The organism is Limnovirga soli, assembly GCF_013106755.1.
Taxonomy (GTDB): domain Bacteria; phylum Bacteroidota; class Bacteroidia; order Chitinophagales; family Chitinophagaceae; genus Limnovirga; species Limnovirga soli.
The window spans coordinates 1-57,671 of sequence record NZ_WHPF01000019.1 but is presented as its reverse complement, the minus strand read 5'-3'; the positions used below and the strand labels follow the sequence as shown (position 1 = coordinate 57,671).

General features: G+C 38.8%; 38 protein-coding genes and 2 tRNA genes (1 of these 40 running past the window's edge). 20 read left to right on the top strand and 20 right to left on the bottom strand.

All coding sequences use genetic code 11. The annotated features are described in order from the left end of the window. From GD597_RS20310 to GD597_RS20275, 8 genes are all read left to right on the top strand, one after another. Nucleotides 1-292 carry the end of a Piwi domain-containing protein gene (locus GD597_RS20310; protein ID WP_171609749.1) on the top strand. Its footprint begins 1,760 nt before the window's first position, so only the last 292 of its 2,052 coding nucleotides appear in the window; the start codon falls outside the window, past its left edge; the stop codon is at nucleotides 290-292. Nucleotides 293-391: 99 nt separating this feature from the next. Further along, nucleotides 392-709 carry a DUF6660 family protein gene (locus GD597_RS20305; protein WP_171609748.1) on the top strand — a complete coding sequence of 106 codons (318 nt, stop codon included), beginning with the start codon at nucleotides 392-394 and terminating at the stop codon, nucleotides 707-709. A 78-nt stretch (nucleotides 710-787) separates the two neighbouring features. Beyond that, nucleotides 788-5,101 (top strand): CusA/CzcA family heavy metal efflux RND transporter, encoded by a 4,314-nt coding sequence (locus tag GD597_RS20300; protein WP_171609747.1) that lies wholly within the window; start codon nucleotides 788-790, stop codon nucleotides 5,099-5,101. Nucleotides 5,102-5,148: 47 nt separating this feature from the next. Beyond that, nucleotides 5,149-6,351: an efflux RND transporter periplasmic adaptor subunit gene (locus tag GD597_RS20295; protein WP_171609746.1), complete on the top strand. Its 1,203-nt coding sequence runs from the start codon at nucleotides 5,149-5,151 to the stop codon at nucleotides 6,349-6,351. Nucleotides 6,352-6,407: 56 nt separating this feature from the next. Further along, nucleotides 6,408-6,842 carry a Fur family transcriptional regulator gene (locus tag GD597_RS20290; protein ID WP_171609745.1) on the top strand — a complete coding sequence of 145 codons (435 nt, stop codon included), beginning with the start codon at nucleotides 6,408-6,410 and terminating at the stop codon, nucleotides 6,840-6,842. Between the two features lie 711 nt (nucleotides 6,843-7,553). Beyond that, nucleotides 7,554-8,027, top strand: a complete 474-nt coding sequence (locus tag GD597_RS20285; RefSeq protein WP_235954376.1) for a hypothetical protein — start codon at nucleotides 7,554-7,556, stop codon at nucleotides 8,025-8,027. Between the two features lie 9 nt (nucleotides 8,028-8,036). Next, a complete protein-coding gene (locus GD597_RS20280; RefSeq protein ID WP_171609743.1) occupies nucleotides 8,037-10,049 on the top strand; it encodes a heavy metal translocating P-type ATPase in 2,013 nt (670 codons plus the stop codon). A 54-nt stretch (nucleotides 10,050-10,103) separates the two neighbouring features. Further along, nucleotides 10,104-10,469 (top strand): DUF3703 domain-containing protein, encoded by a 366-nt coding sequence (locus GD597_RS20275; RefSeq protein WP_171609742.1) that lies wholly within the window; start codon nucleotides 10,104-10,106, stop codon nucleotides 10,467-10,469. Nucleotides 10,470-12,184: 1,715 nt separating this feature from the next. Here GD597_RS20275 and GD597_RS20270 read toward each other — a convergent pair. Next, nucleotides 12,185-12,526, bottom strand: a complete 342-nt coding sequence (locus GD597_RS20270; protein ID WP_171609741.1) for a hypothetical protein — start codon at nucleotides 12,524-12,526, stop codon at nucleotides 12,185-12,187. Between the two features lie 11 nt (nucleotides 12,527-12,537). Here GD597_RS20270 and GD597_RS20265 point away from each other — a divergent pair, with 11 nt between their 5' ends. Next, nucleotides 12,538-13,035: a DUF6876 family protein gene (locus GD597_RS20265; RefSeq protein ID WP_171609740.1), complete on the top strand. Its 498-nt coding sequence runs from the start codon at nucleotides 12,538-12,540 to the stop codon at nucleotides 13,033-13,035. A gap of 619 nt (nucleotides 13,036-13,654) precedes the next feature. Here GD597_RS20265 and GD597_RS20260 read toward each other — a convergent pair. From GD597_RS20260 to GD597_RS20245, 4 genes are all read right to left on the bottom strand, one after another. Continuing rightward, entirely contained in the window at nucleotides 13,655-14,410 is a 756-nt protein-coding gene (locus GD597_RS20260) for a hypothetical protein (protein WP_171609739.1), read from the bottom strand. 604 nt (nucleotides 14,411-15,014) lie between these two features. Then, nucleotides 15,015-15,089: transfer RNA gene (locus tag GD597_RS20255), tRNA-Val, on the bottom strand. A 79-nt stretch (nucleotides 15,090-15,168) separates the two neighbouring features. Beyond that, nucleotides 15,169-15,456: a hypothetical protein gene (locus GD597_RS20250; RefSeq protein ID WP_171609738.1), complete on the bottom strand. Its 288-nt coding sequence runs from the start codon at nucleotides 15,454-15,456 to the stop codon at nucleotides 15,169-15,171. 339 nt (nucleotides 15,457-15,795) lie between these two features. Next, complete coding sequence (locus tag GD597_RS20245; protein WP_171609737.1) at nucleotides 15,796-18,546, bottom strand: 2-oxoglutarate dehydrogenase E1 component; 2,751 nt, start codon at nucleotides 18,544-18,546, stop codon at nucleotides 15,796-15,798. A 189-nt stretch (nucleotides 18,547-18,735) separates the two neighbouring features. Here GD597_RS20245 and rpsT point away from each other — a divergent pair, with 189 nt between their 5' ends. Both rpsT and GD597_RS20235 read left to right on the top strand, forming a co-directional pair. Beyond that, entirely contained in the window at nucleotides 18,736-18,993 is a 258-nt protein-coding gene (rpsT, locus tag GD597_RS20240) for a 30S ribosomal protein S20 (RefSeq protein WP_171609736.1), read from the top strand. Nucleotides 18,994-19,111: 118 nt separating this feature from the next. After that, complete coding sequence (locus GD597_RS20235) at nucleotides 19,112-19,747, top strand: LysE family translocator (protein ID WP_262888874.1); 636 nt, start codon at nucleotides 19,112-19,114, stop codon at nucleotides 19,745-19,747. Nucleotides 19,748-19,836: 89 nt separating this feature from the next. Here the strand turns inward: GD597_RS20235 and tilS are convergent, their stop codons facing one another. From tilS to GD597_RS20215, 4 genes are all read right to left on the bottom strand, one after another. After that, nucleotides 19,837-21,171, bottom strand: coding sequence for a tRNA lysidine(34) synthetase TilS (tilS, locus tag GD597_RS20230; RefSeq protein WP_235954374.1), 1,335 nt, complete (start codon nucleotides 21,169-21,171; stop codon nucleotides 19,837-19,839). A gap of 154 nt (nucleotides 21,172-21,325) precedes the next feature. Next, nucleotides 21,326-22,987 (bottom strand): glutamine--tRNA ligase/YqeY domain fusion protein, encoded by a 1,662-nt coding sequence (locus GD597_RS20225; protein WP_171609734.1) that lies wholly within the window; start codon nucleotides 22,985-22,987, stop codon nucleotides 21,326-21,328. 190 nt (nucleotides 22,988-23,177) lie between these two features. Further along, nucleotides 23,178-23,250 (bottom strand) — tRNA-Gly (locus GD597_RS20220). A gap of 11 nt (nucleotides 23,251-23,261) precedes the next feature. Beyond that, nucleotides 23,262-23,573 (bottom strand): tetratricopeptide repeat protein, encoded by a 312-nt coding sequence (locus tag GD597_RS20215; protein WP_171609733.1) that lies wholly within the window; start codon nucleotides 23,571-23,573, stop codon nucleotides 23,262-23,264. A gap of 301 nt (nucleotides 23,574-23,874) precedes the next feature. On the opposite strand from GD597_RS20215, the gene GD597_RS20210 reads away from it, so the two are divergent. Further along, the gene (locus GD597_RS20210) at nucleotides 23,875-24,399 is read left to right on the top strand and encodes a septal ring lytic transglycosylase RlpA family protein (RefSeq protein ID WP_171609732.1); all 525 of its coding nucleotides are present in this window, start codon (nucleotides 23,875-23,877) and stop codon (nucleotides 24,397-24,399) included. 139 nt (nucleotides 24,400-24,538) lie between these two features. Here GD597_RS20210 and GD597_RS20205 read toward each other — a convergent pair whose 3' ends face one another. Then, nucleotides 24,539-24,853, bottom strand: a complete 315-nt coding sequence (locus tag GD597_RS20205) for a hypothetical protein (protein WP_171609731.1) — start codon at nucleotides 24,851-24,853, stop codon at nucleotides 24,539-24,541. Nucleotides 24,854-25,138: 285 nt separating this feature from the next. On the opposite strand from GD597_RS20205, the gene GD597_RS20200 reads away from it, so the two are divergent. Beyond that, nucleotides 25,139-25,987, top strand: coding sequence for a hypothetical protein (locus GD597_RS20200; protein ID WP_171609730.1), 849 nt, complete (start codon nucleotides 25,139-25,141; stop codon nucleotides 25,985-25,987). A 157-nt stretch (nucleotides 25,988-26,144) separates the two neighbouring features. Here the strand turns inward: GD597_RS20200 and GD597_RS20195 are convergent, their stop codons facing one another. The 3 genes from GD597_RS20195 to GD597_RS20185 form a co-directional block, all read right to left on the bottom strand. Then, nucleotides 26,145-27,329, bottom strand: a complete 1,185-nt coding sequence (locus GD597_RS20195; RefSeq protein WP_171609729.1) for a trans-sulfuration enzyme family protein — start codon at nucleotides 27,327-27,329, stop codon at nucleotides 26,145-26,147. A gap of 24 nt (nucleotides 27,330-27,353) precedes the next feature. Continuing rightward, a complete protein-coding gene (locus GD597_RS20190) occupies nucleotides 27,354-27,776 on the bottom strand; it encodes an OsmC family protein (RefSeq protein WP_171609728.1) in 423 nt (140 codons plus the stop codon). A 314-nt stretch (nucleotides 27,777-28,090) separates the two neighbouring features. Then, nucleotides 28,091-32,269: a hybrid sensor histidine kinase/response regulator gene (locus GD597_RS20185; protein ID WP_171609727.1), complete on the bottom strand. Its 4,179-nt coding sequence runs from the start codon at nucleotides 32,267-32,269 to the stop codon at nucleotides 28,091-28,093. 255 nt (nucleotides 32,270-32,524) lie between these two features. Between GD597_RS20185 and fbaA the strand changes: the two genes are divergently transcribed. Continuing rightward, a complete protein-coding gene (gene fbaA, locus GD597_RS20180; protein ID WP_171609726.1) occupies nucleotides 32,525-33,598 on the top strand; it encodes a class II fructose-bisphosphate aldolase in 1,074 nt (357 codons plus the stop codon). Between the two features lie 156 nt (nucleotides 33,599-33,754). On the opposite strand, the gene GD597_RS20175 is transcribed toward fbaA, so the two are convergent. From GD597_RS20175 to GD597_RS20165, 3 genes are all read right to left on the bottom strand, one after another. After that, on the bottom strand, nucleotides 33,755-34,588 hold the full coding sequence (locus GD597_RS20175; protein WP_171609725.1) for an ABC transporter substrate-binding protein: 834 nt from the start codon (nucleotides 34,586-34,588) through the stop codon (nucleotides 33,755-33,757). A gap of 385 nt (nucleotides 34,589-34,973) precedes the next feature. Continuing rightward, nucleotides 34,974-35,951 carry an ROK family protein gene (locus tag GD597_RS20170; RefSeq protein WP_171609724.1) on the bottom strand — a complete coding sequence of 326 codons (978 nt, stop codon included), beginning with the start codon at nucleotides 35,949-35,951 and terminating at the stop codon, nucleotides 34,974-34,976. Between the two features lie 72 nt (nucleotides 35,952-36,023). Beyond that, a complete protein-coding gene (locus GD597_RS20165; RefSeq protein WP_171609723.1) occupies nucleotides 36,024-37,664 on the bottom strand; it encodes an MFS transporter in 1,641 nt (546 codons plus the stop codon). Between the two features lie 137 nt (nucleotides 37,665-37,801). Between GD597_RS20165 and GD597_RS20160 the strand changes: the two genes are divergently transcribed. The 4 genes from GD597_RS20160 (at nucleotide 37,802) to GD597_RS20145 (ending at nucleotide 44,350) form a co-directional block, all read left to right on the top strand. Further along, nucleotides 37,802-39,220, top strand: a complete 1,419-nt coding sequence (locus tag GD597_RS20160) for a glycogen synthase (RefSeq protein WP_171609722.1) — start codon at nucleotides 37,802-37,804, stop codon at nucleotides 39,218-39,220. 322 nt (nucleotides 39,221-39,542) lie between these two features. Then, on the top strand, nucleotides 39,543-40,826 hold the full coding sequence (locus GD597_RS20155; protein ID WP_171609721.1) for a glucose-1-phosphate adenylyltransferase: 1,284 nt from the start codon (nucleotides 39,543-39,545) through the stop codon (nucleotides 40,824-40,826). Between the two features lie 91 nt (nucleotides 40,827-40,917). Next, complete coding sequence (locus tag GD597_RS20150; protein WP_171609720.1) at nucleotides 40,918-42,261, top strand: SLC45 family MFS transporter; 1,344 nt, start codon at nucleotides 40,918-40,920, stop codon at nucleotides 42,259-42,261. 232 nt (nucleotides 42,262-42,493) lie between these two features. After that, nucleotides 42,494-44,350: an alpha-amylase family glycosyl hydrolase gene (locus GD597_RS20145; RefSeq protein ID WP_171609719.1), complete on the top strand. Its 1,857-nt coding sequence runs from the start codon at nucleotides 42,494-42,496 to the stop codon at nucleotides 44,348-44,350. A gap of 126 nt (nucleotides 44,351-44,476) precedes the next feature. On the opposite strand, the gene GD597_RS20140 is transcribed toward GD597_RS20145, so the two are convergent. Genes GD597_RS20140 through pdhA form a run of 4 tightly spaced genes read right to left on the bottom strand, consistent with a single transcriptional unit; the run spans nucleotide 44,477 to nucleotide 47,453 of the window. Next, entirely contained in the window at nucleotides 44,477-45,235 is a 759-nt protein-coding gene (locus GD597_RS20140) for a (Fe-S)-binding protein (RefSeq protein WP_171609718.1), read from the bottom strand. Further along, on the bottom strand, nucleotides 45,232-45,714 hold the full coding sequence (gene ribH / locus GD597_RS20135; RefSeq protein ID WP_171609717.1) for a 6,7-dimethyl-8-ribityllumazine synthase: 483 nt from the start codon (nucleotides 45,712-45,714) through the stop codon (nucleotides 45,232-45,234). Before ribH ends, GD597_RS20140 begins: the two co-directional genes overlap by 4 nt. A 2-nt stretch (nucleotides 45,715-45,716) precedes the next feature. Next, on the bottom strand, nucleotides 45,717-46,412 hold the full coding sequence (locus GD597_RS20130) for a tetratricopeptide repeat protein (RefSeq protein ID WP_171609716.1): 696 nt from the start codon (nucleotides 46,410-46,412) through the stop codon (nucleotides 45,717-45,719). Nucleotides 46,413-46,457: 45 nt separating this feature from the next. Continuing rightward, a complete protein-coding gene (gene pdhA, locus GD597_RS20125) occupies nucleotides 46,458-47,453 on the bottom strand; it encodes a pyruvate dehydrogenase (acetyl-transferring) E1 component subunit alpha (protein ID WP_171609715.1) in 996 nt (331 codons plus the stop codon). 209 nt (nucleotides 47,454-47,662) lie between these two features. Here pdhA and GD597_RS20120 point away from each other — a divergent pair, with 209 nt between their 5' ends. Together GD597_RS20120 and GD597_RS20115 are read left to right on the top strand one after the other, a co-directional pair. Next, nucleotides 47,663-48,364 (top strand): VIT1/CCC1 transporter family protein, encoded by a 702-nt coding sequence (locus GD597_RS20120; protein ID WP_171609714.1) that lies wholly within the window; start codon nucleotides 47,663-47,665, stop codon nucleotides 48,362-48,364. A gap of 366 nt (nucleotides 48,365-48,730) precedes the next feature. Then, nucleotides 48,731-57,307 (top strand): gliding motility-associated C-terminal domain-containing protein, encoded by an 8,577-nt coding sequence (locus GD597_RS20115; protein ID WP_171609713.1) that lies wholly within the window; start codon nucleotides 48,731-48,733, stop codon nucleotides 57,305-57,307. The last annotated feature ends 364 nt before the right edge of the window (nucleotides 57,308-57,671 follow it).

Here is a 57,671-nt window from a genome sequence, read left to right as displayed (position 1 = left end):
CTTGTTCAATAATACCCGGTACGATGAAAACTCAAAACCAACACCCAAAGAGTATCACTTTCCTGTTAAAATAAAATTGACTTCCACCCATTTAGAACTGCTGGAAGAAAAAGAGTTGGTTGATTTATTGATTGATCAGGTATATCAATTCAGTCGTATGTACTGGAAAAGTGTAAGCCAACAAAATTTGCCGGTAACCTTGGCTTACCCCGAAATGGTGGCGGAGGTTTTTCCATACTTTAAGTACGATAGGCTGCCGGATTTTGGTAAGGAAACTCTTTGGTTTTTATAGTTACACTACAAAACCTCTTTCAATACCGCTTAATATTGCAATCTTTGCAACCATGTAGCAAGCTTCAGCTTTTAAGTAATTGTTTATATCTTTGTGCCAATGAAGTTATTCACTTTTTTATTGGCAGTTATGGTATTTGCACTTAGTTGCGTTCCATGCATGGACGGTGCATTCACTGCAAATGACAATAAAGCAAAGGCTGAAATTTCAAAATCTTCCGAACAAAAGAATCATACAGATGCAGACAACTGCTCACCCTTTTGTGCCTGCAATTGCTGCACCGGATTCACCTTGGCCTTTAATACTTACAAATTAGTTCATCCTGTTTTAAATGAAGTTGACAAGGCTTCAATACATCTCCCTGCAAAAATCACAAGTATTGCCCTTCCCATTTGGCAACCTCCCCAGTTAGGTTAATCTTTTTAATGATTTTTTTATTGCCTGACATAGCTATGTCCTGTCAGGCAGCATTTATTAACCTGACTAATATTTAGTATGATCAATAAAATAATAAATTTTTCGGTACACAATAAATTAATTACGGGTTTTCTTTTGGGAATTTTCATGCTTTGGGGTATTTATTCTTTTACTCAGCTAAGTGTGGATGCCTTGCCCGATGTTACCAATAACCAGGTGCAGGTAATCACCAACAGCCCCAACCTTGCTACTCAGGAAGTGGAGCAGTTTATTACCACACCATTAGAATTAGAATTTAAATCGTTGCAGGGTTTGGTGGAATTACGAAGTACCAGCCGCAGCGGCTTATCTGTGATCACCATTGTATTTAAAGACAATATGCCATTGAATATTACAAGGCAATTGGTAGCTGAAAAGATCAAAGTTGCACAGGAAAATATTCCAAAAGAATATGGCCAGCCCGATCTAATACCCCCCACCACAGGTTTAGGTGAAATCTATCAGTATGTCATCGCTCCAAAAAGGGGGTATGAAGACAAGTTTACTTCAATGGATCTGCGGACAGTGCAGGACTGGATTGTAAAGCGGCAGCTTTTAGGCACTTCAGGTGTAGTAGATGTCAGCAGTTTTGGCGGCAAATTAAAACAATACGAAGTAAGCGTAAAGCCAGAACGTTTGGCTGCGATGAACCTCACTCTGCTGGATGTATATACTGCCCTGCAAAAAAATAATTCCAATACAGGCGGCAGTTATATTGACAAAGGCCCCAACGTTTATTTTATCCGGGGCGAAGGCTTGATTGAAAAACTAAGCGATATCAGCAATATTGTTGTGTCCAATACAAAAGGTATTCCAGTATTGGTAAAAGATATTGGCACTGTTGATTTTGGATTTGCTCCTCGTTACGGGGCACTCACAAGAAACGGCAAGGGCGAAACCGTTGGCGGTGTAGTCCTGATGCAGAAAGGCGAAAATGCGGTAAGGGTTATTAAGCGGGTAAAAGAACGGATGGCAACCATTGAAAAATATTTGCCCGAAGGGTTAAGCATTGATGTCTTTGTGGACAGAACAAAATTAATAGAAAGGGCAACACATACAGTAAGCACCAATTTATTAGAAGGTGCATTGATTGTGATATTCGTCTTGGTACTTTTCCTGGGTAATTTCAGGGCAGGTTTAATAGTCGCAAGTGTTATCCCATTATCAATGCTTTTTGCGGTGGCTGTCATGAACATGTTTGGTGTAAGTGCAAACCTGATGAGTATGGGTGCTTTGGATTTTGGATTGATTGTAGATGGTGCCGTTATCATCGTAGAAAGTTTAACGCATAAATTTTTTCAGGATTTTAGAGGTCAGAAATTGTCACAAATAAAAATGGATGAAGAAGTAACAAAAGGCAGCAGTAAGATCATGACAAGTGCGGTTTTTGGACAGATCATTATCCTGATAGTATACATTCCCATTTTTGCATTAAGCGGTATTGAAGGAAAAATGTTTATGCCAATGGCACAAACGGTAAGCTTTGCAATCATAGGGGCAATGATTTTATCTATTACTTATGTACCGCTTGTTAGCAGTCTTTTCCTTAATAAAAAAATAGCTGGCAAAGAAAACATTACGGATAAAGCAATGAAATGGTTAACAGGAAGATACCAGCCATTTTTACAAAGAATAATCACACACAGGATACCGGTATTAATGGCGGCAGTGGCATTGTTTATTGGTTCCCTGTTTGTATTTAACTCCCTCGGTGGCGAGTTTATTCCCGAATTAGACGAAGGTGATTTTGCTGTTAACTACGCTATCAGGCAAGGCAGCAGTTTGCCCCAGTCAATTGAAACCAGCACACATTTAGAAAGCATTGCCATGCAATTTCCCGAAGTAAAAGAAGTGGTAAGCAAGATAGGCAGCAGCGAAATACCTACCGATCCGATGCCTATTGAAAGCGGTGATGTGATGATCGTTTTAAAAGATAAAAAAGATTGGACAAGTGCAAAAAACAAAGAGGAATTAGCGGAAAAGATGAATGAAAAAATGAGTGTCATTCCCGGTGTAAACTTAACCTTTGAGCAACCCATTCAAATGCGTTTTAATGAACTGATTGCTGGAGTTAAATCAGATATTGCAATAAAAGTTTTCGGCAGCGATTTGGAAGTATTGTTTGCAAAAGGAAATGAAATAAGCAAGTTAATAAAAAATATACCAGGTCTTACCGATGTTAAAGTGGAGCAAATTGTTGGTATGCCTCAATTAGTGGTAAAATACAACCGCAGTAAAATTGCACAATATGGTTTAAACATTAGTGATGTAAATGCTACGCTTAACACAGCTTATGCTGGCGGCTATGCGGGTGTGATTTACGAAGGAGAAAAGAAATTTGATCTGGTGGTTCGTATAACCAAAGACCCAAACACTGATGCAGATATTTTAAAAGCATTATTGATACCCTTACCCACCGGCAGGCAAATACCATTAAGCGAAATTGCCGATGTAACTTTTAAAGCAAGTCCTGCACAAATAAGTCGTGAAGATGCAGAACGCAGAATAGTGGTGGAAGCCAACACAAGAGGCAGGGATGTAGAATCTGTAGTTAAAGACATTCAGCAAACCCTCGATGCAAAAATAAAATTACCTGAAGGCTATTACATTACGTATGGTGGTCAGTTTCAAAACTTGCAAGAAGCAAAAGGACGGCTGCAATTAGCTGTGCCGGTTTCACTGTTACTTATTTTCTTTTTGCTATTCTTAACCTTCCGTTCAGCAAAAGAAGCCATTATTATATTCTCTGCAATTCCTTTAGCGGCAATTGGTGGCATTCTGGCTTTATGGCTTAGAGGAATGAATTTTAGCATTTCAGCAGGTGTTGGTTTTATTGCTTTGTTTGGCGTGGCGGTTTTAAACGGCATAGTCTTGATCAGTTATTACAACCGCTTAAAAGAAGAAGGCGAAGATGATATAACGAAAAGAATTTTGAAAGGAAGTTCAGCCCGTTTAAGACCAGTATTAGCAACAGCTGCCGTGGCATCCCTGGGCTTTTTGCCAATGGCTTTTAGCATGAGTGCCGGTGCAGAAGTTCAAAAACCTTTGGCAACTGTTGTTATCGGCGGCTTGTTTTCCTCCACAATCTTAACACTGTTTGTATTGCCTGTTTTATACAGTTTATTTTATTTAAAAAGAAAAAAGAAGATGAAAGTAAATACAACGGCAATCACTTTGTTTTTGATAATGTTTTCAGTGCTGGGTTTTAATGCGAACGCTCAATCACCAAAATTAACTTTACAAAACGCATTGGAAATTGCAACTAAAAATTACCCCACCATTCAACAGGCATCTTTACAAACCCAGCAGCAAAAGGCACTCACGGGCACAGCCACAATATTAGACCCTTTCAATATTAATACTGCTTTTGGACAAATAAATAGTAATGTAATTGATTATAATGTAGGCGTGGCGCAGGGGTTTAAATTACCCAACGCTTATAAAGCAGAGAAAAATTTATTGAGCCAAAATGTAGCCGTTGCACAATCTTACGAAGCGGTTACAAAAAGCGAATTGTTACGAAATGTTTCCAACGCTTATTACAATTGGCTCTACAGTTGGCAACAATATAATTTGTTGTTGCAAACTGATAGCATTTTTGCCGACTATGAAAAATATGCAAACAAAAAGTACCAGGTCGGCGAAAGTAATAAGTTGGAAAAGATCAATGCTACACTTCAGCGCAAAGATTTGATGCTGCAATTGGCACATGCCCAAACACAGGTAAGTTTTTATTTGGCCGATCTGCAAAAATGGTTGCGTACAAACCAGCAATACCAGGCACCTGAAGAATTTACTTCTTTTCCTGAAATAAATTTAAGCGACAGCAATTTGGTAAATAAACATCCGGTGTTGCAATTTTTACAGCAGCAGCTTGTAGCAAAAGAATTAGCTATTAAAGCTGAAAAAGCAAAAGGGCAGCCATCTTTTAACCTGGGGGTAAATGCACAAAGTTTAGACAGGCAAAGGCAATTTTATTATGGCAGCGTAGGTGTCAACATTCCAATTTTTAAAAATGGCGTAAAGGCCCGTACGCAGGCAGCAAGATTTGAGACTGAAATTGCAAAAAAGGAATTGGATAAATCACAGCAGGAAATAACCACGCTTTTTTTACAGCAAAATCAATTGCAGCAGCAAAGTTTACAACAATTAAGATACTATCAAACTGAAGGTTTGCCAATGGCTGAAAGTATTATCAACGCAGCACAACGCAGTTACAAAGCAGGCGATATCGGTTATATTGAATACATCCAAAACATAAAAGATGCCATCAGAATAAAAACTGAATATTTAGTTGCAGTCAATAATTACAATCAAACCATTATCCAGTTAAATTATTTGCTTAATCGCTAAAAACTTCAATGCAAATTTTGCGAAAAACACTATTAAAAAACAGAAACATGAAAGTCTCAAAAATAAAATCTTATTCCATAGCAACATATCTTTTGCCTTTTGTCTTTGGCCTTATGCTCTTTATTACATCTTGCAAAAACAAAGCAACCGAAGCCAACGCAGAACCCTCTGCAAAAGATAGCACTGCAAAAAAGGAAGCAACTACCGTTACAGAAGTAGAGCTTACAGACGATCAGATAAAAGCCATTGGTTTACAAATCGGCAGCATAGAGCAGCGCAATTTAAAATCTACTTTAAAGGTTAACGGCAAACTAACCTTGCCACCGCAGAACCAGGCACAGGTAAGCATATTAACTGGTGGTATTGTAAAGAGCATAAATGTAACCGAAGGCACCTTTGTTAAGCAGGGGCAAACACTGGCAACCATTGTAAACAACGAGGTAATACAATTGCAACAGGATTATTTAGAAAACAAATCCCAGCTGGTTTATCTGCAAGCAGAATTTAAACGCCAAACTGATCTCCAGGAAGATCGTATAAATGCAACAAAAACTTTGCAGCAGGTACAAAACGAATTAAGCATGGCACAAGCAAAACAAAAAGGCCTGCAAACCAAATTGCAGTTGCAGGGTATCAATTATACAAAAATTAGCACAACTAATTTTACCAACCGTATTGCAGTTACAGCACCCATCAGCGGCTTTGTACATCATATCAATTTAACAATGGGAAAATTTGCTGACGCAAATACTATCTTATTTGATATAGTTGACAATCGCTTTTTGCATTTGGATCTAACGCTGTTTGAAAAAGATATAGCCAGAGTTAAAGTTGGCAACAAAGTAATGTTTACAGATGCTAACGATGTATCACACGTTCATCCGGCAACCATATTTGCATTAAACAAATCATTTGAAGACAACCAGCAGGCCATTATTGCTCATGCAAAAATCGAAGAACAAACTGAAACATTATTGCCGGGCATGTATGTGGAGGCAAGGATACAGATTGATAATTATAAGGCCAATGCCCTGCCGGATGATGCAGTTGTAAGCAATGGTGATGAACATTATATTTATTTGGAAACAAAAAAGAACCATTACAAACAAATTCCGGTCACTAAAGGTGTAAGCGATATAGGCTTTACCGAAATATTACCTTTGGTAGAAATTCCTGCAAATGCAAAAGTGGTAATTAAAGGAGCTTATTATTTATTATCACAGCTTACAAAAGGAAGCGGGGAAGAGTAGTAGCAAACTATCAACATACAAAAAACTTCAGCAGTCTATCTACAAAATAAAATACTATGAGCAACGAACTTGAAAACATGCTTATTGCAAAACAAATTACTCCAACTCCAATGAGGGTAATGGTTTTGGAATACATTCTAAATCAAACGACTGCAATAAGTTTGAATGATTTGGAAAACGAATTTCAACATTCAGATAGGATCACAATTTATCGAACTGTTAAGACCTTTGAAGAAAAAGGGTTGATCCATGACATTAGAGATGGCAATGAGGGAACCAAATATGCTTTATGTGATAAGGATTGCACATCAGGCGTGCATTACGATATGCACCTTCATTTCTATTGCACTAGCTGCAAAGAGTTAATGTGTTTGCCAAAAGAAGACATGCCTGTAATAAAGCTACCAGATAGTTTTCAATTACAGGAAGTGAGTTTTGTAGCAAGGGGTATTTGTGACACCTGCAGCAACAATGCAATTCAGTTGCACTGAGTTTAGAATAGTTTTGTAAAATTATTCAAACATTAAAACAAAAATTATGGATCACGAACAACCATCACACCATCATACAGGGCATAAGCACGAAGCGCTTATTCAACAGCTGTTGGCTTGCTCAACAACTTGCGAAAGCTGCGGTGCATCATGTCTTGCTGAACAAGATGTAACACCTATGGCACATTGCATTGAACTAAACAGGGATTGTGCAGAAGTTTGCTCATTGGCGGCTAAACTGTTAATTAGGGAAAGCGAATTTTCACATGAGTTTTTAGCTTTTTGCGAAAAGATTTGCCGCCATTGTGCCGAGGAATGCAGTAAGCATGAACATGAACATTGTAAAAAATGTGCAGTCGAATGCATCAAATGTGCAGAAGCATGCCATGCCCATCATCATGGCAATATTGTGCTGAATTAATTGTAATGTAGTATGTATTAACTGAAAAAGCTGGTACATACTTAATTTTAAATTTTTCTTAAAAAATTAAAATATGAAACTTAATTGTTGGAAATGTATAGTAATGCTTTCAGGCATTTTGGCATTAATAAGTACAATGTAAAATCAGTATGTATAGCATCATTACAGGCAGTTTGATTATCAGCTTACTTCATGCGATAATACCCAATCATTGGCTGCCTGTATTAGCTATTGGCAAAAAAGATAACTGGTCTTTACAGGAAGTAACCAGGGTAACATTTATTTCTGGGTTGGCACATGCTTTAAGTACTGTTGCAATAGGTATTATTTTAGGTTTGTTAGGGTTACAGCTTGCTAGTAAAATTGAGTACTTTACTCATTTTATTGCACCTGCAATTTTAATTTTAATTGGTACATTTTTTATTTATCAGCATCACCGGCACAAGCACTTTCATTTACACAATACTCCTGAACCATCACTTCCTAAAAATAAAATTATAGGGGCCTTGGTAATAGCTATGTTCTTGTCGCCATGTATGGAGATAGAAGCCTATTTTTTATTAGCAGGTGCAAAAGGGGTTTGGGCATTGATAAGTATAGCAGTGTTATACCTGGTTATATCAGTTTCGGGAATGGTATTGTGGGTAAGGCTTGCCTACAAAGAAATACTAAAATTAAATTGGCATACAATTGAACATAAGTCGGGTATAATTACCGGATGGACTTTAGTAATAACAGGCATTATATCATTTTTTCTTTCTTAATTAATTTATATGGCACAGGAATGTTGCAACACAGACGAAAAAGACAATACAAAAAAAGTCGCTGCTGTAGGCGATAATACTAAGCATGAACACAATGAGGGTGAGGAACATAATCACGATGATGCTCATGCCGATGATGACGGGCACAATCACGGCGGACAGGAATCCGATGGCTGGCAGAGCCATTGGCCTTTACTGTCTTCTCTTGCTATATTATTGGTAATGATGGTAATGGAATTTGGATTTAAATTTAAGCCGGCATTTCCGGTTGACTTAATTATTTACATACTTGCTTATTTACTTGCAGGCTATAATGTGCTGAAGCTTGCTTTTATAAAAGCTAAACGCTTAGACTTTTTTAATGAATTCTTTTTAATGAGTGTTGCAACTATCGGTGCTTTTAGTATTGGCTCTTATAGTGAAGGTGTAGCAGTAATGGTTTTCTATTCTATTGGCGAGTGGTTCCAGGATTCAGCAGTGAGTAAAGCAAAGAGAAGTATAAAAGCCCTGTTAGATATACGGCCTGATGAAGTAACCGTTTTAAGAAATGGAACAACGCAGGTTATTCATCCCAACGAAATTCTGGTAGATGAAATTATACAGGTAAAGGCAGGTGAAAAAGTGGCATTGGACGGCGAGTTAAATTCAGATGCCGGTACATTCAATACAGCAGCTCTTACAGGCGAAAGCAAGCCCGATACAAAACGCAAGGGTGAGCAGGTATTGGCAGGAATGATAAATCTTGATAAAGTTTCAGAGATAAAAGTAAAATCCCTTTTTAAAGATAGTAAGCTGAGCAAGATTTTAGAAATGGTGCAGGATGCTACTGCAAGAAAATCTCAAACTCAATTATTTATTAGCCGCTTTGCAAAAATATATACACCTATAGTTTTTGCGCTTGCAGTAGCTGTTTGTTTAGTTCCATACTTTTTTATCGACCCCTACATCTTCAACGTGTGGTTTTATAGAGCATTGGTATTTTTAGTAATTAGTTGCCCATGTGCTTTGGTGGTGTCAATACCGTTAGGATATTTTGGTGGAATAGGATTGGCTTCAAAAAATGGGATCTTGTTTAAAGGCTCTAATTTTTTAGATGTGGTTACAAAAGTGAACGTGGTAGTGATGGATAAAACAGGTACACTTACCAAAGGGGTTTTTAAAGTTCAGGAAGTAGTAACAAAAGATATTGATAAAGATGAATTGATTAAAATCACAGCAGCATTGGAAAGTAACTCAACACATCCCATTGCAAAAGCGGTGGTTGAATATGCTGGGGATGCTGCAAAAAGCCTGAAAGCAGAAAATGTTGAAGAAGTATCAGGGCATGGTTTGAAAGGTACGGTTGATGGAAAGAATGTTTTGGCAGGCAATGTAAAATTGTTGAAGAAATTTAATATTGAATACCCTGCTGAAATTGATAACCTTGTTGACACGGTGGTAGTAATTGCTGTGAACGATAAATATGCAGGTTATATCACTATTGCCGATGAAATAAAAGAAGATGCAAAGCAGGCCATTGAGGAAATGCACAAACTGAATATTAAGACCGTAATGTTATCCGGCGATAAGCAGGTGGTAGTTTCAAAAGTGGCACAGTTACTAAGTATTGATAATGCTTATGGTGATTTATTGCCGGAAGGAAAAGTAGAAAAAGTACAGGCATTAAAAAATGAAGGAATGCACATTGCCTTTATAGGTGATGGCGTAAATGATGCGCCTGTTGTAGCATTGGCAGATGCAGGTATTGCAATGGGTGGCTTGGGCAGCGATGCAACAATTGAAACAGCAGATATTGTTATTCAAAATGACCAACCTTCAAAAATTGTCACAGCAATTAAAATTGGTAAAATCACAAGACAAATTGTTTGGCAGAACATCACCATTGCTATGGTGGTAAAAGTGATTGTATTAATTCTGGGAGCCGGAGGTATTGCTACTTTATGGGAAGCTGTTATTGCTGACGTGGGGGTAGCATTATTGGCAATTTTAAATGCAGTTAGAATACAAAAGGTAAAGGTTTAGTGCATTTTTTCACAGATTGCACCTAATTCTATAATTTTATTAAAATAAGATAATATGAAAGTCTATTGGAAGATGCCCCACTCTTTAAAACCTTTTTTTTATCAGGAATTGAACGATTTCCGTAACGAATTAAATCAAGGAAATTTAAGCGAAGCATGGAGGAAACTTGAAAGGGCTCATGTTATCGGTCAACAGTGGTTTGTAGAACATACCTATGTGCATTGGGTAATGCTACAGTTTGGTATTAAAATTAAAAGTCGTAAAGAAATTTTAGGACAAATACCCCGTCTATTAATAGGTGGGGTAAAGTCATTTGTAGGAAAAATTCCTGTGGGCAATACTGGCGGTGCGAATGTTCCTCCATTAAAAAGGATGGAGATACCAGAAGATTTACGAACAATACTTGCTAAAGCAGAGTAATCAAAACCCGAAATTGAACAACCTTCCAGAGCCATACAAAGCATATAGCTACCCATACACACAAGGCTAAGGTTTCGCAGCCAAATGCTTCAAGCCAACCGTTAACCCTACTGCTCAAGCTCACGCCGCCTCACTCATTCATTTCGTTGCACTACATTCATTCGTTCATCGTTGTCAGCTATCTGCCGGGCTTTCCACTCATGGAGTCCTCTAACCCAAACAGTATTCAGATTCAATTACAAACAAAGCAGGCAGAAAGATTTGCTTGGCAATCCAGCTTCAAGAATCGGAGCAATTCAAATTGGTTTCTCAACCTATTTTTTAACTAGCTTGCTAATCCTATAGTCTTTTGATACCAGCTTCAGTGTTTCATAGCAGCATCGTTGTGTCACAATCCTTTCATCGTCCGGTTATCGATTTGGCTTTTTATACATCTAATGCTTCCAGGCCACCTTCTTCATTTCACTCGTTTCGTTCCGTGAACTCCACTTCACTTCGTTCCATTCATTCAGGTAGCCTTTTAGCAAGAATTAGTACGCTCCGGTAGGCACTCCTGCAGCAGCCCAAAGCCACCGCACAAGCTTGGGAAGGGCAGCTGCAAGCCAGCGCACCCATACTCCCTATGCATTCCGTTTCATATAAAATAATTGCTCCGATTGAATCCCATTCTCCGAGAAATTATCAACAACAAATATTCCACTAAGTTACGGCCAGCCAAAAAAAAACACAAATAAACCAGGCCAATCAAGTCGGCTCAGCACCAGCTTACCAGCTCTCTTTTTTTTATTTTTTTAACTTCAGTTTGGTATCTAAAAAGTGTACTTGTAAAAAAATAAAAATAAGGCTCCAGCAAAGATCTTGAACAGAAGTGCTATGGTTTTTATTTGGTTTTTTATTTGGACGTTGGCCGTGGTGATGCTACATATTTATTTCTTCATTTTTTAAATTGTATGTTATGTATCACTTAATCTTCAGTTCGCCTATTCTGCAAATTTGGCAATCTACTAATGGCTGGCGTGTCAATGTCATCCGTGGTAATTTTAGTTCCCGTACCCGTTATCCTGCTCCTGGTTCTAAGCGTTGGTATGCCATGCTTCCTTAGTATTAGCCCTTCGGGGCTTTTTTTATGACACTCAAAGTTTTACTGCTAAGCCCAAAGGCGGCTAAGCAGTAAAACAAATACAGCCTGCCATTGCAGCTTATTTTTTTAAAGCCAGCACGATGTCCAACGCTTTTAAAAAAATAAGCAGCAATCAACCAACGCTTCTTTATATGGTGGCTTACGCCTTTCTATTTATTGCACCTCCACTCCGTTCTGGTGCAAAGTATCTTGGGCTAAGTTGTCTGCGGTTGCAGCAGCCCACGCAATAAAAACCACGCCAATAAGGCTTCGCCGTCATTGTCATGGTTTTGCCATCCCTTCGCTGCCCCGCAGTCCGTCGGCTATTTTATTATTTTTTAGTATTGGTGGCTTCGCCTTTCTGTAGTGTAAAAAATAATAAAGCCTCCTCCTCATTTGTAGCCCGGTCGCTACGGCGGTTTTCCCATGCACAAAAGCCAACGCAAAAACCGCCTGCTCCCTATGCGCCCCCTGCTGTTGGCTTGCTGCACTGGCACAGCCCTATCCATTGCTTTTTGTGTGATTCCCCTGCTTATAGCTTCGCTATGCTATACCACACAAAAAAGCAGCCACGTTGAGTTGCGGGCTTCATGGCTTACCCCTCGCCGTTCCGCTTCGCTACACTTTTAAGTCGGGGTAAGCCATTCCCGCCCTCACCCAGCAAGCCAAAGGCGCAGGTGGGGTCGCAGGTCAGCAGTGAAAGCAGGAAGTCAGCAGTGGATTTTTCATTAACAACAAAATACAGGAATACAAAAGACAGAAATACAAATACAGAAAAACAAATACAGCTATTTGTTTCAGTTGATGAAATGACAACCGAAACAAATCCAAAAAAATAAAGTAAAAAAAAGTCCGCAAAAATAGCAATGCAGGCCAGCGCACAAAACCCAAATAAAAAAAGCAAAAGACAGCCGCCATAAACACAGCCCAGCCGCACAATTTTTTGTCATGGTTTTTTTACCAAAAAACCACGCCAAAAAGCCATCATTTATGCGGCTTCTGCTTTTGTTTTTTTTAGCTGCATTGCTAATTCATCAGCTTTCTTTTTTTTCCTTTTTTCTTTTGGAAAATATTTTAAACAAAAAAACAATTACAATGAGCAACGCAAACGACCACATTCAGACAGGCAACGGTTCAGAAAATTTCTATTGTCATCGTCCATCACTCATGCTTTACACAAATGGTGTAAAAGACATGGCAGAAGCCTGCCAGGCTTATTGGCTGATTGATTTAATCATCAGTCACCAATGCAAAAAAGCAGTCAATCTCGAAAGGTTCCAGGTATGGGAATTAAAGAGGGAAAAGGCAGACAAGTTTTTTGTAAAAGCCACAGATGGCAACAACAATCCGGTAGCAAGCCAGAAAATCCCCTTCAGCGATTTTCCTTATGATCTTGCCACCATCTGGCTCGTAGATGGCTGCCTGATGTTACCAACTGAATACTAGCCGAAACAAAGGCGGGCATTCGTGTCCGCTTTTTTACATCCTTCACAGACCTGGTGAATGAGACAGCCTTTGCAAATGTGTTTTTTATTAAGCAAAATAGCTACGGCAGCCCGCTACACAGCCCTGACTAAAAAAACCAAAAGACTACGGCATAAACACAGCCCCGGCGCACAGCCCCATCTTTTATTCCGTTTCCTTTTGGTTTTTTATCTGCCTTCGCTGAGAGATGCTTATAAAAATTCACATTATGCAAAAGCAGCTTCGTATCATCACCAATCGTCGTTTGGCAGTTTGTCCTGTCAGCAGTCATTTATTTGCAGTTCCGCCTGTTCCGCAGGTAGCCTTCAGCAGGCATTTTCGTCGGCGCTCAGTTTATTATCGTCCATTAGTAAGCTGTTCCGTCTATCGGCTTGCTTCAGGCTGGTTCCTCTGGTGCTTTCCATCAGGCCGCCGTCAGCTTTGTGCATTGCCCTTTTAGGGGCTTTGCCTTTAGGGTGTCCCCTCGGGTAGGGTACATCCTTTTTTTATCCCGACAAAATCCTTATCTATAGGGCACAAAAAAAAGCCTCAGAAAACCTGAGACTTTTCAAAGCCTTCAAAAGGCTTAAATTAATTGAAATTAAACACCATTTACTTTTACCAATGATAAGGCGTTGTAAGATCCGTTTTTCAATGAATATTTAACTCCGTTTACTTCTTGGTAAAATTCAATTCCCAAAGCCAGAAACAGAGGATTTGTGCTATTTGCAGTAACTGTATTTGAAAGGTTGATCACTGCGGTAGCAATGGTGTCCAGGGGCATTTGTGCAGTCTCATTTGTATCAACTTCAAAAGTTTCATTCTCAAAATCAACCGCCGCCCCGGCAGACGTTAATTTAAAATGAGTGCTTCCGCCTGGTGCAGCTACCATATTAATTGGAATGAAAGAAGCTACATCCACATTAAGGGTTCCGGCCACTCTGTCTATTACTGCTGTAAACGGTGCAAATAAGGTTGTTCCTAATTTACTACGAATGTTAAATTCAAAACCTTCCAAAAGCTCTGCTTCCCCATCAATAACATTACGTTTACCACGAACACTGGTAACATCAGCCTGCAATACTTTTACCATTTCCTGAGTAAGGCGTCCCACCATCCTGCCATCCGCAACATTTTGCAATAAACCTCTTATGGCGGTACGCAACATTTTACCAGCCTTGCCGGCCCTTCCAAATTCTTCACCGTTTTCACGGGTCCTTTGAAAATTAGGATCATTAGCAATACGGTCGGCAGACACACCACCTTTTTCTCTTGCCAAATATCCATCTTGTGATTTGTAGAAGGTAATATCTCCAATAGTACCGTCTAATTTAATAATTCCTTTTTGCCTTGCCATTGTAAAAAATTTATTGGGTTAATAATTTGTTTCAAATTTGCTGTTTTATCAGCGTTCGTAAACAAAATTATAACTGCTGCAAAGCCTTTGCAAATGTGGCCGGTCGTCCGTTCCGATTAGTCCACATTATTCCAACAAACACAGTTTTACCGTCTTCAAAAAAGAGTTATATTTGCTCTATATAATTCATATCAAAGGCATACCCTAAGTATGGATAGTGTATTAAAAGTTATTTGATTAATGAATAGACTGTGTATTTATCCAAAGGACATTATGGTAATCACAGGCAGAAGCGATAGGTACGGCAGAAATCTTATTAAGAAGATCAAGCATCATTTAAACAAGCTACAACACCAGGTTGTAACTGTTGATGAGTTCTGTCAGTATATGGGTTTGCAATCTGATATTGTTATAAAACAATTGAAGTAATTAACCATCAAAAATCGTTGTAAGCTATGATCAGGCTTTCAACTCTCTACACTCAATTTTTTGTTTTCTCTTACTTATTTCTTGTTATCTTTTCTTGTACCATTATATGGTCGCATTTTTGGTCGCAAAATAAAAAAGCAGCTATGATATAAATCATAACTGCTTGATTATCAGGTGGGAGTTGACGGGTTCGAACCGCCGACCCTCTGCTTGTAAGGCAGATGCTCTAAACCAGCTGAGCTAAACTCCCTCTTTTTTTTAATTGGAGTGCAAAGATAGGGTTGTGAGTTTTTCTACCAAATTTTTTTAAGAATTTTTCTGTAAAAAAATTATCTTCCTTCCTCATCATCATCCTCTTCTTCATAAAAAGCATCTGCATTATTAAAGTATATTTTGCGCCATTCCGATGCCGGTTTATCGCCCAATAACTCTATAATATCAAATATAGCATCTGCTTTTTTCTTCCATTCAGACTTTATATCTTCCTGATACTTTACCACAAACATGGCTGCATCAGTAACAACTTTTATTTGTATCAGTGTAATAGGATCATTCTCTTTTTCCTGAATAAGGTAATAACATCCTGGTTCTAACAATGCATACGAAAACATTTTCATCCTCCTCTTTTATCAAATTATACGGTATACAATAGCGCAATTATCAAAAGTAATAGTTAAGCCATTAACGGCCAACTATTCATGTACCCCATCATTAGTATTTACTTTATTTTATGAACCCAACAAATCAATGCTATTCAGCATCCGTTGCGTCGCACTCTTGTACTATAGTAAATCCATTGGCTGTTGGCTTAAAGCTTATTCAGGTTCAGAAAGTACAAGTGTGCGACGCAAGAGACGATGCCATACCAACAAATGACCGATCCATCATTTTAGTTAAATAAAAATGCCGGCAAATAAACAGTATTATTTGCCGGCATACTATATGTGTGGCAACAATTAAATATTAAAAGCAGTATCAATAATTTCTTCCTGCTCCTGCTTATGTACTTTATTATAACCCGTTGCAGTGGCAGCACTTGGGTTACGGCTAATAATGCCAAAATTAATGGTGTTCAAATTCATTTTTAGAAAAGAAGCTGCACCCATATTTAATGGCTCTTCCTGTACCCAAAACCAGGTTGCCTTATTGTATTTTTTGTTCAAGGCTTCCAGCTGCTGATAAGGCAACGGATAAATTTGTTCCAGCCTTACAATGGCAGTATCCTGCGTATTTAGTTTTTGCCTTCTTTCAGCCAGGTCGAAATACAATTTACCAGAACACATAAGCACTTTTTTAATTAGGCTTGCATCGGTAACTGTATCGTCATCCAAAATTTCTTTAAAGCCGCCATTAATAAACTCGCTCATATGGCTATAACTGCCCGGATGACGCAAATTGGCTTTAGGCGAAAAATTAATTAATGGCTTACGAAACTGCCAGGCCAATTGCCTGCGTAATGCATGAAACAAGTTGGCCGCTGTAGTTATATTGGTAACAACCATGTTTAACTCTGCGCAGGCTTGTAAAAAGCGCTCCATGCGGGCACTGCTATGTTCCGGGCCTTGCCCTTCGTAACCGTGTGGCAATAATAAGGTAATGCCATTCATACGGTTCCATTTTTGCTCACCACCACTTATAAACTGATCGATCATGGTTTGGGCACCATTACAAAAATCGCCAAACTGGGCTTCCCATAAAACCAATGCATTGGGGTTTGCCAAAGCATATCCATATTCAAAACCCAATACACCATATTCACTTAACAGCGAATTATAAATTCTAAAGTGCCCTTTAGCACCATCTATTCTACTTAACCTGTTATAATACGAATCAGTATTTTCATCTCTTAATACTGCATGACGGTGAGAGAAAGTGCCTCTTTTAACGTCCTGTCCGCTCATACGCACATCGCTGCCGTTTAGCAATAAACTGGAGTAAGCCATTAATTCTCCGGTAGCCCAGTCAACCTTTGTTTCTGTTTGAAACAATTTTATTTTTTCCTGGATAATTTTCTCCACTTTTTTAAGCGGGGCAAAATCAGCAGGCCACACCATGATAGCATCAAATATTTTTCTAAAATCTGCTTCTGAGATGGCAGTGGCAGGAGATTTTTCAAAATCTGCCTGAACAGCCCTTCTTAAGCTTTTCCAGGCCAGTTCCGGTGGCTGATAAGTGTATGTCAATGGTTTTTGTTTCACCTCGTCAAGACGGTCCTGCAGGCTGGCCCAGAACTCTTTTTCCATTTCTTTGGCCAGTTCACGTGCATCGGGTTCTCCGTTTTGCAACAAGAACTGTGTATATACCTCCCTTGGGTTTTGGTGTTTCTCAATTAGTGAGTATAACTGTGGTTGAGTAAACTTAGGATCATCTCCTTCATTATGGCCATGACGGCGGTAACAAACCATATCTACAAAAATATCTGCATTAAAGGTTTGCCTGTACCGGGTAGCAATTTCAACGCATTTTACCACTGCTTCTGCATCATCGCCATTCACATGCAATACAGGGGCCTGTATTGCTGCTGCCAGCGAGGTACAATAATCTGAGCTTCTTGCATCGTCAAAATCTGTTGTAAAACCAATCTGGTTATTAATAACAAAATGTATGGTGCCGCCTGTGCTATAGCCATCCAAATCGCTCATTTGCAGTACTTCATAAACAATACCTTGCCCGGCAACAGAAGCATCGCCATGTATCAGAATCGGTAAAATTTTATCGAAATCACTGGTATACATTACATCTGCCTTTGCCCTTGAAAAGCCCAGCACTACAGGATCAACGGCTTCCAGGTGGGAAGGGTTGGGCATTAATTTAAGATGCATTTTTTGCCCTTTGGAAGATGCTACCTCACTACCATAACCCATATGGTATTTTACATCCCCACTACCCATGGTTTGGTCTAATTTGGCAGTGCCTTCAAATTCGCTGAAAATCTGCTCATAGGTTTTACCCATGATATTTGCCAATATATTCAAGCGGCCACGATGGGCCATACCTATCACCACTTCATGTACATCATGTTCTGCAGCGGTATTTATGATAGCATCCAGGGCAGCAATGGTAGTTTCCCCGCCCTCCAATGAAAACCTTTTTTGGCCAATATATTTGGTGTGCAGGAACTTTTCGAACATAACACCCTGATTCAACTTCTCCAGAATGCGCTTCTTTTTATCAAGAGAAAGCGGTGTTGAAAAATTAACCTCCATTTCTTTGGTTATCCAATCAACACGTTCCTGTTCGCTAATATATTTAAACTCGATACCAACATGATTTGCATAACAATCCTGCAAATGTTGCACTATGGTGCGCAAAGTAGCTGTGCCCAGACCTATCAGGTTGCCCGCATTAAAAGTTGTATCCAAATCGGCATCAGAAAGGCCAAAGAAGCCCAAATCAAGGTTGGCACCGCGGTCTTTACGGGTGCGGATAGGATTGGTTTTAGCAATAAGATGGCCCTTATTACGGTATCCCAGTATTAAACGATATACCCTAATTTCTCTCATCCAATCAATAATTGGTGCTGAACTATGGTCTGTAGTGGCAACACCGCCATTTACAGCAGCAGCATTATTGGCTACTGCAAAATCAAATCCTTCGAAGAATTTTTTCATATCCGCATCTATACTTGAGGGATCTTTTACAAAATCCTGGTATAAGCTTTCTATAAATGCGGGGTGAGAATTAGTGATATACGAAAAGTCTTTCATCCATTTAATTTTAATAAGTTACACATGGCCAGGGTGCAAATATCGTTGATTGCATTGTAAAAAAAGATATTTGTAGAGCGTATGTAGATCAAAATATTCATAAAAAAGCCAGAAATAAATTTTATTTTCCTGTAAAATTTTTCAATTCAATCTTATATCCCTACTTTTGCCGTCCGAAAAAAAAAGAATATGGCAAATCATAAAGCTACCAAAAAAGATACTCGTCAGGCTTCTAAACGCAGAGACAGAAACCGTTACTATGGTAAAACTACCCGTAATGCTATCCGTGATCTGAAAGCTACTGAGAAAGATGAGAAAACTTATGGTGAATCATTGCCGAATGTAATTTCAATGATTGACAAGCTGGCTAAGAAAGGCATTATCCATAAAAATAAAGCCGCAAACTTAAAAAGTAAACTTTCTAAGAAAGTAGCTGTTAAAGCTTAATTTCTTATTGCACTTATTTATAATAAGCTGCGTTAGCAATAACGTGGCTTTTTTTGTATATGGTGTACCAATACGAAGCAGCTACCCTATTTTTTGCAGATATTCAGCATATTTATAGATGAATTTTATTATTATTTTTTGTACAGGATGGCTCGTTAGCTTTTTAGGGCAATTGCCCCTGGGCTCTATGAGCATTACTTCTACGCAAATAGCCGTACAGGAAAACTTTACCAATGCCTGGAAATATTCGATAGGCGTTGCAGTGGTTGAAATAATCTATTTAAGACTTACACTTTCCGGGGTAGACTGGATTATGCAACACCAGCTATTTTTTACAATTCTGGGATGGCTAACAGTAGTTGTATTTTTAGTGTTAGGCTATTTTAGTTTTATGACAGCCCGCAAACAACATAAAGAATCTAAAGCACTGCTTCTTGAAAATAATATTAACCGATTTATTTTGGGTATTAGTATGAGTGCCTTAAACCCGGCTCAAATTCCATTTTGGTTTATTTGGAGTTCTTACTTACTTAATAATGGGGTGCTTCACTCAAATTTTACTGATTTTAATATTTTTACCATTGGTTGCGGTACAGGTACAATTAGTGGATTAGCCCTTTATATGTACGGAGGAAATTGGCTTATAACCAAATTAAACACCAGCAATAAAACCTTAAACTACATCATGGGTGGTATTTTTATACTTGCTGCACTTATTCAATTATACCGCATGCTGGGGCAAAAATTTATTTAGAATTGCTACTTTTATCATTATTGGATTATTGAACAATGCCCTTTGGGGCAGCTAGGTTTTATCCGTTGATTGTATTTGAATACAAACTACTATACCTGTAGTTTTATCATTTTCTTTGTTTGGTTGGTAACTTTACTCCTGTCATCAATGCGATACCCAACAACCCAGATAATCTTCTTATCCGATTCCAATACCCACACTTGTTCCTTTTCAGTTGCTGATAATTTCTGGTCGATAAAAAAACGCGACAATTTTTTCTTTTTCTGCATGCCTAATGGATAAAAATAATCTCCCTGCTTCCATTTACGCAATAATAAAGGATAACTAATTTTATCAGCGTCTAATAGTGCTGTGTCATTATCAGATGTAATTGAGCTAGTTGTTTTATTTAAATGATCAATAGTCAATTGTCCGCTACCATATACCACTTTTGAGGCATTCCGTTCAACTACGATTATAGTATTATCAATATTTTGTACGGGGGCTATTATAAGCCAATTGCGGTTTCTGATTATTCTATAAGATGTGGACAAAATACTGCTACCGTTATCTGCTGTACATAATTTTCTTACTTCATTTACCTGCTGTGCATTAAATCCGAAAGGTTTAAATATTTCCCATACAACCGCATTAAATGGCACTGTTTGCAATAGCTTCAAAATGGGGATATGCACTTCTGCATTTTTATACTCCAGCAATTTCTTTTTATGTAAATCAATGGCTTGTTGATACAATATCTCCGCTTCTTTAAAGCGATCAATATTATGCAACAAGTTATCTTCTACCTGCGGGTACACTTCTTTTATGGAGGGTATTAATCCTAACCGAAAATAATTGCGGGTATATTTATCCAGTGCATTTGAACTGTCTTCCACCCAACTTAAATGATGTACTTTGGCATACTCAAGTATATCTTCCCGCTTGGCAAAAAGTAATGGTCTGATGATACGATTTTGCTGGGGTGGAATGCCATGTAAGCCATTAATACCAGTGCCCCTGAAAAAATGCATCAGAAGGGTTTCAATATTATCGTTTGCATGGTGTGCCGTTACAAGATAGGTATCCCTGTTTTCTTCTACCAGTTCAGCAAACCAACTGTACCGAATGGTGCGTGCAGTTTCCTGAATTGATTTTTTTTCACTGGCAGCTATTTGAGCTGTACTGAAACGCCGCAGGTGCAATTTTTTTTGATATTGAATGGCCAGTGACTGAACAAATGCCTCATCTCTTTCGCTTTCCTCTGCCCTAAGCTGAAAATTACAGTGCGCCAACTCCAAGTTATAACCGGAAGCCGCCAGGAGGTGCAATAATACAACACTATCTACCCCACCGCTTATTGCGAGCACCAACATGTTATTTTGAACAGCTATTTGTGGAAACTGCTGCTGCATGTGATTTTTAAATTGCACTAACAGGTTACTCATACTTTTCTTTTTGCTGCACATTGATATGAACGTACAAGAGTGCGACGCAACAGTTGTTTAATTAATAATTTGCTGATGGGCCAATAGCTTTTGGTTTAAATAATAAATGCTGCGCATTACACAGCATTTACCTAAATATAAAACGAATATGCATTTACGCCTTACGCGTTTCTTTTGCCCAGGTATCTTTTAATGTAACGGTTCTGTTAAACACTAATTTTTCAGCCGTTGAATCTTTATCCAGGCAAAAATATCCCTTACGCAAAAACTGATAACGTTCCTGTAAATCTGATTGCAAAAGTGCCGGTTCTGCATAGGCGTTTTGTATTACCTGCAACGAATCCGGGTTAATATTATCTTTAAAATCGCCTTCTTCTGCCGCCACGTTTTCTGAGCGGAACAAACGATCATATAAACGGACTTCTACATTTACAGCATGTTTGGCACTTACCCAATGTAATGTACCTTTTACATTGATGCCCGAAGTATCACTACCACTTTTACTTTCGGGTATATAGGTGCATTCCAGCGCTGTTACATTACCGTTTTCGTCTTTAATTACTGTATCGCATTTAATGATATATGCACTTTTCAAACGCACCATTGCACCCGGGGCTAACCTGAAATATTTTTTGGGTGCCACTTCCATAAAGTCATCGCGTTCAATAAACAATTCTTTTGTAAATGGCAGGTGACGATAGGTTTTTTCAGCAGCTTCGGGATTATCTTCAGTTGGGAAAAGTTCTTCTGTATCAGGGTAATTGGTAATAATAATTTTAAGCGGGTCAAAAACCACCATGCGGCGCTGGGCCACCCTGTTAAGATGTTCCCTTACACAAAACTCCAATAAGCCAACATCAATCAGATTATCTCTTTTGGCAATTCCTATCCTGTCGCAAAATTCACGAATACTTTCGGGAGTAAATCCTCTTCTGCGCAAACCACTAATAGTTGGCATGCGGGGATCATCCCAACCGGTTACATGATTTTCGTTTACCAGTTGCAGCAGTTTGCGTTTGCTCATCACGGTATAGGTCATGTTTAAACGTGCAAACTCGTATTGGCGTGAGGGGAAAATGCCTAATTGTTCAATACACCATTCGTACAATGGGCGATGTGGAATAAATTCCAGCGTACATATAGAATGGGTAATATTTTCAATTGAATCGCTTTGGCCATGTGCAAAATCGTACATAGGATAAATACACCAATCATTGGCAGTGCGGTGATGATGGGCATGTTTTATACGATACAACAATGGATCTCTCATGTGCATATTAGGTGCACTCATATCAATTTTTGCACGCAATACTTTTTCGCCATCTGCATATTTTCCGGCACGCATATCAGCAAATAATTGCAGGTTTTCCTCAACAGTACGGCTGCGAAACTTGTTTTCAATCCCTGGTTGTGTAGGTGAACCCTTTTCTGCAGCTATTTGTTCGCTGCTGCTATCATCCACATATGCCAGTCCTTTCTTAATAAGGGTTACTGCATAGGCAAATAATTGCTCAAAATAATCACTGGCATATAATTCTTTAGTCCAGTTAAAACCCAACCATTTAATATCTTCCTTAATACTGTCTACATATTCCGTTTCTTCAGTTACAGGATTTGTATCATCAAACCTTAGGTTAGTACCGCCACCATATTTTATTGCCAAACCAAAATTCAGGCAAATACTTTTGGCATGACCAATATGCAGGTAGCCATTAGGCTCTGGCGGGAAACGGGTTAGAATACTACTGTGTTTGCCCGATCTAAGATCCTCTTCAATTATTTCTTCAATAAAATTTAAACTTTTCTCCTCACTCATATACAATCTGTTGTAGGTACACAAAAATAAGGAATCAGCCGCAACTGTTTACCACTATTGCACCCTTTAACCTGTTATAACTTATAGAAAAAACAATTATGTAACGGGCATTTGTTACAAATTAGGCTGTACTTGCGTCGCACTCTTGTGCTTTCTGCCATATGGCAGCAAATGAGAAGAACATAAACTGAGCGGAAAACGGGACTCGAACCCGCGGCCTTTAGTTTGGGAAACTAATGCTCTACCAACTGAGCTATTTCCGCATTTTTTTTGACTAATATACCAAATCTTCATAAGCGGCCTGCAATTCATTGTAGGCATGGTTATCACCGGCAGCTTTGGCCGCATCCATTCCCTTTTTATACCATTGAACAGCTAAATCAACTTCCTCCATCCTTTCCAGCAGTTTTGATAAATGATAATATGAACCAATATAATCGGGCGAAACTTGCAAAATTTCTTCAAAAATATTTCTGGCACGGGTATCCTCGCCTATTTTAATATATTCCAGAGCCAATGCATGTTGTAGAAAATTATCATTAGGAGAACTTTCTAAAAATGACAAAATTTTTGCTATCCTATCCATACAACAAATGTAAGATTTTAAAAAATGCTGCATGCCCCAGTACTCCTTAGTTGCAAGTTTTAATTAAAATACTAACGATTGTTATTTTAATTTTACAGACATTTGCCCTGTTAACGATAAAAAGCGCTTATTGCCATTTTTTATAAAAGCTTGACAATCAATAACATTAGCTATTATTTCGGTTTTTGGCACGTTAATTGAAGATTTTGGCTAGTTTAAAAAAGGAACCAGGTTTCGTTGAGAAATTCCATATTGGAAAGAGGTGAAATAGAAAAAACCTGGTGCCGCATTTAATTAGAATATGAAGACTTCATACGCTATTTTTTTACTGCTTTGCTTCTTACTTAGCACAGATGTACAATCTGATGCTACTATTTATTATTCAGCAGCAAAACCATTCACAGCAAATCCACACGAGGCTTTCACTAATTCTGACAGTGCTAATAATACCAAAAATGATAGTGCTAAAATACCGGCCTTCGACAGCATAAATATCAATTTTAAAGGCAAAAAAATTAAGGGAATAGCCAGCTTTTATAATAAATCATTCGAAGGCTCTAAAACTGCTACAGGACAAATTTTTAGAAATGAAAAATATACCGGGGCCAGCAACAATTTTAAATTAAATAGCTGGGTAAGGGTAACCAATCTAAAAAGTGGTCTTTCAGTAATAGTTATTGTTAACGACAGAATGCACCCTAAAATGGCTAAAAAAGGCAGGGTTATCGATCTTACCACCACAGCAGCCAAACAAATTGGTCTTACTAAAGGCACAGGTTTACTAAAAGTACAAGTAGAACAGGTACCTGTTGGCACATTGGAATAAAACATTCACTATATTTTTATAAAAAAAGAGCCTTTATAAAGGCTCTTTTTTTTGTTGGCGGTGCTACCAAACTGTTACAATACAGTAAAGTAGAAAACGCCTAAATATGTTTCACAATGCGTGCAAATAAAATATTTGCCTAATTCAGTCGCAGTTTATAATCCAGGATACAAATACGTTCTGCAATTAATTTACAGGTAAGCTCGTCCATTTTATCGATGGTTGAAAAAATACTGTCTGAAGTTACAGATTGTTGGCTTAAGGGAAAATTTTTGGCAATGTTACCATATATAAAATTCCAGTCTTCTTTCAGGTCAGTATCAAAATCCTTTTCTGATAAAGAATAAATAATGGAGAATGCATTACTAATACGTTCTTTTATTGCACCAGTATTAGATGCTAACAATAATACAGCAGTACAAATTTTGTCTTTAGTGTAGTTATACTTTTCCATTTAACTAGAATATTGGTGTTTAGAATGTTTTATTTGTTTTTCATAAGATGGTAGGATGGTTTAGATAATAAATTTCTATAATCGAAGATATAATAAGATCATAATCTACCGAATTTGCTTTTCCCCAAAATTTTACTAATTTTCCACAAGGGCTCATCACAAATGCAAAACCAGATTTCTACATATCTCCTTTCAAACTGTAACAATAATCATACCTATGACGACAAATCCTATTTCTTTTTGCTTTAAGCAACGTATTTCTACATTTGTTTCTCAACAAGCATTATGATTAGGACTAAATATTTTAACATTCTTTCGACTATAATTGCAGGCATTGGTTTAATCTTTACCGGTTGCGCCACCAGAACCTATTATGTTAGCCCCTTGTATGGCAGCAGCAACAGCTACCGTACTTTACCTATGAAAACCGATGGTGCAAAAAGTCAGTTATATGTAAACGGCGCATTTACTATGGGAAGCACCAATGAAGACAACAGGGATCAATTCTACAATTTACAGGGAAATGTTTATAATGCCCATCAATTTGGTGCATTTAAAGCGTGGTATGGGGGTGGCATTACGCTAGGCAATTACCGCATTAAAAAATTTGACAGCGCAGCTTATAATCCACTATTTGATAGTGCCTATATTAATAATAATGCCGGCAATAAATCATTTGGCAGTGCTAACCTAAATGCAGGTGTGGTAGTTACTATCCCCATCAGCAATCAAACAGAATGGCGGATTTTAGGCGTTTCTGCATCCTTACAAAATGAATTTGGTAAATATCTGAGCTTTAGGCAAAATATTAAAAACAATAATATTGAAGTAACCGGTATTGCCCCAAACAGCCTGTTAGGCACAGTTGGCCTTAGCAGCGAGCTGGCTTTTGGTTTTACAGAGGGTTCGTTTTGTATTCAAGCCCAGGCCAATTACTTATTGGGTAAAAATTATAAAGACATTTACCATGACACCAACCCAGGTGCATCGGTTAAAAGATATGCCTATTTAAGTGGAAATGCGGCATTAACAGTTCGGGATATTACCGGTTTTGCCCAAATTAATATTGGCGAACGCATGATGAATTTTCAAACCGGTATTAATTACCGAATTAGCAAAAAATCGAAAAAGTAAAACGGTTTTATTTGAATTATTTGCTGGGTTTGCTGCCATAAATGAGGAACGTACAAGTGTGCGACGCAAGTTTAGCTGCCAATAGCCATTGTGCCGGGTACCAAAGAAAATACTTTACATAAAAAATGCCGACCAGATAGTCAGCATTTTTTTATAGCTAGCAATTTTCCAGTGCCTGCGTAATATCGTTAATAATATCATCCACAAATTCAAGACCTACAGATATTCTTATTAAACCGGGTGTAATACCTACTGATTGTCTTTCAGCCTCACTTAGTTTAGAGTGTGTAGTGCTGGCCGGATGCGAAGCAATACTTCTTGTATCGCCCAGGTTGGCTGTCATAGAAAGCATTTTAAGGCTATTTAAAAATGCTTTGCCGCTTTCTATACCACCTTTTAGTTCAAAACAAACTATGCCACCACCTGCTTTCATTTGGTTAATGGCAATCTGGTATTGCGGATGGCTGGGTAGAAAAGGATATTTTACCCATGATATTTTGTTGTTAGCTTCCAATGCTGTAGCCACTTTTAAAGCATTCTCGCAATGGCGCTGCATACGTACATCCAGTGTTTCAAGGCTTTTACTTAGCACCCATGCGTTAAACGGACTTAAAGAAGGACCTGTGTTTCTACAGAATAAATAAATTTCTTTTATAAGATCGGCCCGGCCTACCACCACGCCGCCTAATACCCGGCCTTGTCCATCAATCCACTTGGTAGCAGAATGTACTACCAGGTGTGCGCCATAAGCAATTGGGTTTTGTAATAAAGGGGTGGCGAAACAGTTATCTACATTAAGTATAATATTATGTTTTGCTGCAAAAGCACCGGCCCAAGCTAAATCAATAATTTCCAGCTGGGGGTTGGTAGGTGTTTCCAGATAAATCATTTTGGTATTGGGCTGCACGGCATTTTCCCATGCTGCTTTATCATTGGCGGGCACCAATGTACAGGCAATACCATATTTGGGTAAAAATTTGGTAACAATGGTAAAGGTGCTACCAAAAACTGAGCTACAGCACAATAAATGATCGCCTTGTTTTAACAGGGCAAACATAGATCCAAATACAGCCGCCATGCCGGTGGCAGCCGCAAAACCCGCTTCTGCGCCTTCCAATGCTACCATTTTTTCTACAAACTCATCTACATTGGGGTTGCTAAAACGGCTGTAAATATTATCATCATTTTCATCAGCAAATGCACCACGCATATCATCTGCTGCTTCAAAAGTAAAACTACTGGTTACAAATAATGGTGTGGAATGTTCCATTTGAAAACTGCGCGGTGTTTGTATACGTACCGCTTTAGTCAATGGATGCAAATCTTTATTTTGCTCGCTCATTTTATAAAACTTGGTTGTTTATAGCTACGGGTGTACAAATGTGTTCCAAACAATATGGCAGCCACTTTTTACCAGTGTTGCACTAACTGAGCAATATTTTTCCATAGACAATTCTACGGCACGTTGTGCTTTGCCAGCTTCTACGTCGCCATATATGTGAAACTCAAGCTCAATCTCTACCCAAAGCGAAGGTTCTTTACCCGCTTCACGTTCGCCCTTAATTACCATTTTATAATCCCTAACTTCCTGGCGTTGCTTTTTTAATATGCTAATTACATCAATGGCACTGCAACCACCCAAACCCATTAAAAGCATTTGCATGGGGCGTACACCAAAATTTTCGCCACCATGTTCGGGGCTGGTATCCATGCGAACGGTATGACCATTGGCATCGGTGGCTTCAAAGCCATAATCGCCTTGTTTACGGGAAAGATTCACTGTTATCATATAGAAAATTTAACGAGCGACGAAGTTATTTCATTTTACAATATCAATTGTTAGCATTGGTAGATGTGCGGCTATTAAAGCGTAGCAATATTGTTGGGCCAGGCAATAGCAATACATCTAGCTTTACTTGCGTCGCACTCTTGTACAGTAGCAAATAACGATGCAATTATGTTTGTACTGTTTACTGCATCATTATATTTAGTATAGCTGCCCATTGCCCTGAACGCACAAGTGAGGTAATTGCGTGGCAAAGCAGCAAATACCCAACAAGCGGTGATGCCATTTGTACAATAGCCGGTAACAAAAACTGCCAATTAAGGCAAAATCGTGGGTGATTGTTTATCATGAATTTTGGCTGCCCAGGCTTCCAGTTTTACCACAAACTCTTCCAGGTTAATGGGTTTGGAGATATAATCATTCATACCAGCCTGAAGGCATTTTTCCTTATCGCCTTGCATGGCGTTGGCTGTCATGGCTACAATAAATGGTTGTTTAGGCAGTTCTTTTCTTATAAGGCCGGTTGCTTCAAAGCCATCCATTTCGGGCATTTGAATATCCATAAAAATAATATCGTAATCCGTTTCTTTGGCTTTGGTTACTGCCTGTACACCGGTTTCGGCGATATCAACAGTATAGCCTTCGTTAAGAAATGTTTGTTCTGCCACCAGCTGGTTAAACATATCATCTTCAGCCAATAAAATACGTAATGGATATTTGATGGATAGTTTCTGTACCACATCAGGTTGCAACATTATAGTTTGAGCAGGTATAGACTTGCTGGTATTTCTAAAAACATTTAGGATAGATGTACCCAGTGTATGTTGTTTAATGGGTTTGCTTAATACCGATACAAATAAACGGGAGAAGGTATTATAGCTGTCATCACCCAAAGAGCTTAATAAAACGATGGGCACTAAGGGGTATTTGGTTTTAAAATGCTGGGCAAATTCTACCCCATTCATTTCTGGCATTTTCATATCAGTTAATACCAAATCAAAAGCTGGCTGCATTGCAGCAATTTCTAATGCTTCTCTGCCGCTTTGCGCTGCAACCGGAATTAACTTCCATTCTTTTAACTGATCGCTAAGTATGTTTAGGTTTTGTATATTATCGTCAATAATAAGTATGCGCTTGCCATTAAGGCTGGCCATATTACTATTCACATAGGTTTTTACTGATTGCACACTGGTTTTAGCAATAATATTAAATGTAAAAGCTGATCCTTTATCTACTTCGCTTATCACATGTATATTTCCACCCATTAATGTTACCAGTTTCTGGCTGATAATAAGTCCAAGCCCCGTACCACCATATTTACGGGTTGTTGATGAATCTACCTGAGAGAAGGCTTTAAACAAACGTGATAATTTATCATCGGGTATACCAATGCCGGTATCACGTACTTCAAAACCCAAATCAAGTTCACCATCTGTAACTAAATTATTACAATGAACCCCCACAAATATTTCTCCTTTTTTGGTAAACTTGATAGCATTGCTTACCAGGTTTAGTAATATCTGGCGCAACCGAAGTCTGTCTCCCGTAATAGAAACGGGCACATTATAATCAATTTGATAAACAAGGTCTAATCCAATTTTAGAAGCTTTTTCTGCAAAAACATCCATCACTTCTTCAATACATTCCCTTAAATCAAAATTGTGGTATTCCAGCTCCATATTTCCTGATTCTATTTTAGAAAAATCAAGAATATCATTAATAACGTTTAACAGGTTTTCTCCGCAAACCCGAATCACATCAGCATACCCCTTTTGTTCACTGGTAAGTTCAGTTTTTGAAAGCAGAGACGTCATGCCAATTACGCCATTCATGGGTGTTCTTAATTCGTGGCTCATAGTAGCCAGAAAAATGCTTTTTGCCTTATTGGCATTCTCTGCTTCGCGGCGGGCTTTCTTTTCTTCTTCGGTGGATAATTGAAGCTGGTGGGTTTTTTCTGCCACCAGTTGTTGTAGCTTTTGCTGACGCAGTTGAATAGCATTCATTCTTATACGGTAAACCGTAAATATACTGCCTGCCACCATTAACAAAGTAAGCATTTTAAACCACCAGGTTAACCAGAATGGTGGTGTAATATTTATAAGTAAAGTGATGGTTTTATTTGTATTTTGGCCTTCGGCGTTTTGTGCTGTTACAGTAAAAACGTAAGATCCGGGATCCAGGTTGGTATAAGAAACGCTGTTCTTATCTTCCAACTGGTAAGGCTTTTTATCAAAACCCATTAATTGACAAAGATATTTTTTTGTTTCCCCTGCCCCAAAATTGAGTGAGGCAAATTCTATAGAAAAGCCTTCTATATTGTAAGGAAGATTTACAGTATCCGCGGTGTCAAAAAAAGTCTTTGAAAAAGTTGCTCCCGTTTGTTTTTGCATCTTTTCCAATTCTCTGTTGAATATGGAAAATCCGGTAAATGCAAGTGGAGAAGTATAAGTAGAATATTTAATCTTATCCGGGTTAAATGCATTAAATCCATTTACCCCTCCAAAATAAAACACACCATTACTACTTTTGCAAAAAGCATTTTCTTTAAATTCATAAGATTGTATACCATCTATGATTCTGAAATTCTTAAACCCGGTTTCATTAATATTAAAACGGGAAATACCTTTTCCGGTGCTTATCCAAAGGTTGTAATTATCATCTTCTAAAATGCCAAAAATTACATTATTTGGCAATCCATTTTCGGTTGTAAAAGTGGCAAAATTATCCTTATCGGCATTATAAAGGGCCAGTCCGGCTTCAGTAGCAATCCAAATTTTGTTTTTACTATCCTTAAATATAGTATATGTACTATTGCTTGGCAAGCTCCCTACTGCTGAGGTATGTAAATATTGCTTAAACAAACCAGTACTTTTTGTAAAAACATTAATGCCACCTCCATTTGTACTTATCCATAAGTGACCTTCGCCATCGTCAAAAACATTATGAATTTTAAAACTGTTAATCCCATTTTTTTCATTTTGGTTTAACCGGTAACTTGTAAAAGAATTGGAGGCTGGGTTATATTTGTTCAAACCGCCTCCATAGGTTGCTACCCAAATTTCGCCATCATTATCCTGATATATATTCCAGGCATTATTACTGCTTAAACTATTAGGATCGCCGGGTATATTTTTAAAATGCCTATAGGTATTTTTTTTAGGGTTAAAAACAGTAATGCCGTCTCCCCATGTACCTATCCATAAGTTCTGGGATTTATCGCACATTACAGACAATATATAATTACCGCAAATAGAATTGTTTTTATTAGGCAGATGTTTGTAACGGGTAAAAGTATTTGTATTAGGGTTAAAACAATTCAACCCACCACCATCGGTACCAATCCAAATATTTTTTTCACCATCTTCTGCTATAGAAAGTACCTGATTGCTGCTTAAGCTGTTGGCCGATGCATTGTGCTTAAAGTGAGCAAAAATATTATCATCCGGTATAAAATTTACCCCTCCCGCAAAAGTGCCTACCCATATGCTGCCATCTTCACTTTTACAAATAGAATACACAGAATTATTACTTAAGCTGGTATTATCTACTTCATCATACAGATAATTTTCCATTTTGCCAGTTAAGGGGTCCCATAGTATCAAACCTTCATTTTCGGTGCCTATCCATAATCTATGGCTATTGTCTTCATTAATGGCATACACATAATTTCCAAAAACGCCTGCAGCTTGTTTAAATTGATTTTTGTAATGTATAAACCTTCCTGTTGTTTCATCAAATCTATCCAACCCTCCGCCATTGGTACCTACCCAAATTCTATTGTCACTATCCTGAAAAAGAGAATAAACATCGTTAAACGCAATTGAATTTTCATTACCAGCATCATGCTTAAAATGCCTGAAAAGTTTTGCCTTAATATCAAATACATTTAATCCGCCATGTGATGTTGCAATCCATAATAGACCCTTATTATCCTGCATAATAGATTGAACAAAATTATCGCTTATACTTTTTGCATTTGTTTCGCTGTGTTTAAACTGTATAAATCTATTTTGTGCCCTGTCAAATAAAAGCAACCCATTTGCCTCAGTGCCAATCCAGATATTACCATCCCTGTCTTCATATACCGTGTTCAAAAAATCGCTTGGCAAACCGCCGGATATAGATGCATCAAATTTATACCTGGTAAATTTTCCGGTATTTTTGTTAAAGCAATTTAATCCGCCACCCCAGGTACTAATCCAAAGTTCACCCGTTTTACTTTCTATTATTTTTGTAATGTAATTGTTACTGATACTTGTAGAGTCCTTTGTATCATTTTTGTATACGGTAAATTTATATCCATCATACTTATTTAATCCATCACGGGTACCAAACCACATAAAACCCTGCTTATCCTGTATAATTGTTAAGGCGTTGCTTTGAGATAATCCATTTTCAGTTTGTAAATGCTGAAACTTAACAGATGGCTGCTGAGAAAGAATGGCCGTAGAGATAAGGGACAAACACAGTATTATATAAAACTGTTTTGTTAACATGGTACTTATTGGATTTCGTTGCAATTTAAGCAGTATTTATATCAGTTTCACTTCAACAAAAAAATGAGTACCAGCTACTACAGCCTTTGTGGTATTATTTCTACAAAACCAGCATTTCAACCCATTTCAACCTCAAAAAAGCGAACAACCGGCAGTTTAATTGCCTTCATATTTGTAAAAACCAAGGCCATTTTTTCCTCGCTATGCGTTATCTTCGCCATCCAAATACATTTAAAACCTAAAGCAATCAACATTATGGCAAAATATTCCGCCGGTGTATTATTTGGTGAAGAATTAGAAGCATTATATAACGATGCAAGAGAAAATAAATTTGCAATACCAGCAGTAAACGTAATTGGCACCGATTCTATTAACGCAGTTTTGGAAACAGCTGCCAAAGTAAATTCCCCGGTTATTATTCAGTTTAGCAATGGCGGCGCACAGTTCTGTGCTGGTAAGGGCATGCCTAACGATAATTTACAAGCCAATATCATCGGTGCTATCAGTGGTGCTATGCATGTGCACAATGTAGCAGCCTACTATGGTGTACCTGTTGTATTGCATACCGATCATGCTGCAAAAAAATGGTTACCCTGGATAGATGGTTTATTAACTGCCGGCGAAGATTATAAAGCTAAAAACGGCAAACCATTGTTCAGTTCTCATATGCTTGATTTAAGCGAAGAACCCCTGCACGAAAACATTGAAATTTCTGCTGAATATTTCAAACGCATCAATGCATTGGGTATGAGCATTGAAGTAGAATTAGGCGTAACAGGTGGCGAAGAAGATGGAGTTGATAATTCTGGTGTTGAAAATTCTAAGCTATACACGCAACCACATGAAGTTGCTGATACTTACGATGCATTAAGCAAAATAGGCAGCCGCTTTACCATTGCTGCTGCATTTGGTAATGTACATGGTGTTTATAGCCCGGGCAATGTAGAATTAAGACCCGATATTCTTAAAAACAGTCAGGAATACCTGGCCGAAAAATTAGGTTTGGCAGCAGTTGCAAAACCACTTTATTTCGTATTCCACGGTGGTAGCGGTTCTCCCAAAGAACAAATTCACGAAACACTCAATTACGGTGTAATAAAAATGAATATCGATACCGATATGCAATGGGCATTCTGGGAAGGTATTCTTAATTTCTACAAAAAGAACGAAGCTTATCTTCAGGCACAATTGGGTAACCCCGAAGGCGCCGAAAAACCAAACAAAAAGTTCTATGACCCAAGGGTTTGGTTAAGAAAAGGACAAGACAATTTTGTAAAACGCCTTGAAGAAGCATTTACCGATCTTAACTGTATTGGACGTAATGCCTAATATCAGTTTGTAATCAGCTATAAACCATTGGGCATCGCCACTTGTTGTGTATTTGCTGCTTTGCTACGCAATTATCTCACTCGTACATCCCGGTTTTATAGCATCAGTTACGAAACAATTTATATATAAAAAGGAGCACTTTCTGGTGTTCCTTTTTTATATGTATATCTCCTGCTCATCCCGCTTTCCTTGTATAAACTGCATCAACTCAAAAAAGTATTGCCCCGCCTGCAACATACGGCTTCCATACCAGCTAAACATTTCACCATCTACGATCAAAATAGCGGGCACTTTTTTTCCGGCATCTTTAAAAAAGGATTTAATAAAATGCGTATGTTTTGCTTTAAAAGGAAAAGGTTCAGAAGAAAGCAATATTAACTCAACACCTTTATCTGCAAGAGTATCCAAAGAAACTACGGGATACCTTGTTTCGTTTTCAAAAACATTGTATAAACCGCAATGTTGTAGCATATCATGTATAAAGGTATCGCCACCTATGGTCATAAAAGGTTCATTCCAAATTAAATAAGCTACAGGAATTGCCAACCTTGGTTTTTCTATTCTTTTAAACGCAATTGTTATTGCATCAACCAACGATATAGCTGCCTGCTCTTTTCCGGTTATTGAACCAATAGTTTTAATCATTTCCAATGCAGAAGGCATATCCGATACATTACTAATCCAAACCGGGTATTGCATAGCTAATGCCTCTATTTGAAACTGCAAGTTCTCCTCTTTATTGGCTATTATTAAATCAGGTTGTAAGGAGGTAATGGTGGCAATATCCAATTGTTTGGTACCTCCTACCCTTTGCTTACTATTAAACCAATCCTGTGGATGAACACAAAATTTTGTAATGCCTACCACTTGCTCTTCAATACCTAAATAATGCAACAATTCTGTTTGAGATGGCACTACAGAAACAATGCGCTTTGGAGGAATAATAGGAATGCTTACAGACCTGCCCAATTGATCAGTAAATATTTGCATTGGTAAATATAAGATTGAATTAATTGCAGTGCTTTAATCAATTAACAGTTAGAGCATACAGTAATAAAAAAAATAAAAATCCCTATTTGGAGTTTGCAATTAGTCTTGCCTTTCAAAAGTTTGTGTACTGAATCCAAATTTTACGCATCTAATATGCAGTTGGTAATGAATACAAATAATATGGAAAATCGAATTAAAAGTTTTGGAGTAAATCGTTTAAAAGCAATTCGCAAAAATTAATTAATAGGCATTGCTGCATTTTTGATGATTTTCTTGTTGCAGTACAAGAGTGCGACGCAAGTAAAGCTCGGTCTTATAGGTTATTGCCCGGTCCAAAAAAAGCCGCAACACTGATGGCGTTGCGGCTGTAAATATGAATATGCTTTTATTGCAATTCCCAGGCAAGTGCACTTGCCCCCAAAATGGCAGCGTCTGACTCTTTTAAATGGCTCACCAAAATTTTTACTTTATTCTGGAATATCTGTATCACATTGGCTTCCATATGCTCCCGGGTAGGCTTTAGAATTAAGTCGCCGGCCTTGGTTAAACCGCCAAATAAAATAATTGCTTCGGGGCTGCTAAACATTACGGCATTTGCCAATGCCATGCCCAGAATTTTACCGGTATATTCAAAAATTTCCATGGCCAGTTCATCACCGGCACTGGCAGCTTCAAATACTTTTTTTGAATCTATTTCATCGGGATTTAAACTACGCAACATGCTGGGTTTATCGGTATTATTCAACAACTCTAAAGTGGTAAGCCTAACACCAGTGGCAGATGCATAACTTTCTAAAGACCCTCTTTTTCCAGTGCCTTCATGCATACGTCCATCGGGAATAATAATGGAGTGCCCAAGCTCACCTGCAAAGCCATCGTGGCCGTAAATAAGTTTGCCATTGGCAACTATACCGCTACCTACACCAGTACCAAGGGTAATCATGATAAAATCTTTCATACCCTGTGCCGCACCATACATCATTTCGCCCAACGCAGCAGCATTTGCATCGTTGGTTAACACAACAGGTAGCTTAAATTTATCTTCAATTAGTTTTGCCAGTGGTATAATACCTTTCCAGGGTAAATTTGGTGCATATTCAACCGTACCTGTATAATAGTTGCCATTGGGGGCGCCTACTCCAATTCCTTTCATACGGCCAACGCCACCTGCTTTTTCAATCAACTCGCTTAAAGCCTTATGCAGCTCTTCGATAAAGGTTTCTACTTCAGCATGTTTTTTTGTTGAAATTTCTCCAGAAAACAATACGTTTCCAACGCGGTCTACAATACCAAATTTGGTACCGGTACCGCCTATGTCAATACCAATAACAAGTGCGTCTAATGAGGCTTTAGTTGTTGCCATAACGTATAAGAATAAATAAAAATATAAGTTTTAAAATTTTGTGCTTGTATTACAAACAAGTTCAGATGTATATTAATGTCCTCCACCGGCAATTTGTGCATCAAAATCTAAGCCCTGTGCTTTTAGCACACTTCTTAATTTAACTGCCAACAAGGCAAGTAAGCCAAAACATACTGCTGCAAGCAGGTAAGAATTATGCATTCCAATGGATGGCGTATCGCCTAAAGAACCTTGTAATGGTGGTATAACAGCCCCACCCAAAATCATCATAATTAAGAAGGCAGAACCCTGACTGGTATATTTTCCTAAACCACCAACGCCTAATGAGAATATACAAGGCCACATTACTGAACAACACATGCCTCCAAACATAAATGCATATACCGAAACTAAACCATTTGAAAATACACCTACCATCATAGAAACTGCTGCTAATAAAGACACCGTTACCAACGTTTTAACTGGCTTTTCCTGTCCATAAAAGAAAGCAGCAATACCAACTGCAACACAGGCAGCATAAGGAAGTAAATCTCCAATATCATTACCATATAAATGATTTACAAATAGTATAACTCCAAATGCAACATATGGAACAATGATAGTAGCAATGGTTTTCCCGGTTTTTGATAAATTAAATACGCCTATTGCACCGGTCCAGCGACCAATCATTAGGCTGCCCCAGTAAATAGTAACGTATTTGGAAATTTTACTCTCATCAAGGCCCAGATCAGTTAAGTAGCCGGGTGTTTTAAGTAAAGCACCAAAATTATTATCTATGGTAACTTCCACACCTACGTAAATAAAAATGGCAAGCATACCATAAATTAACTGAGGGTATTTCATAGCGCCCCAGCCATCGTTATTTTTTACAGCACTGTTATTAGAATAGAACAAAACAAGCACTACCACCAATAAGGTAAGTAATAACAAAGGCGTTTTCTCTATGTTGGTAAACTGGCCAATAAGGATAATAACAAGAATTAAACCCGTCATGGTTAGCAAAGACGCAGAAGCTTTTTTGGAAGCTTCAAATTTCGCGTCATTTTTACCATCAGGCAGTTTTGAGAAAGCAAAAAATATGGCCACAATAGCAAAAACAGCTGCTACAATTAAATACAGGTTATTTACATTGGTAACGGTAACATTTACATTGGCGCTGGTGGCAGTACCAAATAAAAATACGCTAACAATAATTGGCCCCAGCGTAGTACCTAAAGAGTTTACACCACCAGCCAAATTAAGCCTGTGAGAACCCGTAGCCGGATCGCCCAGAGAAATGGCAAATGGCTGTGCTGAAGTTTGTTGCAGCGAAAAACCCAATGCGATTATAAAGAATGAAAGAAGTATCAATGGAAAAGATTCTGCATTGGCAGAAGGTATAATGGCCAATGCCCCAACCACAGAAATAAGCAAACCATAAATAATACCCTTTTTATACCCAATTTTATTAAGTATATCATAACCTACCAGACTGGAAATTAAATACAATAAAAGAGAACCTATAAAGTAGGCACAATAAAACGATGAACCTATCAGCTGCGACTCAAACTGAGATAGTTGAAAATGCGTTTTACAAAACGGAATAAATATACTGTTACTGGCAGCAATAAATCCCCAAAAGAAAAAAACCATTACCAGGGTAGCCAGTGCACCGGTATTGGTTTTAATGGGTGTATTGTTATTGCTTTGCGAAGCGGCGATAGTCTGACTCATTCAATCGTATTATTTGGAGGTTATTAAATAGGCTGTAAAGTAAATACATTTTACATTTTTAAAAATTTTAAATCTTTGGTACATATTTAATAAATTCATGGTTAAATTGTGAGCCGTCAAAAAAATCTCCCTCTTCAATGGAAATAATACACGTTAGTGCAGAATGCTATCCAGTTGCCAAAGCCGGAGGGCTTGGCGATGTTGTTGGTGCCCTTCCTAAATATCAAACCAGTATGGGGCATAGCGCCAAAGTGGTAATGCCCATGTATAAAACAAAATTTTTATACCAGCATGAATGGGTTATCGACTTTAAAGGCCGTACTAATCTGGGTGATAAATGGTTTGAGTTTACTGTTATAAAAGAAAAGCACAACACATTAGGCTTTGATCTTTACCTGATAGATATTAACGGATTATTGGACAGGGAAAGCGTTTACGGTTATAGCGACGATACCGAACGATTTACCTCTTTTCAAATTGCTGTAATTAACTGGATGTGTAGCTGGCAACATAAACCCGATGTAATTCATTGCCACGACCACCATACCGGCCTTATTCCATTTATGGTTAGGTATTGTTACGATTATAACAAACTGGCAGATGTACCTACTGTATTCACCATTCATAATGCCCAATACCAGGGCTGGATGGGATGGGACAAAAGCAGCTATATACCTCGTTGGGATACCTGGAAAAGAGGTTTGTTAGAATGGGGCAATTCTATTAATCCTTTGGCTTCTGCAGTAAAAAATGCCTGGCTGGTTACTACAGTAAGCCATAGTTATTTGGATGAGCTTCGCGAAAATTCCAATGGACTGGAAGCACTTTTTGAATATGAAAAAGGCAAATGCATAGGCATTCTAAATGGCATAGATGCCGATGTATGGAGCCCTGAAACCGATGCTTATATAGATGATCACTACACAACAAAAGATGTAGATAAAGGCAAAGCAGCTAATAAAGCCATCCTTTGCGAACGATTTAATTTAGATCCTGCAAAACCTTTATTTATTTTCATTGGCCGCCTGGTTGGCGAAAAAGCCGCAGATGTGCTACCCGATGCATTCCTTTCGGCACTGTATAACCACCCTGAAGAAATTAGCATCCTGGTTTTAGGAAGTGGAGACCCGCATGTAGAATGGCAGTTAAGCCAGCTTACCAATAGTTTCCCGGGTAAATACAATACCATGATTGGCTATAACGAAAAGCTAAGTCACCAAATGTATGCCGGGGCCGATTTTCTGTTAATGCCCAGCCGTGTAGAGCCTTGCGGTCTTAACCAAATGTATTCTATGCAATACGGCACCGTACCCGTGGTACGCAGCACCGGAGGTTTAAAAGACACCGTGGTAGATATGGGCGATTATCAGGGTTGGGGCATCCGTTTTAACCACGCTTCGGTGGGCGATATCAGCTATTCCATAGACCGCGCTATTGACCTGTATTACAATAAACCAGAACATTTAACCTGGATGCGTAAAAGAATGATGATGATAGATAATAGCTGGGAAAATGCAGTGCAACAATACATTAATGCATACAGCTCTTTAAAATAATTACCCGTGAATGTTTCAGGTAAGTATTTGTAAACCGGCAGCAGATAAACTATGAAGCTTTACTTGCCACGCTCGGTTCAGGGTTCTTCTTTTATGGCGGCTAAACAAAATGCAAAAATTGAACAATAATCATGTATTTTCCGTTGCACAAAGTACAGAACGATGAACGGATTGCGACGCAAGTGCTGATGCCCAAAGCATCTTTTGCTGGTATTAAAAAACAAGGAAAAATTTGGCTAAAAATAAATTAGTAGAAAAGTATTTCTTATTTATCTTGTTTAAAATTTAAAATTTCTATATTACAGTTTAAATTCTCATTTATATGTTTTCCCTATCAAAATCAGTTGTGTCAGTTATTCTTGGCGGAGGTGCCGGCAGCAGGTTGTACCCATTAACAGCTGCACGTTCTAAACCAGCAGTACCTATTGCAGGTAAATACCGTTTGGTGGATATTCCCATCAGCAATTGTATTAATTCCAGCATCAACAGAATTTTTGTACTTACCCAGTTTAACTCAGCTTCGCTAAATAAGCATATAAAAAATACCTACCACTTTAGTGCTTTCAGCACCGGCTTTGTAGATATTCTGGCAGCTGAACAAACACCAGATAATCCGGGTTGGTACCAGGGTACTGCCGATGCTGTACGCCAGTGTTTACGACATATTGCCAATAATGATTATGAATATGTACTTATTTTAAGCGGTGATCAGCTATACCAGATGGACTTTGCAGCCATGATAAATGAACACAGGGCAAAAGGTGCGGATATTTCTATTGCCACCATACCAGTTGGCGACAGGGAAGCACCTGAATTTGGTATTTTAAAATCTGATGAAAACAACCTGATTACCAGCTTTATTGAAAAACCTAAAAAAGAAATTTTAGGTGAGTGGGTAAGCGATACCGGACATGAAATGCAGCGCCAGGGCCGCAACTATTTAGCATCTATGGGTATTTATATTTTCAACCGTAGTTTACTGGACTCTTTGTTAAAAGATGAATATCCGTCTGCAACAGATTTTGGTAAAGAAATTATGCCAAACTCTATCTTGAAATACAAGGTAGCCAGCTATCAATATGATGGATATTGGACAGATATTGGAAACATTTATTCTTTCTTTGAGGCCAATATTGCCTTAACAGATGATATTCCTGCCTTTAATTTATTTGATAATTCTAAAACCATTTTTACCCGTTCAAGAATGCTGCCTCCGGGTAAAATCAGTGGCACCACGCTGGAAAGAACAGTAGTATCAGAAGGATGTATCATTTTTGCCAGCCGCATAGAAAGTAGTGTAATTGGTATACGTGCACGGGTGGGCCATGGCACTACCATTGTAAGCAGTTATTTAATGGGTAATGATTATTACGAAACCCTGCCGCAAATGGAAGCCAATGCACAAAAAGGTATTCCTAAAGTAGGTATTGGTGAGAGATGCTATATTAAAAATGCCATAGTTGATAAAAACTGCCGCATAGGTAATGATGTGCGTATAAATGGCGGACCGCATTTAGAAAACACAGACCATACTTTATACACCGTAAAAGAAGGTATTGTAGTAATTAAAAAAGGCGCCATTTTACCTGATGGCTTTGTAATATAACTTTCTAAAAAAACATTCCCCATAAAGGAATGTTTTTTTAAACATTTTTTCTTGTCGTGTATTTTTTACATATTTAATTTAAACGATTGTTATGGCCATATCAAACACAAGCAATGCTACGTCCAGTAATATAAAACCCAAACTTAACTTCTGGCAAATATGGAATATTAGCTTTGGCTTTCTGGGTGTTCAAATAGGATATTCTCTCCAAAACGCTAATACCAGCCGCATTCTTAGCGCCATTGGGGCAGATCCGCATCACCTAAGTTTATTCTGGCTGGCAGCACCATTGGCCGGCTTTTTTGTACAACCTATTGTAGGTCTCTCCAGCGATAAAACCTGGACAAGGCTTGGCCGTAGAATACCATTTATTTTAGGCGGTTCTATTGTATCGGCATTGGCTATGTTTTTTATGCCCAACTCCGAGCATTTTGCAGAGTTGCTACCTCCATTATTTTTTGGTGCCACCATGTTATTATTAATGGATACCTCCTTTAATGTAACCATGCAGCCATTCAGGGCATTGGTAAGTGATATGGTGCCCGATAGCCAGCGCAATAAAGGTTATGCCATACAAAGCTTTCTGATTAATGCAGGTGCAGTTGTTGGCTCTCTATTGCCATTTTTTCTAACGTGGATTGGTGTAGCCAACGAACCCGGGCCTGGCGAAAAAGTTGCACCAACCGTAATTTGGGCATTTTATTTTGGCGGCGGCGCATTATTGTTAAGTGTATTATGGACGTCTTTTAGAACAAAAGAATATCCGCCAAACGATTATGCCCGTTATAACAATATTGAAGCCGGCAACACCGAAAGAGTATCCTTTTTAACCTTGCTAAAAAATGTACCACCCACCATGATGCAATTGGCGGTTACACAATTTTTCTCCTGGTTTTCTTTATTTCTAATGTGGGTATATACTACTCAAGCTATTGCCCAAAGCATTTGGCACACCTCCGACCCTGCTTCGCAGGCATTTAACGAGGCCGGTAACTGGACAGGGGTAATTTTTGCTGCCTACAGTGTATTTGCCGCCTTGTACTCATTGGCTTTAACCAAACTGGCCGATAAATTCGGAAGAAAAAACATTTACATGCTTTCGCTAATTGCCGGCGGTATTGGCCTGGTATCATTGATGTATATTACTGATAAAAATATGCTGTTCATACCCATGATAGGTGTGGGTATTGCATGGGCAGCTATTCTAGCCTTGCCTTATGCCATTCTTTCGTCTACATTGCCGCCAAAACAAACCGGCGTTTACATGGGTATATTCAATGCCACTATTACGTTACCGCAAATTGCTGCAGGTTTATTGGGCGGATTTGTATTAAGCCTTGCAGACGAAAAAGCCATTAATGTGGTAGCAATTGCCGGTGTATCTATGATAATTGCCGGTGTAATGGCCAAACTGGTGATTAAAACAAAGGAGTAAATATTCAATTTTATGTACCGGGCTGCAGCCTCCTACTGCATCGCCTCTTGCGTCGCACACTTGTGCTACATCAATTATGGCAGCAGGTGTTTGTACAAAATATATCTGTGCTTACTTTTTGTATTGAAAAGCTGCATACAGTACCTAACGCACAAGTGTGCGACGCAAGTAAAGCATCATACCAATTCCAACGCCCGGCCAATAAAGACATTCATTTTAAATTATGGTAGCCATGAAAAAGAAATTATGTATCGCCACTTTTATTAGTATTTTTTGGGTAGGTTTTTCATTTGCACAATATGCTGATGTTTACCCAACGAATTGGTGGGTAGGAATGAAGAATAACAAAGTACAGTTGCTAATAAAAAGTGCGGATAGTAGCTTATATAAAAGTGTGGTAACCATTAAATATCCGGGCATAACCCTTGGCAAAGTATCCACATTTGAAAATGGTAAATACCTGGCGGTGGATATAACCATTGGGGCTACTGCAAAACCCGGTAATGTAAAAATTAATTTGAATAATAATGGCGCTACCAATACCATCAGCTGGCCACTGGCCGCCAGGCGAAAAGGCAACGGCAGCAGCTTTGCGCAAGGCGTTACATCAGCAGATTTTATTTATCTGCTTATGCCCGACCGTTTTAGTAATGGCAATACAGGTAACGACCGCATTGCAGGCATGAGGGATCAATCGCTAAGCAGGGATTCGTTATTCACCAGGCATGGGGGAGATTTGCAGGGGGTAATAAACCATTTGGATTATTTGCAAAGTTTGGGGGTAACCACATTATGGATGACTCCTGTTTTGGAGAACGACAGAACAGAACGTACCGAACATGGCTATGGCTTTACTGATCAATATAAAATTGATGCCCGCCTTGGCGGTGCAGATGCGTATAAATCTCTAAGCGATGCATTGCATCAGCGTGGGATGAAATTAATTCAGGATGCTGTATATAACCATGTTGATATTGATCATTTTCTGGTGAAAGAACCACCTTCAAAAGATTGGCTTCATCAATGGCCAAATTATACTGGTACCAACTATAAAGACCAACCCATTTTTGACCCCTATGGGGCCGCTGCAGACAAAAAAATTACCACTGATGGCTGGTTTACCCCTTTGATGCCGGATGTAAATCAAGGCAACCCATTTATGGCTAATTTTTTAATACAAAATGCTATTTGGAGTGTAGAAACTTTTGGGGTGGACGGCTGGCGTATTGATACCTATTTGTATAACGATCTTGGTTTTATGAATAAATGCAATAAAGCGCTAATGGACGAATACCCGAAAATTACCATGTTTGGAGAAACCTGGGTACATGGCACCGTATCACAGGCCTATATGGTTGACAATACCATGAAATTGCCTTTTAAAAGTAACCTGCAGGGTGTTACCGATTTTCAAACCAACCTGTATGGTATAATACCGGCACTAACCCAGAATTTTGGCTGGACAGAGGGCGTGAACAAACTATATACCACGCTTGCCAACGATATTGTGTATACCAACCCCATGCGCAATGTAAATTTTCTTGACAATCATGATTTGAGCCGCTTTTTCTCAATAGTAGGGGAAAATGTAGAAAAACAAAAAACCGGTATTATGTGGCTTTTTACCTGCCGGGGCATTCCACAAATGTACTATGGCACTGAAATATTAATGAAAGGTTTTACCAATCCGGATGGATGGGTTAGGCTTGATTTCCCAGGTGGTTGGCAGGGAGATAGTAAAAATGCCTTTACTGGTCAGGGATTGACTGATGATGAAAAATCAGTTCAAGAGTTGGTTAAAACATTGGGCAATTACCGCAAACATGCAAGTGCTTTGCAAACAGGCAAAATGATGCAATATGTACCTCAGGATGGCTTGTATGTGTATTTTAGATACGATGCACAACAAACCATAATGTGTATAATGAATACCGACCAAAAGGATAGGGCTATTGATTTTACAAAATATGCAGAACGTACCAACGGATTTAGTAAAGCCGAAAGCGTTGTAAGTAATAATAAATACAGCACCAAAGATCAGCCCGTTATACCTGCCAATAGTATGTGGGTATTAGAGCTTAAGCAATAAAATTTACTAATGATAGATTAGGCAGATGAAACCAGTTGTTTGCTGCCGGTTGAACAGTAAGTACAAGTGTGCGACGCAAGTAAAGCTAAATGGAATAATCAAAGCCGGGCTACAAAAATAATAAGATTACCAGCCGCTGGCTAATACGTCGGCGAGGTGCATTACCTGCATATTGGTTTCTTTGCCTTTCATATAGCCATCTATATGCATCAGGCAACTCATATCGGTACTGATGATGATGCCGGCATTGGTATTGGCTGCATTGGTAACTTTTTGATCGGCCATGGCAATGCTGATGGGTTCGAATTTTACTGCGAAAGTACCCCCAAAACCGCAGCAGGTTTCTACATCATTCATTTCGGTTAATTGCAATCCTGCAACTTTGGCAAGTAATTTACGAGGTTCTTGTTTTATGCCACATTCACGCAAGGCAGCACAACTATCGTGATAAGTGGCATGGGCGTTTAGCACTGCACCAAAATCGTCTACCCCAAGTACATTAATCAAGAATTCAGAGAACTCGAACAAACGGTTATTTAGATCTTTTACCTCGTTATGTACGGATGAATTATCGAATAACTTACTATAATAATTGCGCACAAAACCCACACAGCTGGCGCTGGGTGCTACAATATAATCAGTACCACTAAAATCTTTTATAAACTTGCTGCACACATCTTTTGCCTCGCCCCTGAAACCGGCATTAAAAGCTGGTTGTCCGCAACAGGTTTGATTGGCATTATAATTTACAATGCAACCCGCTTTCTGCAACACTTTAACCATATTAAACCCCACCCGCGGAAACAACTGATCGATAAAACAGGGGATGAAAATCTGTACATATACAGGCTCTCCAGGCACTATGGGTTTTGGCTGATTGTTCATTTTCTTAGCTTCTTGTTTAATGCAATCATTTTAATGGCGGTAATGGCTGCTTCTTCGCCTTTATGGCCATGTACGCCACCCACTCTTTCCATTGCCTGCTCCTCGGTATTTACGGTTAACACACCAAAAATTACGGGAACATCCAGCAGCATATTTAAAGATAATACCCCATCGGTAACGGTTTTACATACATAGTCAAAATGAGGTGTATCGCCACGTATTACCGTACCAAAAGCTATAAAAGCATCGGCTGGTTGGCCATTGCCCTCGTTATAGGCTTTCACAATAAAGGGTATTTCTACAGCGCCGGGTACAGTTATTACTTTATAACCAACCCCTGTTTCTTTAAATACTTTTACTGCACCTGCTTGTAGTTTATTTACAATTGCTGCATTCCATTCTGTTTTTACAATAACTACAAAGGCATCCTTTAGTTTGGGGATGCCTTTGTTTAATGCGGTATTACCTTTTGTTGCCATTACTATTTTGTAGTGAAATCGTTAGGTTCTATACTTAAACGGTAAATATATTTATCAGCCAAACGGCCCTTATCTGTATCGGGGAATTTATCTTTTAATTGTTTGTACAATTCAACAGCTTCGGTGGTTTTACCGGTTACTTCCAGCTTCAAAGCAGCTCTGTACAAAAATTCAGAAGCATTTACAGCATCATCTTCAAATGTAGTGGCCGCTTTTTTATAATTGGCTACAGCATCATCATTTTTATTTAGTTCGGCATATGCATCACCAAGGCAACCATAAGCCATCATTTGTATTTGCTTAGAATCTGTTGAAAAATCGCTTAGGTATTTAACGGCGTTATTAAAATCGCCGGTGCGTAAATAGCAAACACCTGCATAGTACTTTGCCAGATTACCGCTTTTGGTACCTCCGAAATTATTAATAACATATAAAAAACCTTTGCTGCTGGCATCGCCATTTAGTGCAACTACCAAAGAGTCTTTTGCAAAGTTGGCCTCTGCTTTATAAATAGCATCGGCAGCCTGTTCTTCCTGTGGGGCAACAACCATATTTTGGTAAGCATACCATCCTCCTATTACCACAATCACAGCGCCGATGGCAATTAATACCTGCTTTTGATATTTTTTCCAAAAAGCTTCCAGCTTCATCATTACATCATCGTTATCTGCCTGATGTGCTACATTCTTATCGCTCATACTTGTAAATTGAAATTTTGATTATTGGCTAATAGCCAACACTTTTTAATCGGTTATAAATGGATAATTCTGATCTACATAAACATCTTTCAATACTTCATCATCATCAGGCCATGGACTTTCTTCGGCAAATTTTACACTTTCATCCACCACGCCAGCCAAACGTTGATCAATAGCAGCAATTTCTTCATCGGTAGCAAATCCATTGTCTTTGATGGTTTTTAATACCATGCTAATAGGATCCCTTTCCTTGTATTCTTCTACTTCTTCTTTGGTACGGTATTTTTGAGGATCGGATATGGAGTGACCCTTGTACCTGTATGTTTTCATTTCCAATAAAGTTGGTCCGCCGTTTTCCCTGGCACGTTTTACCGCACGGGCTACAGCATCGTGTACTGCTTCTGCACTCATGCCATCCACTTTATCACCTGGCATATCATATGCATCTGCCAGTTTATAAATATCAATAACGTTAGATGTTCTTTCAATTGAAGTACCCATTGCGTAATTGTTATTTTCGCAAATAAAAATTACGGGTAATTTCCATGTCATGGCCAGGTTAAAGCTTTCGTGCAAAATACCCTGACGGGCAGCACCATCTCCAAAATAACATAGTACTACATTATCAGTACCCTTATACTGTTCGGCAAAAGCTAATCCGGTACCGGTACCAATTTGTGCACCAACAATACCATGCCCGCCATAAAAAAAGTGTTCTTTACTAAAAAAGTGCATACTACCACCCTTTCCTTTGGCACAACCTGTAGCTTTTCCATACAATTCAGCCATACAGGCATCGGCACTTACGCCTTTTGCCAAAGCCAAACCATGATCGCGGTACGCAGTAATAAAAGGATCTTCCTGACGGGTGGCGGTCATACAACCGGCAGCAATTGCTTCCTGGCCCACATATGCATGAAAAAAGCCCCTTATTTTGCCGGCCATTTTATACATTTCTTCAGCTTTCAACTCAAACTGGCGTATAAACTGCATCAGCTCATACCAGTACAAATAGGTTTCTTTGGAAAATTTTGTTGCCACGTATTATAAAATTTGAGGGGCAAATATATAACAATGTCACAATTAGCAAAGCGGCATTTCTAAACAGGCTGGCATATTTTGTTAATTGCTGCCACAATGTTGCCAAATTGCCCCATACCCCATTTATTTTCATTTACTGTTTAAAAACCTTTTTTGAGTGCTTTACAAACAATATCTTGCCCTACCATTATTCACCAACATCCGGCAAAATGACTGATACTTACCTGCACCACGAGGATCATATAGAAAGTTCTGATCTGTTAAAAGACATTGTTATTGGCATGAGCGATGGACTAACCGTACCTTTTGCACTGGCAGCGGGTTTAAGCGGCGCTGTAGACAGTACATCGGTTATTGTAATTGCCGGTATTGCAGAAATTGCCGCAGGCTCTATTGCCATGGGTTTAGGTGGCTTTTTGGCAGGCCAAACCGAGCAGGACCACTATAATAGTGAGCTTAAAAAAGAATATTGGGAAGTAGATAATATTCCCCAAAAAGAGCAGGAAGAAGTGCGCATTTTTTTCAGGGAGCTGGGCTTAAGCAGCGAAGTGCAGGAAAAAGCAGTGATAGAATTAACCCGCGATAAAGATGTTTGGGTAAAATTTATGATGAAACACGAGTTGGGCCTTGATGAACCAGACCCAAAAAGAGCTGGCAAAAGCGCCTTTAATATTGGTATTTCGTATGCGCTGGGCGGTTTAGTGCCCCTTTCGCCCTATTTTTTTATTGCCGATTCTATTGAAGCCCTGAAAGTATCGGTAGGCATAACCCTGGTATGCCTTTTTATATTTGGTTATTTTAAAAGCAAATTAACCGGCGTAAACCCTTTAACCGGCGGACTTAAAGTGATGCTGATTGGTGCAAGCGCTGCAGCTGCTGCCTTTATTATTGCAAAATTAATTGAGGGGTAAAGCTATTGGCCAGGCAATAGATAAATTTTGGGGCTTTTCTTGCGTCGCACACTTGTGCGGCTGGTAATACTAGGCAGCTTGTAAATACAGGCCTGAATTTGGCACAAAAATTAAGTCATTTGCAAATTGAATATCATTGGCAAAGGCCTGCCCTTTTTGAAGTACAACCCCTTCTTATGGCTAAGTATATTTTAATAAAAATTATGTAGTTTAAACAATAAATTGCAACCAGTAATTATTGCGCCATTTTCGTTTTCCCTTTTTTGCTGCGAAAAGATATACAGTACAAGAGTGCGACGCAACCGGGTTTAATATCGGTACATATGTTGGGTACATTGTTACAAAAACCAAAACTAAAGTTAATCCATGCTACTACAAACCCTTAAAAAGTTTGCCTGTTGTATTATACTTACACTATTTATTTTCATAGGTAAAGTTTATAGCCAGGCACCCGCAAATGATGACTGCAGCAATGCAATAAGCATTAGCATACCCGGCAATGGTTTTAGCTTAGGTACATTTTCATCCTCGAATATTGATATATCCAATGCAACTGTACAAACCGATGAAAATTTTGCACCAGCTATTTTTGTAGCCGGCCAAAACAAAAAATCTGTGTGGTATAAATTTTCTATCCCTACAACACGCAGTGTTAAAGTTACGCTAGGCCAACCTGGTGTTGGCATTGCGGCCGGTGATGTGGGTTTTGCTATTTATAAAACCACCAATTGCCTTCCATCGCTTACAGAAATAAGTACCAAGTTTACGCCTAACCCCTTGTTTGGCGACTCGTACCATCCTTGCGTAGACCAGGGAGAATATTTGGTACAGGTGTCGTCTAAAACCTCTGCCAACGGATTATTATTTATAAAAATTGAATTAGGAGAACCCTCACCAGCATTATACGATAAACCAGCCACAGCACAGCAATTGGGTAATTTATCGGCCTATGAAATAACTGCCGGAGAGTTTGAAGTTAGCTGCCAGAGTATTGATGATGCCAATGAAAATTGTTTGCCCGAAACTTCCTTTAAAGATTTTACCAAAAGCACCTGGCATACATTTACCACACCCAACAGCTTTGACTATCTGGCATTTTTATTGGGTGCTGTAGACCCTTATGCTTATTACAATCCAAATTTTGTGGTTGGGTACCGCCTTTACGAAGGTGATGCTGTTAATAGCCCTTTAAGTGCATTGGTGCAAATAGGGGGTTGTGACAGTTTGGTAACGAATGGGTATTATCCTGACAGGAAGATGTATAAATGTGGCGAATTAAAAACCAATACCACCTATACGGTACAATTACTGTATCATAGAGATTTTGCTAAAACGATACGGATAGCGGTTGCCTGGGATGGTGGCACGCCAACCAATGCACCCGAACCATTAGCCAGTATGACAAGCCCGAATAATATGGGAACCTTATTATACAGCGCTAATGGCACCCAAAATCAGGCAACAGATAATTTTAGTTGCAACAGCAAACATAGTGAACATAGTTGCCCCAAATCGATGCCTGTAAATGGAATAAAATACAGTAACGGTAATAATTACAATTTAAGTACTTTCTTTTATTTTACGCTTGCTACTACCAGTAGTGTAAGTTTAACATTAAGCTCCAGTTGTTATACAGGTTACGGCAGGCTGTATAAACAAACACTCACCAACAACTGTAATGATTTGGATACGGCCAATATTATTTCGAATTTTTATTATAACACCAGTATTAATTGTTTAGAACCTGGCAATTATGTGTTACAGGCCATGGGTGTTGATACAACAGCCGCTAAAACAAGTTTATCCTATTACAGCTTACAAACTAGTCCTATTAACTATTATTGTATTGCAGGATCGTTAGGTTCACAGGTAACGGCCATTATTAATGTAAGCAATACAAAAAATGAGAATAATTTCTCACTTAGCTCACCGGGTAAATTTGGTAAAATAAATGCAGATTTAAACGGTGACATGCAGCCGTTTGTTCCTTATACCTATTATTCATCCATACCAGATACATTTGGCTGCGCTAATACGGTAACACCAAAAGATCCTGATTTATGCCCAGACCGGGATAAGTCATCCTATAATGAATTTAAAGTAAATGATAGTGCGATAATCTATTTCCCCTATTTCAATTATTATTCAAAACTATATAAAGGTGATGCCGATGCATTGGCAACCGCACAAAACGTACATAGTTTTGGAGAAACCATACAAGGATTGGAGCCCAATTCAAACTGCTTATACTCTAATGGCAGTTATACGCAAAATGCCTGCGTGGTACCAGGCACCTACACATTAGTTGGATTTGGCACATATGTAGGCAGAGTATCTACTTTTAATGATTTAAGTATACGTACGCCCCAATCAAAGCATGCCAGCCCTGCCACAGCCCAGGATATGGGTGATTTATGGGAAGTGGGAAAAACAACCGGCTATCTGATTGCAAGCGACATTGATACTTTCACCTGCCGGGATAATGAAGTGGTAATTGATGGTGTATCTCCCTGCAATGGAGGGTCTGGGACGAGAAACAAATTAATTTACCGGCAATTTTATTTAAGCAGCCCTGCCAGCGTAAATATCTCCACCTACAACTATGCTTATGGTGGTTATTATGGTTTGCTAAGTTTATTTAAAGGAAAAGCCACAGATGGATTATCTGCACTTACTACGATGGGGAGCAAATGGACCTGTTTTTCTAACGCCTATAACATAGGGCAATGTGATGTATTGCCTGCAGGCTGGTATACGGTAGTTAGTTATGGCTTTGGCCCCACCTACGAAAACCCTTTAAAAAACTTATATGCAGGTAGCAATTATTCTGAAGTTGGACAAGCCAGCAGGTTTTTTATTTCACTTGGCACTGCCTGTGCAGAACCTACCTTTAACAGGCCATATAAAGCATCAATAGATACCGCCACCAAAAAACCTTATTTAATTGAGTGGGGAGCACAATCAGCCAGTACAGCGGCCTATCCAGTTACTTCCCAAAAATATACGCTTATTTCAGAGCATTTTAACTGTACACAGGATACTGCGTTTATTAAACAGAATATGGTGTCCTGTAATAGCACAAATGTAAAAGTAGCCTTCTATGTTTTTAAAACCACTCAGGAATCATATCTAACTATTGATGGCATTGATAATGGTTTATGGACAACCGTATATCCTTTTGATGTAAGAACGGCAGACTCATCCAAATTACTTACCGATGCACCCCTGCAGCCCTGCATGAATAAAAAAGCAAGCATTGAATTAAACAAATTACAACCAGGAACCTATACGCTGGTATTTTTTGCTCCTGATTATTATACCTGCAATACTGTTACACCTACAATTTATATTGATCAGGTTGGGTATAGCCGTTTTGACCATGCGGCAAACGCTTATGATTTTGGTAGCGTTCCACCAGATAGTGTATGGCATAATGGTAAGGTTGGAGATATCAATCCATTAAACAGTTCACGTGCCCCCAGTAATGATTTCTTCTATGCCACTACCGGTGCAGAGGAAAACGATGCTACCTCAGCGGCACAATGCTTATCCCTCTATAATAAAAATATTTACGCTTCAGGAAATGACATTGTATTACATCCAGACAATATTACGGCTCCGGATAGTTACATTATTGACAGACGAAATTTATGGTACACATTTACTGTAAATGAACCTGGAAATGTTCGGATTCAGGTTCAAAATAAAACACCCGGAAAAACCCACCAATATCCTTTTGCTATATTCAAAAGTGATGTAGATGGAAATTTACCCTTTAGTCAGGTAGTTACAGATGGATTAACCGATTCTACCCTTACGCAAGGGTTGAGTTTTATTACCTCGAATATTTATATATATTATTACTATTGTTATGGCTCTAGTGAAGTAGGGTTTTATGTTGACCCTTGCGACTTCAAGCCTACGCGATACTATGTTTTAGTAGAAAACAGAAACCCTTATGCATTTGATGATATACATGCAATGAATCCCAATAGTCAGGTGGAGGTATCTGTTCTACTTGATTCTGCCAGTGCAATCAGGCCTAAGTTTGATCATTTTAGCCAGGCAAATGATATGGGCGAGGTAAACAGTGGCAAAAAGAAAGGAGAAACAGATAATCTTAGTTGTGCCACAAAGGATGCAACAGATCCTCTTTATGCCTATACCAATTGCCAGAAAACACTGTGGTATAAATTCACCACAACAACAACAGGCTTAATACGCTACGCATCATTCTTTAAAAATGGGTACAATTATTATTACGATAAAATTCAGCTATTCAGGCAAATAAAACCCAATGACTCAACCTCAAATGGTTTACTGCATTTACCCTACACCACCATTTATTATGACAATGGCTATTGGGCACAACAATGCATAACACCTGGCACCTACTATATTTTACTACCTGGTTGCGATGCCGTAAATGAAGATATTTACCCAGAAATTGATATCATTCCACAGGCCGGTGATTTTTGCAGTGCGCCAGCTATTGTTCAATTAAATGGCGCCACTTCTGTTTCAGCAACACTTATTCCCGATTGCCATACCATTGGTACAGATTATGGAGAATTTGGTACCAATCTTACCTGCCCCCCGGGATTGGCAACCAATTTATACAAAACCTCCTGGTTTAGAATGGATATTGGCGGCGCAGATACACTGGATGTTACAGCCTATCTTGTTGAAAACACCAATGCCGCTTCTACAGATATCAAGTACAGGTTAATGACGGGTGATTGCGGTGCCATGCAGGAACAAAGTTGTGTGGAAGATGCCCTTACTCAAAATACCTACCAATGCTTATTGCCAGGTCAGCAATATTATGTGCAGGTATTTACGCCAATTTCTAAAAGTGGTTACAGTGTTACCGGCACTATCGACTTAAAATTATCCGCTATAAAACACGTAGATAGTTGTGCGCCACCACCAAAATGTTTGGCAAATGTGAATTTCATTCCTCAGTTTGATTGCAAAACAGATACTGCTGTGCGGTTTATCAACTATTCCACTTATGGTACCTCCATAAAATATAAATGGGATTTCAATAATAACAATGATACCTCCACGGATGTATCCCCCAATTACTTTTTCCCGCCACTGGCAGACGCAAAAACATATAATGTAACCTTAAATATTGAGAATAATACCTGTGGTGCAAGAGATTCTATTACTATACCGGTAACGGTACCTGGCAGACCCTATTTGTATCTTGGCAATGATATTACTAATTGTAATTACGATTCATCTATACTGCTTAATGCTACTTCATTTGCCGGTGCTACTTATACCTGGCAGGACGGTTCAACCAATCCTACATTTAACGCTACCGCAAAAGGTAATAACAGGTATACAGTTACAGTTAACTATAATAATTGTATTATAAAAGACACCATTAATATTTTCAATAACCCGGTGCAGAAAAATGCCAGTAAAGACCTTATTTTCTGCAATGCCGATTCTGTGTATATCAATGCCGCCACAGGACCTTTTTATTATAATGCACAATATAATTACCCAACTTATTTATGGAATACAGGTGTTACCAGTGCTTCTATTTATGCCAAAACAACAGATACCTATTGGGTAGATAAAACCTTAAATGGTTGTACAGTAAGAGATACTTTTAATGTGGCAGGTGCTACCGAATTTAAGCCCCTGGGCAATGACACGGCTTTTTGCTTTTCAAAAGGCGGTACCACATTAAATGCTACAGTACCAAATGCAAACTCCTATGTTTGGCAGGATGGTTTATCTTATTCTGCCCAGTACACTATCACTAAACCAGGTCAATATTGGGTGGCTATTAACTATGCAGGTTGTACCATAAGGGATACCATTGCCGTAACAGATGCTACACCTATTAAGCCGGTGATAACCGGCACATTACAATTCTGTAGTGGTGATTCTGCACTTATCAACACAGGTAGTGGTTACATTTCTTATTTGTGGAGTAATGGCGATACCGCACAATCCATTTATGTAAAATCTCCCGGCCAATACACTGTAACAGCAGATGATGGTAATGGTTGCACATCAGCCTCCTCACCTGTTACTGTATTAGAAAACAGCAAACCGGTTCCATCTATTTCAGGCAGTAATTATATCTGTTATGGCGATTCAACTACGCTTACCAGTAGCAGCACCTTTAGTACGTACACATGGAGCAATGGAACTACCGCAAAATCAACTATTGCTAAAACAGCAGGTCAGGTAGACCTTACCGTAACTGACAATAATGGGTGTATTGGCAAAACCAATATCGACATTATGGTAAGTCAGCCAGCCACCAACAATTCACTTAGCACCACCATTTGCAAGGGTAGTAACTACCAATTACCATCAGGCAAAATTGTATTTAGCACAGGCTTGTATAAAGACACTGTTTATTCTGTAAGGGGCTGTGACAGCTTGATTACGAATGTAAACCTTAGTGTATTTGCACCTGTTACCAAATCAGTTAGTGCTATTATTTGTGCCGGCCAGCAATTTCTTTTACCATCGGGGGCCAGTGTAAGTGGCAGTGGTATTTATAAAGACACTATCCGGAACAATAATGGCTGCGATAGTATTATTACTACTGTAACCCTGGGCGTAACCACACCGGTTAGTACAGTTCAAAATGCCACCATTTGTGCCGGACAGAACTTCACCCTTCCTTCCGGTATAGTTGTAACCAATAGTGGTGTGTACCAAAGTATTTTACAAAACATAGCGGGTTGCGATAGTATTATCATCAACACTACACTTTCTGTAACCAATCCAATCAACAATACGCTTACGGCCTCTATTTGTCTGGGTAGTAATTATACTTTACCATCTGGTAAAACAGTAAATATCACCGGAACTTATGCTGATACCATTAGAACAGTTTTAGGTTGCGATAGCCTGCGTACCAACCTTATACTTACCGTTTTTGCCAAAACCATCAACAACGCTACAGCAGCCATTTGTGCAGGGCAAACCTATACGTTACCCTCTGGTAAAACAGTTAGCACATCGGGCTTATATAAAGACACACTTAGAAATAGCACCGGTTGCGATAGTATCATCAATAATATTCAATTAAATGTACAAAGTGTAAGTGCCAATGCTTCTAATGCCAATATTTGCTTCGGGCAATCCTATGCTTTACCTTCGGGTAAACTAATTAGCAGCACTGGAATTTATAAAGACACGCTGAGAAATAGCCTTGGTTGCGACAGCCTTATTACTACCGTTAACCTCGCGGTAACAACACCTGTAAACAATACACTAACAGCCTCCATCTGTCAGGGTAGTAATTATACTTTGCCATCGGGCAAAACAGTAAATGCTTCAGGCACTTATGCTGATACCATCAGAACAGTTTTGGGTTGCGATAGCCTGCGCACCAACCTTACACTTACCGTTTTTGCCAAAACCATCAACAACGCTACAGCAGCCATTTGTGCAGGGCAAACCTATATGTTACCATCCGGTAAAACAGTTAGCACATCGAGCTTATATAAAGACACACTTAGAAACAGCACTGGTTGCGATAGTATTATCAACAATATTCAGTTAAGTGTACAAAGTGTAAGTGCTGCGGCAGCTAATGCCAATATTTGCTTCGGGCAATCCTATATGTTGCCCTCTGGAAAATTAATCAGTAGCACTGGTATTTATAAAGATACCCTAAGAAATAGCCTGGGTTGCGATAGCCTAATTACCACCGTTAACCTGGCAGTGTTATCGCCCATCGCACAGGTTTTAACGCCTGCCATTTGCTTTGGCAGTAACTATATTTTACCCTCAGGTAAAACAATTACTTCGGCTGGCAATTACCAGGATACGGTGCATTCCAGAAATGGTTGCGATAGTATTATTTCTACCATCAACCTGTCAGTATATACAGTAAATACCACAAACAATAGTGCCACTATTTGTTTTGGGTCGGCCTATACCCTGCCCTCAGGTAAAACAGTTAATCAAACAGGCATATTTGCTGATACGCTTAAAAACAAAGCAGGTTGCGATAGCCTTATCACCAATATCAACCTGCAGGTAAAAAATCCCGCAATCATCAATACCATCAATGGTTCAATTTGTGGTAATCAAACCTATACCCTACCATGGGGTGTAACTGTTAGTGTTGCCGGTTTATATAGCGATACGGTTCGCTCTACACTTGGTTGCGATAGTATTATTACCAATGTCACCATCAAAAACGAAATATTATCCTTTGGTATACAACCGGCAACGGCAGCTGTTTGCGCCGGAGATACCTTACAGCTCACCGCCTATGGTGGCGATACCTATCAATGGCTGGCAACAAATAATATTACTTCAACCAATACCGCCGTTACACAGGTGTTTCCTTTAACACCTACTACCTACCAGGTAATAGTAACCAATCTGGCCTGCAATATTGCCCAAACGGTATCTATAAATGTGGGCATATTACCCAAGCCGGTAGTAAGCATAATAAAATCTAACGATGTAGATTGTGTTATAGGCACTGCCAAACTTACGGCGGCGGGTGGTGTAAACTATGCATGGTCGCCCACCACTTCTATCAGCAATGCCAGGATTGCAGCGCCAACGGTAACACCATCTGTTACTACAACCTATATGGTTACGGTTACTTCAGCGCAGGGTTGTGTGGCGCAGGATAGCATACAGGTAAAAGTAAATCCAGGCAACCCGGAGAATGGTTATCTGGTACCTTCGGCCTTTACACCAAATAACGATGGTACCAACGATTGCTTTAGTGTAAAAAAATGGGGCTATGTAACCGATTTCAAACTATCGGTGTACGACAGATGGGGCAACCAGTTATTTACCACTACCGATATCAACAACTGTTGGGATGGCACCTACAAGGGTATGCTAAAAGAGCCTGGCACCTATATTTATCAGGTAAGTGCCAAAGCCATTTGCGGTTATGTATATCGCAAAGGCACCCTCGTTTTAATACGCTAAAATACCATTCATGAGCCCAGCCAAAGTACAAGCGTGCAACTTTACTTGCGTCGCACACTTGTACGGTTGGATTACATATTGGGCTTTTAATAATTGAAACAATAGGGCCTATTATTCGAGGGCAGTTTCATGAGGGAAAATTATCATCGGTACATTTTATTGCTGATTTAGCATTTACGGTAACACAGTCTATTTCCATTTATCTGAACCAAAAAATGCATGTATACTATTTCTTAACCTTCCCTAAATATAAAAGCTGCCATATTGAAGAAAGCACAAGTGTGCGACCTTTGGTTGTAAGGAGATGTTTTACATAGAATAAAGCTATTATTATTACATGGGGGTGCAGGGGGTGTAAATAACA

Excerpts from the sequence above, each read along its gene's own strand:
- GD597_RS20305 (WP_171609748.1), top strand. The coding sequence starts at position 392 with ATGAAGTTATTCACTTTTTTATTGGCAGTTATGGTATTTGCACTTAGT.
- GD597_RS20300 (WP_171609747.1), top strand. The coding sequence starts at position 788 with ATGATCAATAAAATAATAAATTTTTCGGTACACAATAAATTAATTACG.
- GD597_RS20295 (WP_171609746.1), top strand. The coding sequence starts at position 5,149 with ATGAAAGTCTCAAAAATAAAATCTTATTCCATAGCAACATATCTTTTG.
- GD597_RS20290 (WP_171609745.1), top strand. The coding sequence starts at position 6,408 with ATGAGCAACGAACTTGAAAACATGCTTATTGCAAAACAAATTACTCCA.
- GD597_RS20280 (WP_171609743.1), top strand. The coding sequence starts at position 8,037 with ATGGCACAGGAATGTTGCAACACAGACGAAAAAGACAATACAAAAAAA.
- GD597_RS20275 (WP_171609742.1), top strand. The coding sequence starts at position 10,104 with ATGAAAGTCTATTGGAAGATGCCCCACTCTTTAAAACCTTTTTTTTAT.
- GD597_RS20265 (WP_171609740.1), top strand. The coding sequence starts at position 12,538 with ATGGTTTTTTTACCAAAAAACCACGCCAAAAAGCCATCATTTATGCGG.
- GD597_RS20260 (WP_171609739.1), bottom strand. The coding sequence starts at position 14,410 with ATGGCAAGGCAAAAAGGAATTATTAAATTAGACGGTACTATTGGAGAT.
- GD597_RS20250 (WP_171609738.1), bottom strand. The coding sequence starts at position 15,456 with ATGAAAATGTTTTCGTATGCATTGTTAGAACCAGGATGTTATTACCTT.
- GD597_RS20245 (WP_171609737.1), bottom strand. The coding sequence starts at position 18,546 with ATGAAAGACTTTTCGTATATCACTAATTCTCACCCCGCATTTATAGAA.
- rpsT (WP_171609736.1), top strand. The coding sequence starts at position 18,736 with ATGGCAAATCATAAAGCTACCAAAAAAGATACTCGTCAGGCTTCTAAA.
- GD597_RS20235 (WP_262888874.1), top strand. The coding sequence starts at position 19,112 with ATGAATTTTATTATTATTTTTTGTACAGGATGGCTCGTTAGCTTTTTA.
- tilS (WP_235954374.1), bottom strand. The coding sequence starts at position 21,171 with ATGAGTAACCTGTTAGTGCAATTTAAAAATCACATGCAGCAGCAGTTT.
- GD597_RS20225 (WP_171609734.1), bottom strand. The coding sequence starts at position 22,987 with ATGAGTGAGGAGAAAAGTTTAAATTTTATTGAAGAAATAATTGAAGAG.
- GD597_RS20215 (WP_171609733.1), bottom strand. The coding sequence starts at position 23,573 with ATGGATAGGATAGCAAAAATTTTGTCATTTTTAGAAAGTTCTCCTAAT.
- GD597_RS20210 (WP_171609732.1), top strand. The coding sequence starts at position 23,875 with ATGAAGACTTCATACGCTATTTTTTTACTGCTTTGCTTCTTACTTAGC.
- GD597_RS20205 (WP_171609731.1), bottom strand. The coding sequence starts at position 24,853 with ATGGAAAAGTATAACTACACTAAAGACAAAATTTGTACTGCTGTATTA.
- GD597_RS20200 (WP_171609730.1), top strand. The coding sequence starts at position 25,139 with ATGATTAGGACTAAATATTTTAACATTCTTTCGACTATAATTGCAGGC.
- GD597_RS20195 (WP_171609729.1), bottom strand. The coding sequence starts at position 27,329 with ATGAGCGAGCAAAATAAAGATTTGCATCCATTGACTAAAGCGGTACGT.
- GD597_RS20190 (WP_171609728.1), bottom strand. The coding sequence starts at position 27,776 with ATGATAACAGTGAATCTTTCCCGTAAACAAGGCGATTATGGCTTTGAA.
- GD597_RS20185 (WP_171609727.1), bottom strand. The coding sequence starts at position 32,269 with ATGTTAACAAAACAGTTTTATATAATACTGTGTTTGTCCCTTATCTCT.
- fbaA (WP_171609726.1), top strand. The coding sequence starts at position 32,525 with ATGGCAAAATATTCCGCCGGTGTATTATTTGGTGAAGAATTAGAAGCA.
- GD597_RS20175 (WP_171609725.1), bottom strand. The coding sequence starts at position 34,588 with ATGCAAATATTTACTGATCAATTGGGCAGGTCTGTAAGCATTCCTATT.
- GD597_RS20170 (WP_171609724.1), bottom strand. The coding sequence starts at position 35,951 with ATGGCAACAACTAAAGCCTCATTAGACGCACTTGTTATTGGTATTGAC.
- GD597_RS20165 (WP_171609723.1), bottom strand. The coding sequence starts at position 37,664 with ATGAGTCAGACTATCGCCGCTTCGCAAAGCAATAACAATACACCCATT.
- GD597_RS20160 (WP_171609722.1), top strand. The coding sequence starts at position 37,802 with ATGGAAATAATACACGTTAGTGCAGAATGCTATCCAGTTGCCAAAGCC.
- GD597_RS20155 (WP_171609721.1), top strand. The coding sequence starts at position 39,543 with ATGTTTTCCCTATCAAAATCAGTTGTGTCAGTTATTCTTGGCGGAGGT.
- GD597_RS20150 (WP_171609720.1), top strand. The coding sequence starts at position 40,918 with ATGGCCATATCAAACACAAGCAATGCTACGTCCAGTAATATAAAACCC.
- GD597_RS20145 (WP_171609719.1), top strand. The coding sequence starts at position 42,494 with ATGAAAAAGAAATTATGTATCGCCACTTTTATTAGTATTTTTTGGGTA.
- GD597_RS20140 (WP_171609718.1), bottom strand. The coding sequence starts at position 45,235 with ATGAACAATCAGCCAAAACCCATAGTGCCTGGAGAGCCTGTATATGTA.
- ribH (WP_171609717.1), bottom strand. The coding sequence starts at position 45,714 with ATGGCAACAAAAGGTAATACCGCATTAAACAAAGGCATCCCCAAACTA.
- GD597_RS20130 (WP_171609716.1), bottom strand. The coding sequence starts at position 46,412 with ATGAGCGATAAGAATGTAGCACATCAGGCAGATAACGATGATGTAATG.
- GD597_RS20120 (WP_171609714.1), top strand. The coding sequence starts at position 47,663 with ATGACTGATACTTACCTGCACCACGAGGATCATATAGAAAGTTCTGAT.
- GD597_RS20115 (WP_171609713.1), top strand. The coding sequence starts at position 48,731 with ATGCTACTACAAACCCTTAAAAAGTTTGCCTGTTGTATTATACTTACA.